This is a genomic window from Deltaproteobacteria bacterium (genome assembly GCA_016218975.1).
Lineage (GTDB): Bacteria > Desulfobacterota > Deferrimicrobia > Deferrimicrobiales > Deferrimicrobiaceae > JAENIX01.
This window is the reverse complement of the sequence record JACRCO010000037.1, coordinates 170,725-228,395: the sequence shown is the minus strand read 5'-3', so window position 1 is coordinate 228,395 and position 57,671 is coordinate 170,725. Positions and strand designations below refer to the sequence as shown.

The window sequence follows — 57,671 nt, the reverse complement described above, 5'->3', positions numbered from 1 at the left end:
GGGGCGTTCGCTCTTTTCTTCGGAGGCCGCTACCTCGACTTCACGAAGCCCCAGGGAGGCCTGCTGACGGCGGTCGCGCTGGAGTCCGTCGTCAAGATCGTGATCTTCGTGGCGGCGGGGCTTTTCGTCTGCTACGGCGTCTTCGACGGGATGGGAGATATATACGGAAGGATCCTGTCGCACCCCGAATGGAGCCGCCTTGCGACGGTCAGGGACGTCCCGGGAGGGGGCTATTCACGCTGGCTGGCGTACATGGCGATAGCCTCGATCGACGTGCTGCTGCTTCCCCGCCAGTTCCACATCCTCGTCGTGCAGAACAACGACGAGAAGCACATAAAGACCGCCATGTGGATGTTCCCGCTCTACCTGCTCGCGATCAACATGTTCGTGATCCCGATCGCGTTCGGCGGCATCCTCCTCGGGTTGCCGGCCTCCGCGGGCGACAAGTACATCCTCTCCATTCCCATGCTGGCGGGGAACAGGTCCTTGAGCCTCGCCGTATTCCTCGGGGGGTTCTCGGCCGCCACCGCCATGGTGATGGTTTCATCCGTCGCTCTGGGAAAGATGGTCGCGAACAACCTCGTGATCCCGGCGATCCTGCGGCTTCGGAAAGGGTTCCACGCCTATACCTACCTGCTGGCTGCCGCCCGCGGCTCGATGCTGATCGTCCTCATGCTCGGGTACCTCTATGCGATGCTCATGTCGCGCAACATGGTCCTGATGGAAATCGGCGTCATCTCCTTCGTCGCCGTCGCACAGTTCGGCCCCGCGGTCTTCGGCGGGCTCTACTGGAAACGCGCGAGCACGAGGGGGGCTCTGCTGGGCATCTGCCTGGGTTTCGCCGCCTGGTTCTACACCCTTGTCCTCCCCGCAATGGTGAAGGCCGGCTTCGTGGGGGGCGGGATACTCGCCGACGGGCCCTTCGGGATAGCGGTCCTCGCGCCGACACGGCTTCTGGGGCTGGGCATCGCGGACCCTGTGGGAAACGCCGTCTTCTGGAGCCTGTTTCTCAATTGCCTCGGTTTCGTCGCCGGATCCTACCTGGCCGCACCTGGCCGGGAGGAGGACCGCCGGTTCGAGCGGTTCGACCCGGCGGCGACAGGGCGACGGTTCCCCGCGGCGGTGCCTGTAATCGCCTCCGCCGGGGGTGCGCATTACCTTTCATTGGAAGATGTCGAGGAAGTGGTGACGCGGTACGCGGGCCACGAAAAGGACGGGGAGATCGGGGAGGTGGTCAGGGAGATCCGGGAAGTGAAAAACCGCGGGGAGACGCGCGAAGCCGTGATACGGCAGATGGACCTGCCGCAGCGGCTGGAGCGGATCCTGACCGGATCGATCGGCGTCATCGCCGCCAGGAACGTCCTGCGCGACATGCTCCCGCTTTCGCTGGCCGAAGCGCGCACGCTGGTCGAATCGTACAGGGAGATGGAGAAGGACCTCGCAAGCACGCGTGAGGAGATTTCGCACAAGGAAGGGGAGATCAGGGCGAAGGAGAGGTTTCTTGCCAGCGTCGTGAGGAGCATAGACGACGGCATCGTCTCGCTCGACTTCGACGGAAGGATCATCAACGTCAACGAGGGCGCCTGCCGTCTCTTCCAGCGCGCGGAGTCGGAAATGATCGGATTCGACTTCAACATCCTGATCTGCGACACGGAGTACCGCGAGAAGCGCCGGATCATCGCCCGCTCCACCTACAGGACCGGTTTCTGGCGGGGCGAGGTCGAGATCGTCCGGAAGGACGGGACCACCGCGGACGCGCTTCTTTCCACCGCGAAGATCATCGACGACCGGGGCAAGCCGATGGGCTTCGTCTCGTCTTTCAAGGACCTCACCGAGATCAAGGCGATGCAGAACAAAATGCTGCAGAGCGAGAAGCTCGCCTCGCTGGGCCAGATGGCCGCAGGGGTCGCGCACGAGATCCGGAATCCGCTGGGCTCCATCAAGATGAGCCTGCGGCTGCTTCGGGACGAAATCCGCGGTGCGGAGGAAGCGGACGTGGTGGAACACATCCGTGACGCGGTAGGATCGATGGAAGTGATCGTCAACGAGCTGCTCGACTACACGCGGGAGATCGTCCTCCAGGTGGACGAGTACGACCTGCACGGGATAGCGAAGTCGGCGGTTTTCGGGCTGGAGGAAGACTGGGGGGAGAGAGGCGTGGTAGTGGAAGTGACCGGTTCGGGAGGACCGCTGACGGCTGCGGTGGACGGGGTTCGGATCAAGCAGGTTATCACCAACATCGTGAAGAATGCCGTCGAGGCGGCCCCTCCGGGAAGCGGAAGGGTGAACGTAAGCGTTGCGGGGCAGGACGGTTTCGTGCGGCTTTCGGTCGAAGATAACGGCCAGGGCATGACCGCGGAGGAGGTAGCGAAGGTGTTCCAGCCGTTCTACACGACGAAGGCGCAGGGGGTGGGGCTGGGAATGCCCATCGTCAAGCGTCTTGTCGAGCTTCACGGCGGGGAAGTGCGGGTCGCATCCCGGGAAGGAAAAGGGACGCAGGTGTCCGTAACTCTGCCGCGTTTCCCATTCGGGGCGGGAGGAGGAAACCCATGAAGCGGAAGATCCTGCTGGTCGACGACGAGGAGATATTCCTCCGTCCGCTCGCCAAGACGATCCTCTCGGCGGGCTTCCTGGTCGACACGGCCTCCTCGGTACCCGCGGCGTGGGAGAAACTGCGGAACGACGAGTTCGACCTTGTCGTGAGCGACGTCCGGATGCCCGGCACGGACGGCATCGCCTTCACCGCCTCCCTCCACGAGGAGTTTCCCGAACTCCCGGTGATTCTCATGACGGCATACGGGAGCATCAAGACGGCCGTCGACGCGATGAAGGCGGGGGCGGGAGACTATATCCTGAAGCCCTTCGAGCCCGACGAGATGCTGCTCATGGTCCGGCGCATCCTCGAGATCCACGACCTGCGGGTCGCGGACAAGTACCGGGCCACGCGCAACCAGGAGGCGTTCGAATTCCGGAAGACGGTGGTCTGCGAGAGTACCGCGATGCGCCGCCTCCAGGAGGACGTCGATAACGTTTTGCCTCTCGACACCACGGTATTGCTTTCGGGGGAGACCGGCACGGGGAAACAGCTGATCGCCCGCGGCATCCACTACAGCGGTCCGAGGAAGAACGGGCCTCTGATCGAGATCAACTGCGCGGCGATTCCCGAGACGCTCTTCGAATCGGAACTGTTCGGCTTCGCGAAGGGCTCCTTCACCGGGGCCACAAGCGAGCGAAAGGGCCACTTTCACCTGGCGGACGGCGGAACCCTGTTCCTCGACGAGATCGGGGAAGTCCCCCTTTCCCTGCAGACGAAGCTGCTCTCGGCGATACAGGAGCGGAAATTCATCCGGATCGGCGGGAGCCGGCAGATCGACGTGGACGTGCGCATCATCGCCGCGACGAACAAAACGCTCGAGGAAGAAGTGGCCGCCGGCAGGTTCCGCAAGGACCTTTTCTTCCGGCTGAACGTCTTCCCGCTCCGCGTTCCTCCGCTTAGGGAACGCAAGGAGGACATCCCCGTGCTGGGAGAGATCTTCCTTTTGAGGTTCGCACGGAAATGCGGAAAGAAGATCAGGCGGCTGTCTGCGGAAAGCGTCGTCGCCATCCAGTCGTACGACTGGCCGGGGAACGTCCGCGAACTGGAAAACATCATCGAGCGCGCCGTGATCCGCGAGAAGGGGGAGGAGCTCCGCATCCCGCCCGACCTGTTGTTCCCGTCCGGGACAGGCGAAGGGTTCCCGTATTCTTCCGACATGCCGTTCCGCGAGGCGAAGGAGCGCGTCGTCTCGTTCTTCGAGAAACGGTACATCGAGGACCTGCTGCGCCGCTCGGGCGGGAAGCTGACGGAGGCCGCAAGGGCCGCGGGCATGGACAACAAGAACTTCTCCGAGAAAATGAAACGTTACGGCATCATGCTCGACGACTATCGCGGGGGATAGTCTCCGGCCTCCCGGTTGCAATTATCTGGACGTACGGGCGGGCATGATGGTGAAAAAATTTGCGTACAGTTACCCGGTTTGTTACTAAAACGGAGTCCAATCTTTAAGACTGTTTATGTAGCGAAGTTTTATTGTCGAATATCCTGCAGTAAAAATTAACGAAAAATAAGTTTACGCAAAGTGCGGATTATTGGAACCGCAGGCATAATTATTGCGGTGAATAATTGGCCAAGAAGGTTTGCGATCTGGATCAGATACCGGACTGACGTCGTCTTGCCGGAAGCCTTCGATAATAAGAGGGGGGAACAATCCGTGATTTTCAGGAATCGAAGAGCGCGAGGAATCGCGGCGTGGGCGATACTGTGCATACTGCCGGCGGCGGGAACCGCCATTGCATCACCCAGTTACACTTTCACCGACCTGGGAACCCTTGGGGGAAGTTTAACCCAGGCCAAGGACATCAACAATTCCGGGCAGGTGGTCGGAGGGGCCACCACAGCCGGAAACGTCTCGCACGCCTTCCTGTACAGCGGCGGGACGATGACCGACCTGGGCACGCTGGGAGGGGTCTCGAGCTATGCCTTAGGCATCAACAATTCCGGGCAGGTGGTAGGTGGTTTCAGCACAAACGGATTCAACAACCACGCTTTCCTGTACAGCGGCGGAACGGTGACCGACCTGGGCACGCTGGGCGGAAGCAGCAGTGCCTCCGGCATCAACGACTCCGGGAAGGTGGTCGGAGAGGCCACCACAGCCGGAAACTTCTCGCACGCCTTCCTGTACAGCGGCGGGACGATGACCGACCTGGGCACTGTGGGGGGAACCGACAGCAGCGCCTCCGGCATCAACGACTCCGGGAAGGTGGTCGGGGGATCCTTTACTGCCGGATACGCCTACCACGCCTTCCTCTATAACGGCGTGTCGATGACCGACATTGGCACGCTGGGCGGGAGCAGCAGTGAAGCCCTGAGGATCAACAACTCCGGGCAGGTGGTAGGGTGGTCCAGCATAGCCGGGAACGCCCAACGTGCCTTCCTGTACAGCGGCGGCAAGATGATCGACCTGGGCACCCTGGGCGGATTTTCGACTGCCTCCGGCATCAACAATGCCGGGCAAGTGGTCGGGTGGTCCGGCACGGCCGGGAACGGCAATCACGCCTTCCTCTACAGCGACGGGGCAATGACCGACCTGAACATGATCGTTTCCGAGATCTTCGGATGGGGCGCCACTTATGCGACGGACATCAACGACGCCGGGCAGATCGTAGGGTATGGTAAGGCTACGGACGGCACCACGAGATCCTTCCTCCTCACGCCGAACGCCGCCCCGGTGCCTCTGCCGGGAACCATGACATTGTTCGGAAGCGGATTGGCAGCGCTGGCGTGGTCCGGGAGAATTCGCCGCAAGAAATGAACACGTACCGGGGCGGTTGTCCTTCCTGTCATAAGATATGACCTGCCATAGGGTATGCCCTTTACGTGTAACCGGGCGTGCGCCGCATTGGCATTTTTACCAAGAGTTTACGACGCTTTCTTGGTATCGTTGCCATCCGATTCCGAAAAACAGAAATTCATTCTAAAAGTTATTCATAAGCTTTCCGGCCATATCCGCCTGACCTTTCAGGACATTTATCCATAAGAAAATATTTCAAACACCGGTTGGCCGGTGGCATGTGGATTGCTGTTACATTTTCCGATCACCTCGGGGGAATCTATTAATGCCGCTACTGAAAATCGACGACGTCCATCTTTCGTTCGGGGGCGTGAAGGCCATCAACGGAGTGTCGATCGAAGTCGCAAAGGGTAAAATACACGCCATCATAGGCCCGAACGGCGCCGGCAAGACGTCGGTGTTCAACTGCATCTCCTGCGTCTACAAGCCGCAACAGGGGGGCGTCATATTCGAAGGGAGCCGGATCACCGGAATGAAGCCGGACCGGGTCGCCCACCTTGGGATCGCGCGCACGTTCCAGAACATCGCACTCTTCCATCACATGACGGTACTCGACAACCTGATGCTGGGCCGCCACCTCTACCTGAAGCGCGGCTTCTTCACCGGCGGCATTTACCTCGGTCCCGCCCGGACGGAAGAAATAGAGAACCGGAAGGCGGTCGAGGACATAATCGACTTCCTGGAAATCGAGAACATCCGCAAGAAGCCGGTCGGAACGCTCGCCTACGGGCTGCGCAAGCGCGTGGAGCTGGCGCGGGCGCTCTCCCTGAAACCGAAGCTCCTGCTGCTCGACGAACCTATGGCGGGGATGAACCTTGAGGAAAAAGAGGACATGGCCCGCTTCATCCTCGACATCAACGAGGAGTGGGGGGTGACGATACTCCTGATCGAGCACGACCTCGGCGTGGTGATGGACATAAGCCACCGGGTGAGCGTCCTCGATTTCGGCGTGAAGATCGCCGAAGGGGAGCCCGCCGAAGTGGCGAACGATCCCACCGTCATCCGCGCCTACATCGGCGAGGAAGACGATTTTCTGCGGAAGCTGGAGGAGCGTTAAAAAGCGATGAAGGAAATCCTGGCCCGTCACGATACGTTCCCGAAGCTCCTCGCCCGCAACGCCGAGCGGCTCGGAGACAAAAAGATCGCCATGCGCGAGAAGGAGTTCGGCATCTGGCAGGAGTTCACCTGGAAGGAATACCACGAGCACGTGAAGTATTTCTCGCTGGGGCTGGTTTCGTTGGGGCTGGCTCCCAACGACAAGGTCGCGATCATCGGGGACAACAGGCCCGAGTGGGTATGGGCCGAAGTCGCCGCGCAGGCGGCAGGGGCGATCCCGCTCGGCCTGTACCAGGATTCTACGCTCAAGGAGGTCGCCTACGTCATCGACCATTCCGATTCCACGTTCGTGGTGGCCGAGGACCAGGAGCAGGTGGACAAGATCCTCGACATGAAGGAGCAGCTCCCGAAGGTCCGGTACATCGTCTACAGCGATCCGCGGGGGATGCGAGGCTACAAGGAGCCGTACCTCCTCGACTTCAAGGAAGTGGAGAACTTCGGGCGGGAACTGGAGCAGAAGGAGCCCGGGCTCTACGAGAAGAAGATCGCCGAGACGAAGCTCGAGGACCTTGCGCTAATCTGCTACACGTCCGGCACGACGGGTTTTCCCAAAGGGGCGATGCTGTCATTCCGCAACCTGCTCACGATGGCCGCGAACCTGATGGAGGTGGATCACAAGGGGGAAAAGGACGAGTTCGTCTCCTTCCTTCCGCTGGCGTGGATCGGCGAGCAGATGATGTGCCTTTCCAGCGCGCTGCTCACGGGCTTCACGGTGAACTTCCCGGAGAAGCCGGAGACGGTGCAGGAGAACATCCGCGAGGTCGGCCCCACGATCATGTTTTCTCCCCCCCGTATCTGGGAAAACATGACCTCCACGGTCCAGGTGAAGGTGATGGACGCCTCCTGGCTAAAGCGTGCGATGTACCACTGGGCGGTGCCCGTCGGCTACGAATACGCCGACACCATCTTCAGGAAACGGAAGCCGTCCGCCGGGCTCCTGGTGCGCCACCGGCTCGCCTATTACCTGGTGTTCCGCGCCCTGAAGGACCGGCTGGGCCTCCTGCGGATCCGCACCGCGTCTACCGGCGGGGCCGCATTGGGCCCGGACGTCTTCAAGTTCTTCAACGCGATGGGCGTGAACCTCAAGCAGATATACGGGCAGACCGAGATCTCGGGAATCTCCTGCATCCACCGGGACGGCGACATCAATTTCGATTCCGTGGGCAAGCCGATCCCGGAAACGGAAATCGCCCTGTCCGATTCCGGCGAGATCCTTTCGCGCAGCCCGTCGGTTTTCCTGGGTTACTACAAGAACCCGGAGGAGACGGAGAAGACTCTCTCCGACGGATGGCTGCACTCCGGCGACGCCGGGTACTTCAACGAAGACGGGCACCTGATCGTCATCGACCGCGTCAAGGACGTCATGCACCTGAACGACGGGACGAGGTTCTCTCCCCAATTCATCGAGAACAAGCTGAAATTCTCTCCTTACATAAAAGAATGCGTCTGCCTTGGGAACGTGCGGGACTTCATCGCCTCGATGATCTGCATCGATTATCCCAACGTGGGTAAATGGGCGGAAAGCCGCCGTATCTCCTACACGACATACACCGACCTCGCCTCCAAGCCCGAGGTCGTCGACCTGATCATGAAGGAGACCGCGAAAGTCAACGAGACGCTTCCCGCTACCACGCGGATCAAGAAGTTCTGCCTGCTGTACAAGGAGCTGGACGCCGACGACGACGAGCTGACCCGCACGCGGAAGGTCCGGCGCGCATTCGTGGGGGAGCGGTACAAGCACGTGATCGAGGGGATGTACGCGGGCGAGATGTCGATCCCGATCGACGCCGTGATCAAGTACCAGGACGGCAAGACATCGAACATCAAGACGACTCTCGTCGTGAAGGACCTGTGAGGAGGACGGCATGACGACGCAATACCTGCTTCAGCTCGTCATCAGCGGGTTGGTCATCGGCAGCATCTACGCGGCCGTGGCGCTGGGGTTCACGATCATCTACAAGGCGACGCGAGTCGTGAACTTCGCGCAGGGCGAGCTTCTGATGGTGGGCGCATATGTTTGCTTCGCCTTCGTGGTGCAGATGGGCATCCCATTCTGGGCGGCGTTGCTGCTGACGATCGCGTTCGCAATGGTCCTCGCGCTTTTCCTTGAGAGGTTGATCCTCAGGCCCATGATCGGAGAGCCGATCATCTCCATCATCATGGTCACAATCGGGCTTGCCCTCGTGTTCAGGTCCATCGTTTCGGCCATATGGGGGACGGAGATCCTCGTCTACGAGCCGAAGCTCTTCCCGCAGCAGATGATCGAAATCGGCGGCCTCCCCATCTCCCAGGAGTTCGTCTGGTGCTTCGTCCTGTCGCTGTTCCTCCTGGCGGTCTTCTCGCTCTTCTTCAAATATTCCAAGGCGGGCGTCGCGATGCGGGCCACCGCCTTCAACCAGCAGGTCGCACAGTCGATGGGGATCTCCGTCAAGCAGATCTTCGCGCTGTCCTGGGTGATCTCCGCGGTCGTCTCCGGGATCGGCGGGGTGCTTATCGGCAACATCAACGGAATCAACAGCTCCCTCTACCACTTCGGGCTCAAGGTTTTCCCGGCCACGATCCTGGGAGGGCTCGATTCCATCCTCGGCGCGGCGCTGGGCGGGCTGATCATAGGGCTCCTCGAAAACCTGTCGGACGGAATATGCAAGAACTACTTCGACTTGAGCGGCGTGAAGGAAGTCGCGCCGTTCGTATTCCTGGTCATAATCCTTATGATCAAGCCGTACGGACTGTTCGGAACCAAGGAGATCGAGCGGGTATGAAATTGCAGGCAAACTGCCCAAGGGGTTAGCGGATGCATTATTGCGGAGACTATCGAACATCCTACGAGAAGGACGCGGAGATCTTACAGACTCCTTTCATCAAGGTCTGCATGGGGCTGTTCCTCGCGTTCCTCCTTGTCTTGCCGCACATGCTCAAGGGAGAGTATCTCTGGATCCTCCTCCAGATCCTGATCGCTTCGATCGGGGCCGTCGGCATCAACATCCTCACCGGATTCACCGGGCAGATTTCCCTCGGGCAGGGAGCGTTTCTCGGAGTCGGGGCCTACACGTCGGCATACATCACGGCGAAGATGGGGCTCTCATTCTGGGTCGGCGTCCCGGCTGCGGGCGTCGTCACGGCCCTGTGCGGCATGGTGTTCGGGATCCCTTCATTGCGCCTCAAAGGTCTTTATCTTGCCATCGCGACTCTGGCGTCCCAGTTCATACTGGAGTGGATATTCATCCGGTGGGAGGCGGTGACCGGCGGCAGTTACGGTATTACGATTCCGCGCCCGTCGATCGGCGAGTTCACGTTCGCTTCGGACCTTTCCTATTACTACATTGTCCTGGCAATCACGGTCCTGATGATCCTGTTCGCGACGAACCTGATGCGCACACGGACGGGGCGTGCATTCATGGCGGTGCGCGACCATTACATCTCCGCGGAGATCATGGGGATAAGCCTCTTCAAGTACCGCCTGCTTTCGTTCGGCATCTCATCGTTTTATGCCGGTGTGGCGGGGGCGCTGTTCGGTCACTCGCTTAAGTTCGTCACGTCGGAGCAGTTCAATATAGAAGTCTCCGTCGTCTATCTCGCGATGATCATCATCGGCGGGCTGGGAAGCATCATCGGCTCGGTGTTCGGAGCAGTGTTCATGATCCTGCTGCCGAAAGTCCTGTCGGTTGTGACTGAGATCGTGCAGGCCGACCTGCCGAGCATCGCGAAGCTTGCGATCGCCTTCGAGCACGGGATATTCGGGCTGATCATCGTCCTGTTCCTGATCTTCGAGCCCGACGGTCTGGCCCACCGGTGGAAAATGATCAAGGCCTACTGGAAGCTGTACCCGTTTTCGTATTGAGCGTGCTATCGAGCGTACAACCTTGGCGTCACATCCAATGGGGGAAAAAACCTTAAGGGAAAGGGGGTACGGGGACGGTAAATGTGGACGGAACGGCACCACGGCAAAGGGAATTTTACGCCGGATGAAACCGGCACCAACCACAAGTTGAAGGAGGGGAGAATGAGAAAGGGAACGATCCGGATCGCCGCCGTCGTGGCATGTGCGCTGTTCCTCGCCGCAGGCGTGGCAACGGCCGCCGACATCAAGGTGGGGCACCTCGCAGACCTGACCGGCCCGACCTCTTCGGTCGGCAACCCTTACGCCAAGGGGATCCAGGACTACAAGAATTACATCAACGGCAAGGGCGGGATCAACGGCAAGAAGATCGACATGCTGATGTTCGACTACGCTTACGACAAGAACAAGGCGATCAACCAGTACAAGAAATACGTTGAAGAGAAGGTCGTTGCGGTCCAGGGCTGGGGCTCGGGCGACACCGAGGCGCTCACCGGCTTCGTCGCGCAGGACAAGATCCCCTACATATCCGCGTCCTATTCCGCGCACCTTATGGACATGTCTAAGGCCCCATACAACTTCTTCATCGCCGCCGACTACACTACGCAGCTTCGCGCGGGACTGAAGTACATCAAGGACAATTGGAAAGAGAAGCGTAAACCCAAGGTGGCGTTCATCTACCCGAACGTTCCCTACGGCATCGCTCCCATCAAGGGCGGGAAGGAATACGCCAAGGAACTCGGGTTCGAAATCGTGGGCGACGAGGAAGTCGGGCTGAAGGCCATCGAGGCGAACTCACAGATGCTGTCGCTCAAGAGCAAGGGCGCCGACTTCGCATGGATCGGCGGGACGACTCCTTCCACGGCGGTCATCCTTAAGGACGCCAAGAAGCTCGGCCTCAAGACGAAGTTCTTCGTAAACCTTTGGGGGAACGACGAAGACCTCTTCAAGATGGCGGGCGACGCGGCCGATGGAGCGCTGGGTCTGCAGGCCGCAGCGCTTTACGGCGAAAACGTTCCCGGCATGAAGCTCATCAAGGAGATCACGAAGAACCAGTACCAGAACACCCATTACGTCCGCGGCTGGGTCTCCATGATGGTCCTTTGCGAAGCCCTGAAGATCGCGGACAAGAAGGGCCAGCTTAACGGCCCCGGCGTAAAGGCGGCTCTCGAGTCGATCAAGAATTTCGACACGGGCGGGCTGACCTCCAGGATCACCTTCGATCCGAAGGATCATCGTCCGAATATGTCGGCGAAGATCTACGAGTACCAGAAAGGAAAGTTGGTCCTGAAGAAGACGATCGAGCTTCCGCGCAAGATGGAGTGGCTCGGGCTGTAAAGCGTCAACGGGCGCAGGGGGGAGGATATCCTCCCCCCGATCTCCCGGAAATCCTACGGCGGGCGGGATTGCATGCTTAAAGTGAACAACATAGAGGTGATCTACTCGGACGTTATCCTGGTGCTCAAGGGGCTCTCTCTCGTCGTGCCGCAGGGGCAGATCGTGGCGCTCCTGGGGGCGAACGGCGCGGGAAAGAGCACAACCCTCAAGGCGATCTCCGGCCTCCTCAAGTCCGAGGAGGGAGAGGTGACCGACGGAGAGATCCTTTTCGAGGGGGAGAAGATAAACGGGCGCGACGCGGAGGATATCGTCCGGCGGGGGATCTTCCAGGTGATGGAAGGCCGCAGGGTGTTCGAGGACCTGACGGTGGAGGAGAACCTGCGGTGCGGAGCGTATACGCGGAAGGACGGGAAGAACGTCAAAGGGGATTACGAGCGGGTCTACACCTATTTTCCACGCCTGAAGGAGCGCCGGAAGGGGCTGGCCGGGTACCTGTCCGGCGGCGAGCAGCAGATGCTGGCCATCGGGAGGGCGCTCATGGCCCGGCCGAAGCTGATGCTTCTTGACGAGCCGTCTCTCGGGTTGTCGCCTCTCCTTGTGAAGGAGATCTTCGCTATAATCAAGGACATAAACGAAAAGGAGAAATCGACGATCCTTCTCGTGGAGCAGAACGCCCGCGTAGCCCTCTCCATTTCGAGCTACGGCTATATCATGGAGAACGGAAAGGTCGTCCTCGACGGGGAGACGGAAAAACTGGCGAACAACGAGGACGTCAAGGAGTTCTACCTCGGCATGAACGAAGTCGGCGCCCGGAAATCCTACCGCGACATCAAACACTACAAACGCCGCAAACGCTGGCTCTCGTAACTAAGCGCAAAAACAGGGACACTCTTAAAAACAGGGACGTTCTTAAAAAGTTTCGAACAACGATAATTTACCTGCAAACAGGGACGTTCCTGAACTTTTTTCTTGGTAAAGTTTATAATTTCTTGATCGAAAAAGTTCAGGAACGTCCCTGTTTGTAAGTTTATTTTTTCCCGATTCATAGTGTTCCTCTTAAGCCGGAGAGGAGTTTTCAATGATCGACCGGACGCGCGGGTTCTATTACGAAGAGCAGGAGAAGATGTCGCCGAAGGACCGGGCGGGATACCAGAACCGGATCTTCCGGGAAACGGTGCGATACGCCTACGAGAAGGCTCCGGGAACGCGCAAGAAGATGGACGAGGCGGGCGTACGGCCGGAGGACGTAAAGGACGTCACCGATTCGAATAAAATCCCCCTGACCCGGAAAGCGGACCTGAAAAACATCCAGAAAGCGGAACCGCCGTTCGGCGGCCTGGCTTCCGTGGAGCCGGGTCAAATGCGCCGCATTTACGTATCGCCGGGCCCGACCTACGATCCTGAAGGGAGGGACGGGACCCACTGGCGATGGGAGAAGGCTTTCGTGGCCGCAGGTTTCCGCGAGGGCGATATCGTCCAGAACACGTTCATGTATCACTTTTCTCCGGCGGGCTTGATGTTCGACGAAGCGCTGATCCGGATCGGTTGCACCGTGATCCCGGCCGGTGTCGGCAACACCGAGATGCAGGCGCAGGTTTTAAGGGACCTGTCCGTCACCGGGTACGTCGGGACGCCGTCGTTCCTGATGTCCATTCTGGAGAAGGCCAGGGAGATGGGTGTGACGCCCGGGGACGGATTGATGCTCCAGGTCGCGCTGGTCGCCGCGGAGATGCTGCCGGAATCGCTCCGCAAACGGTTCAGGGAGGAATTCGGTATCCGGGTCCGACAGGCATACGGTACTGCCGATGTGGGATCGCTCGCATACGAGTGCCACGAGGCGAACGGAATGCACATCAACGACGAGATCGTGATGGAGCTCCTCGACCCCGCTTCCGGCAAGACCGTCGGGCCCGGCGAGATCGGCGAGGTTGTCGTCACCCTGCCGAACACGATCTATCCGCTTGTCCGTTTCGCCACCGGAGACCTTTCCATCCGCACCGAAGAAACGTGCCGTTGCGGCCGAACCTCCTCCCGCCTCGTACGTATCGTGGGAAGGGTGGACCAGGTGACCAAGATCAAGGGGATGTTCGTCCATCCCGAACAGGTGATGCAGCTCGAAAGGAAGGTTCCGGAAATATCCGCCGCGCAGATCGTGGTTTCCCGGGCAGGTCACGAGGATAAAATGGAGATCCGCGCGCTGCTCGCCGCCGGTGCGGCTTCCTCGGACTCGCTCCGGGAGAGGATCGCCGAGACCGCGCGGGAGTTGACGCGCCTGCGGGGCGAGGTCGTATTTCTGCAGGAATCGGAGATGACCGAGCGGGAAAAGAAAATCATCGACGCACGAAAGTGGGATTGACTGAGAAAAAGCGGGATAATGTTCCCCGAAAAGGAGAAGATCGATGGACGCCGCCACGCTGAACGCCCAACTCGAAAAATATCTGCGCGTGCATACTTTCCCGGTGGGAATAAAGTCCTTCAAGCCCGGCGAGCCGCTTCCGGATAAGGTTAAGATTCCATCGAAGCATCTTGGAGTAAAGGTCGCCGTCTGCCAGGCGATATCCATCGCACGCCGTTACGGTTGGGCGGTTGCGATGTCCGGTGCGGACGTTTCCTGCCCGATCGCGAAAGCCGTGTTCGGCTTCGAGGAACGAAACGAATACTATTCATCGGGGACGCTGGCGGAGGGGATGTACGCCGCCTGCCGCGAGGCGGGCGCAAGGTTCGAGGATGCACTGGAGAAATACGACTACGGCGAGTATGCCCATGTGGTAGCCGGTCCGCTCGGCCGCGCGAACTTCATTCCCGACACCGTACTGGTTTACGGAAATTCCGCGCAGGTGCTTAGGCTGCTCAACGCCTGCCTCTACAAGAAAGGCGGCAGCATCAAGAGCGACTTTTCCGGCCGAGGTGATTGCGCCGATATCGTCATCAAAGGGAAAAAAACCGGTGAGCCGCAGGTCATCCTTCCATGCTTCGGCGACAGGGTCTTCGGCATGACGGGCGACGACGAGATGGCGTTCACCTTTCCGTTCGCAATGAGCGAAGAGGTTGTCGAGGGGCTTGAGAAGACGCACGCAGGCGGCGTCCGATACCCGGTCCCCGTCTTCCTGCGTTACCAGGCCGAATTCCCCAAGTCCTACCAGGAACTCGAAACACTCTGGTCCGAGAAAAAATAACGACGAATACTTAATAACGGGGACGTTCCTTATATATTCACGTATCTCATCCGTGATGGGGTGTAACTAATAATAGTTGCAATCCGCTTTTCCTGTACGGTATGATCGACACGTGACAAAACGCGATAAGTTAATTCAACGGTTCCGTTCCAGACCGAAAGATTTCACATGGAACGAACTCGTAGCAATGCTGGAGGGATTCGGATATAGCAGAGCGGGCATCGGGAAAACCGGCGGATCACGCGTTCGTTTTTCCCACCCGGATTATCCGCAGATAAACCTTCATCGGCCCCATCCAACCCCGATTTTGAAGCGTTATCAAGTGGAGCAGGTCGAGGAACTCCTGAAGGGGGAAGGATTGATATGAAAAACATGATGACCCATCTCGGATATTACGGTTCCGTATGCTACAACGATGAGGACCGGATCTTTTACGGAAAAATCGAATTCATCCGGGCATTGGTAAGTTACGAGGGAACAGATGTGGCCTCACTGAGGAAGGCGTTTGAAGAGTCGGTCGATGACTATCTGGAGATGTGTGGCAAACGAGGGATCGAGCCGGAGAAATCATTAAAAGGCAGTTTCAATGTTCGCATTGGCCCCGAATTGCACCGCCGGCTTGCACTGACTGCTGCCCGCAAGGGTTTGAGCCTGAATAAATACATAGCAGACCTGCTGAAAAAGTCCGCTTAGCTCTATTCCATCCCGTGTTAGAGTTTGGAGGATCGTCCCGGGTATAATTGTGGAAAAAAGTTAAGGAACGTCCCCGTTTTCAAGTTTTTAAGAACGTCCCTGTTTTTGGGAGGGGTATGTACAGGCTGACGCCGAAAGAGGAGATAGGAAAGCGGTTGGCGGCGCTTCGGGCGAGGCTCATCGAGGCAGGCGTCGATGCAGCGGTCGTGGTTCAGAATGCCGACCTGTTTTATTTCGCAGGCTCCATCCAGCAGGGGATCCTGGTGGTCCGCGCCGAGGGAGATCCGGTCTACTTCGTACGAAAGGTGTACGAGCGCGCGATGACCGAATCGCCTGTCGAAATCATCGAAAGGATCGCAAGCCCCAGAGAGATCCCCGCCTATTTCGAGAAAAAGGGCATTGCCTTCCGGTCGCTCGGGTTCGAGATGGACGTCATGCCGGTGCAGACCTTCAACCGTTACTCCTCAATGTTTCCAGCCGCGAAGGCGGTGGACATATCCGCCATCGTAAGGGAAATCCGCTCGGTCAAGGGGCCGTCCGAAATCGATGCGCTGCGCGCCTGCGGAAAAAATCTTTCTGCGCTCATATCCTCCGCCCGGCAGGAGATACGGCCCGGCATGACCGAAAAGGAGCTGCAGGGAATTCTACAGGGCAGGGCGATCGCCGCCGGCCACACGACCATCACCCGAATGCGCGCCTGGAACCAGGAAGTGGGGCTGGGATGCGTGATTTCCGGACCTGACGCCGCGATACCCTCCTACGCCGATTTCCCGACCGCCGGAAAAGGATTGGGCCCGTACGCCCCCGCAGGGCAGGGACATCGTCCCTTCGGCGTCGACGAGCCGATCATCGTCGATACCATGTGGGCGCAGGACGGCTACCTGGTTGACATGGCCCGGACCTTCGTAATCGGCACGCTGCCGGAGAAGCTCGCCAAAGCCTACGCCATGACGGTCAAGATCCTGCGGAACATCGAAAGCGCCATACGCCCGGGAGCGGTAGCGGGAGACCTTTACGAAATCGGACTGGAAATGGCGTCTCGCGGTCCCTTCGCTGCGAAATTCATGGGCCCTCCCGGATACAACGTCAAGTTCATCGGGCACGGCATCGGGATCGAAACCGACGAGATTCCTTTCATCGCCAAAGGATCGAAGACCGTCCTGGCGGCAGGGATGACGTTCGCCATGGAACCCAAGTTCGTCTTCCCCGGCGAAGGCGCGGTCGGAATAGAGAACGCATATCTCGTCACACATGAGGGGTTCGAGAAACTCACTATAATGGAAGAAGAAGTCATCGCCTGCGACGTCCAAGGCCGATAAGGAGGGTGCATAAAATGGTCGATTTCCTGAACAGGGAGGATGCGCTGCTCCTCGTGGTGGACGTACAGTCCCGGCTCGTCCCTGCAATCCACCCGGATCTTTACCCGAGGGCGCTGAAGAACATGCAGATAATGATCGAGGCGGCGGGCACGCTGGGACTTCCGATCCTGCTTACGGAGCAGTATCCGAAAGGGTTGGGATCCACGGTACCGGAGATAATGCAGCCCCTGGAGGGGAAACGATTCCAGCGGATCGAAAAATTGACTTTCAGCTGCGCGCGCGACGAGGGGTTCCTGCAGGCCGTCGCATCGGCCGGACGGAAACAGGTTGCGATCGTCGGCATGGAAACGCACGTCTGCGTCTACCAGACATCGGCGGACCTCACGCGCGCCGGATATTCGGTCTTCGTCATCGACGACGCGGTATCCTCCCGCTTCATGCACAACTACCAAAGCGGTCTCCAGGCCCTGCGCGACGCCGGATGCACGGTCTTCAGCACCGAGACGGCGGTTTTCCAGCTGTTGAAGGTCGCGGCCACTCCGGAATTCAAAAAGGTGGCGTCGCTGATCCGATGAGGGTGAAGACGAACTCGCTCCTCCTCGCAGCGATAGCGGCAGCCTGCTTCCTCGTTGCGTCCGGCGCCGCATGGGCGGCGAAGCAGGTCGTGGCCTTCTTTCCGCTGCAGAACCTGTCCGACAACACTATCGCCGCCGACGTCGATCGCCTTGGCCGGTCGATCGGAGAAAAACTCCAGGACCGGCTCGACGTGAGGATCATGGCCGCTGCGGTGCCTGATGACCTGACGGCAAGGAGAAACAAGGCTCGCGGCATGGGAGCGACCTACATCCTTGCAGGCGCCGTTTCGCGGATCGGCAGGTCCGTCACGTTGGACCTGACGCTTTCAACGGTCGAGGATCCCGGCAAAGGAAGAACGCTCGTCGTCACCGGCGTGGACGACGGCGCGCGAAAGGGGGCTGACCCGCCTCCGGCATATGCGCGAATGGCCACCGAAGCCGCTTCCAGGTTGAAATATCTTTTTTTCGGCGATGAAACGGTGGGCGAAGGGGCGGGCAGGAGGAAGATACCCCGCCTGTCGGGTACGGTGTCACGAAGCCGCGATATCGTGGGCGATGTCGTTTCAGTAGCCCGGAACGACACGGACCGGGACGGGAAGATGGAGATCGTCGCGGCGTACCCGAACGACCTCGCGGTGTACCGGATGGAAGGCGACGACCTGGTGGAAAAGGCGCGCATTACCGACGCAGGCGCCGATTTCATCCACGTGGACGCGGCGGACATCAACAGGAACGGGATCGCGGAGATCATATCCGTGCGCTACGTCGCCGGGAAATCGCTTTCCGACGTCTGGGAGTACGACGGCGACAGCAGGCAGTACAAGCCGATCGCCCGGGACATCCCCTATTTCCTGCGCGCGCTGGACATTGGGAAGGACGGTATCGTACTCGCCGCCCAGGAATCCGATCCGGTCACGATCCACAAAGGCCCGGTGTTCCGCCTGGCTCCGGGAAAATACGGCGCAGCGGCCGATGACAGGAGTGCCGCGCTCCCGCTCCCCGACGGGACCTGGATATACTCGTTCGCGGCATTGAACAACGGCGGGAAAACGAGATTCGCAACGATCAACGAAAGGGACCGGCTCAACCTTCTGGACGAAAACGGGAAGAAACTGTGGGAGGGGATGGACTCCGTGTCGGGAACGGAAACGGCGGTGCGCGCACCCCTTGTTTTCGCAGGCAAGGAGGACGGTCGACAGGACGCGAAACGGCTTTTTATGCCGAACCGGATGTTCGGGGCGGACCTGGACGGCGACAGGACGGACGAGTTGATCGTCATGAACAACATCGTCACTGCCGGGGCATTCTTCGAGAATATACGGGTTTACTCGAACGCCGAGGCGATGTGCTTCGCACAGGACGGAGATTCGCTCCAGCTCGCCTGGCGGACGCCGCAGACGGGCAGCTCCGCGAGGGACTCCTTTATCGATTTTTCGCCCTCCGGACGGACGCTCCGCATCGGGATCGCATCCCGGGACAAGGGGAAAATCCTCGGCCAGTTCGGAGAGTGGAACCTCATCTGGTTGAAATGATCCCGCCGCTCGATTTACACGCGGGATTACGGCCTGAAACGGGGTTGACTTTGGTGGCATCCTGTCTGTAATATTCGTCTTTCCTGCCGTTGTGGCGGTGTAGCTCAGATGGTGAGAGCATGCGGCTCATATCCGCAGTGTCCGGGGTTCAATTCCCTGCACCGCCACCATTTCTTTTCATGATTGGCTTCTGGCAGGGAATTGAACCGGTGAGTTTTCTTTTTCTAATGGCGCATATTCCCATGTGGTAATATCCTTTTTCTTATGCAATGCCTACGTGTCCTCATCGTCGACGACGACCCGAAATTCCTCGCCCAGGCGCAGGAGACTCTCAAAAACGAGAAATATGACGTCACCGCGGTTTCCAATTTCGACGATGCCGCGGATCACCTTCGGAAGGTCAAGGGGAAAACCATTATCCTGTCCGAATTGAGGGCCGGGAAGGGATGCGGGTTCGAATTCCTGAGGGACACGCTTCGCAGGTATCCTGACCTGCCGTTCACCTTCCTGTCCACATCTCCGTCGCTGGAATCGGTCATAGAGGCGCTTAAACAGGGGGCTTACGACTTCCTGAGGAAGCCCGTAGCCCAAGGCATCCTGCTTCATTCGGTCGCCCGTTCCGTCGAAAAACTGAATTTAAGCCTCGAAAGCGAACGGGTCGAGAAAGGCGTCGGCGAACGCCTGTCGAAGATCCAGGCGGACCTCAAGCAGACGAAGGTGCAGGCCGAGCTGAAAGGCTTCATGATTTCCATGGCTGCCCACGATTTCAAATCGGCGTTGACCGTTCTGGAAGGGTATTATCAGGACCTGGATTCGCGTTGCAGCATCTGCGCCAGCATGGAGGGCGCGGAGCTCGTTCGGCAGTTCGGCCGTTCGGTCCGGAAACTTCGGGCGATGGCAAACACCCTCCTGGATTACGAGGCCGCGCGCAGGGGGGAATTGCAGCTACAGATCAAAAGGTTCGAGCTTCACAAGGTTCTGAACGACTGCATCGCTTTCTACAAGCCCTTCGCGGAGCAGAAACAGATCCGGCTTGTTCTGGAAAACGCGGGACCCGGCTTGAGCGTGAAGGCGGACCCGGAACGGGTCATGCAAGTTCTGGACAATCTACTCTACAACGCCATCAAGTTCACCCCGCGTGACGGGCAGATCACTGTAGGGGCAAAGCCGGGGGACGCCGTATCGGCTACCGTCTGGGTCGCCGATACCGGGAAGGGTATTCCGAAGGCCCAGGCCGAAAAGATATTTTCCGAGGAACGGATCGTGTCCGCAAATGACGCAAATGCACGGATTGGCCTTGGTCTGCATATATGCAAGAAACTGCTTGAAATTCAGAAAGGGAAGATCTGGCTGGAAAGCGAACCGGGCAAAGGAACCAAGGTCTCTTTCTCCCTACCTGCGTAACAAGATTCCCAATTAAGCGGTAATTGTCTAAAAGTTTTCCCATATGTGCCGTATTGTGACATATTTTGTCGCAACGCGACCACACCACCTCTGTTTTGGGGAAAATTGTACATATTTAACCCATTGATTTTTGACACTTTATCCAGTGAGATAGCCATTTGTTACCAAATAATGCATGTCGGGCATGGCGTTTGCGAAGATCTTCCGGCTGAGGAGGAGCCTATGCCGTCTTCTACAATCCTTGTCGTCGACGACGATCCCGTTTTCATGCAGTTCACGAAAAATCTGCTCACGGAGAGCGGCATGGAGGTGGTTACCGCCTTCAACAAGGCGGAAGCGGTCGAGACCCTCGACAAGCACCACTTCTCCTGCCTGATATTCGACATTTTCCTTCCGGACGGGAGCGGAGTGGACCTCATAAAGCCGTTCCGTTCGAACGGGGGGGCCACCCCCATCATCATGGTCTCCGGCCAGGGTGACGTCGAAGAAGTCGTGCGAGCCATGAAAGACGGTGCGAACGACTACATCAAGAAGCCCTTCCGCGGCGAGGAACTGCTGCTCAAGATCCAGATGGTCCTCGAAACATCGCAGGCCAAGTGGGAACTCGAGGAACTGAAGACCAAGTCAAGGTCTGAGGACGAATACAAGCTCCTTTTCTCCTTGAGCGACAGGATGAGCAAGGTGCAGGCGATCGTCGACCAGGTGGCGAACACCGATATCACTGTCCTTATCACCGGGGAAAGCGGCACCGGCAAAGAGCTGGTGGCCAAATCGCTGCACAAGGCGTCCGAGCGTGCGAACGAACCCTTCATAAAGGTGAACTGCGCGGCCCTGCCGCGGGAGCTGCTGGAAAGTGAGCTTTTCGGGTTCGAACGCGGTGCGTTCACCGGCGCCCACCGGCGAAAGTACGGCCGCTTCGAGATCGCCCAGAACGGCACGATCTTCCTGGACGAAATCAGCGAGATGCACCAGGACCTTCAATCGAAACTTCTCCACGTCCTGCAGGAAAGGCAGTTCTACAGGATCGGAGGGGAAAGGGAAGTCAAGGTCAACTGCCGGATCCTTACGGCCACCAATAAAAACCTGGAGCGCATGGTGGACGAGAACCGCTTCCGGCGCGACCTTTTCTACCGGATCAATGTCGTGAACATAATCCTGCCTCCCTTGCGCGACCGGAAGGACGACATCCCGTTGCTGGTGGACTATTTCCTGACCCGATACTCGGAAATGTACAACCGGGAAAGAGTTAATATTTCCCCCCGTTTGACCGATATGTTCCTTAATTACTCCTGGCCCGGAAACGTGCGGGAGCTTGAGAACAACATCAAGCGGTTCGTCATCCTGGGCAGCGAGAGTCAGCTTATCTCGGAATTCCTGCGCAAAAAGGAGAACGGTTCCTATTCGACGTATAGTGATGAGCGCGAAGAGTCGCACCGTCCCCAACCTCCGAGGGCAGCGGCGGGGAACAACCATGCCGCACGGAACGGAAACGATACATACCTGCCGGAACAGGGGACGCTGAAAGAGGTTGCGAAGATCGCACAGCGCAACGCGGAGCGGGACCTGATCGAGCGGGTGCTCAGCCAGACGCGTTGGAACCGGCGAAAAGCCGCTCAACTGCTCGATATCAGTTATAAGGCATTACTGTACAAGATAAAGGAATGCGGACTGAACCGGGAGTAGAAGGCTCAGGAAGGGCAATTCCCTGTTTTTGCAGTATAAAAGCGTTTATGGAGGGGTAAAGGTGAAGACCTTATGGGCGGTAGCCTGCGCGGCGGCTTTGATCGTTTCGGCGGTCTGCCTGCCGGTCCGTGCGGAAGAACGAAATGTCAAAAACCCGGGTAAGGCATCGGCTGCGCCTCCATCGTCGGCTGCCGTGGCTTCACCTTCGACTGCGGCGCCCGTGCCTTCACAGGTTCCCCCTGCGGCTGCCCCGGTCGCCGGTCCGGAATACAGGCTTGGGCCGGAAGACATCCTGAAGGTTTCCGTATGGGAAAACAAGGATATGACGATGGACGTGGCGGTGCGGCCGGACGGAAAGATATCGTTGCCGCTGGTCCAGGATGTCCAGGCTGAAGGGTTGACCGCGGCCGAACTGGCAAGCAGCATCCATCAGAAACTCAAGGCATTCGTCGTCGAGCCCCAGGTATCCGTCATCGTGATACAGGTAAACGCTCCGAGAATCTTCGTGATAGGCAATGTCGCAAAACCGGGGACGTATCTCTTGAGGAGCGACGTGTCGATTCTCCAGGCGCTCGCGCAGGCCGGCGGATTCACGCAGTTTGCTTCGCCCCGGAGCATCAAGCTGGTCCGTGGCACAGGCAAGAAGCAGGAGGTAAGGAAAATCAACTATTACAATCTGCTTGAAGAGGAAGGGGAGGGGAATTACATGCTGAAACCGGGCGACACGATCGTAGTGCCGTGAAAGGGGGGATAACGGACTTGAAAAGAATCGCCGCGATCGGATTCATACTTGTGTTCGGGCTCGTTTCCGAATCCTGGGCTGTGAACCTTAAAGCCACTCCCTCGATCACTATCGGGGAGAGCTGGGACTCGAACGTATTAAACACATCGTCGAACGAACAAAGCGACTTCGTTTTCCGCGCCAACCCGAAGCTGACGCTTTCCCTCGAAACGATGGACACGACTCTGAACCTGAGCGGCGGATTCGAACTGGAGAGATATTCCGATTTCACGCTCCTGGACAAGACCGCGGCGACCAAGGATCTCGGGCTGAACACAACGAAGCCCATCAAGTTTACACCCCGGTTTTCATTGCGTCCGACGGCCAGGTACATCGAGGCGCGGGATTCCGTGCGCCGCAATGTCCTGGAGTTGATACCTACGGTCATAACTCCTGGTTCTTCGGGTTACGGCATCGAGTCCACTTCGTCGGAACCCGCGCGCAGCGAAGGCCCGGCGGATACCGGAATTACCGTGCTTTCCGTTTCGGAGTCCACGGTTACCTTCATTACGGAGGTGCGGGAGATCTCGGGATCGGCGCAGTTCGGATACGAGCTCACGCCGAACGTCAACGTCGAAATCGGAGGAGGGGCGAGAAGGCGCGATTTCACGGACAATCCCACAGGCCTTATCGATTCGAGAGTCGTTTCGGGAAACATGGCAGTGAATTACAAGCTCACGGATCGCTTCTCCTCCGGCGTTTACGGGGACACCAGCTACAACTCTTTCAGCGGCAGGCCGAATTCCAGGATTTATTCGGGCGGTTTTTCCGGAACGTACCGGCTCACCGAAAGCAACACGCTGGATGCCAGGGCGGGGGCGACGCTCAGCAGGGAATCCACAGGAATAGGGGACGAGAAGAACGAGACCTGGTCACCGAGCGGATTGTTGTCCCTGACGTATTCCCGGAAGGATTTCAGAGCGCTTGTTTCCGGAAAGTACGAGCTGGCGGGCGGCGGCACGTTCGGGCGGACGACGAGGCGGGCGAATGCCGTTCTCTCGTTGGCCGACCAGTTCGCAAGCGGATGGTGGCTGGACCTCTCCGGCTTCTGCCAGACGAATCGCTCCACGGATGCCGCGGTGGAGGTGGACCTGGTGTCGGCGAACGGAACGGCCGGAATACGATACATGCCGGCGAAATGGGCCACGCTGAGCCTTTACGGAAACTTCTTCCGTCAATGGTCGCACGGAATTTCCGGGGACGATCTGAAGCGCGAGTCGGTCTTGCTCGCCGTGACCCTGGGCGAAACCTACAACCTCTTTTAAGAAAAAAACAGAGGGAACGATGCCCCTTCCACCGAACCTGGTTCTCCAGGACATTCTGGAAATATATCGCCGGCGAAAATGGATGATCGTATTTTCGATCCTGTTCATCCTCTTCGGCGCGAGCGTCTACTGTGTCGTGGTTCCTGAACAATTCAAATCGAGCACGACGATCCTGGTGATCCCGCAGCGCGTGCCCGAGAATTACGTCCGTTCCAGCGTCAGCATCAGGATCGAGGCGCGCCTGGCCACATTGAAACAGCAGGTGCTGAGCCGCACATGCCTGGTGTCGGTCATGGACGAACTCGGTCTTTTCAAGGATGAAAGGAAGAAAAAACCGCTTGAAGACGTTGTCGACGAAATGCGAAGGCGGATCGATATACAGGTCCTTGGAACAGACGCTTTCAGGCTTTCCTTCTACCACGAAAACAGGCAGATGGCGATGCTTACCACGGCGCGTCTTTCCTCTTTCTTCATCGACGAAAACCTGAAGATCCGGGAGCAGCAGGCGGTCGGAACTTCCGAATTTCTCGAATCCCAGCTCCAGGAGAGGAAAGCGAACCTGGAAAAAGCGGAAGAAAGCGTCAAGCAATACAAGAGCAAGTTCATGGGCGAACTTCCGCAACAGATGGAAGCCAACCTGGGCATGTTGCGGGGGCTTCAGGATCGATACCGCACGAACTTCGACGCGATCCGGGCCGCCGAGGACCGGCTCGTATTGCTGGAATCCCAGGCCGGCGGGCTGGAGAGATCGGTCCAGTCTTTTTCGCAGGACATCGGGAAGCCGGAATCCAGGCACGTTATGCAGTCGGATGCGGCGTCGGGGCCATCCAGGGAACTGACCGAAAAGCGTGCCCGGCTGGCGGATCTTTCAGCCAAATACACGGACCGCTACCCGGAAGTCCTGCGCCTGAAGGCGGAAGTGGAAAAACTTGAGCGTCGGATCCGGGATGCCCGGTCATCCGCTCCGGCGGCGGACAACGCCAACCGCAACGCGGGCCCGGCAGGATCGCAACTTTCCGGCCAGGGCGCGGCGGACGCGAAGGAGCTCCGCCGCCTGAAGGAACAGATCTCGAAGACGGAGCTGGAAATCGCAACCCATAAGAAGGAAAGGGAACAGATCCAGAATTACATCTCCTCCTACCAGGCGAAGGTGGAGAAGACGCCGAAGAGGGAGCAGGACATGATCTCCCTCACACGCGACTACGAGAACCTGAAGCGTTCCTATGAAGACCTGCTGAAAAGGAAACTCGAAGCGGATGTTTCACAGAACATGGAAAGAAGGCAAAAAGGGGAACAGTTCCAGATCCTCGACCCTGCAAACATGCCCGACCAGCCGTTCAAGCCGAACCGGTTGCTCATTTTCGGAATCGCGATCATGTCCGCGCTGGGGGTCGGTTTCGGAGGGACGATAGGGTTGGAGATAATGGACCCGACGCTGAGGGGCGTGAAGGAGTTCAAGAATTTCTTCGAATTACCGGTGCTTGCCAGCATTCCGGTGTTCCAGGACGCCGGGTATGTAAGGCGCATGGCTATGAGGAGGGCTGCGGTATTCGGAGGGATCATCACGTTCACGCTTGCGGTCTCGGTCTTCCTCCTGGTATACGGTCAAAGAATCAGGACGATACTCAAGTTCTAAGGAGCGAAGATGGCCCTACCGGTTTTCCTCAGAAAAATCGTACACGGCGTCGACTCCCCGCCTTGCGAATTGCCGGGGGGCAAGCACGGAGACGTCATCTTCAACGAGCAATTCAAGGCCTTGAGGGCGAAGTTCGAATACAAGCTGGATATGATGAAGCTGAAGGTCGTGGCGGTAACGAGCGCGATCGCCGGGGAAGGGAAAACCACGACTTGCATCAACCTTGCGACCAATCTCGTGGCCGCCGGCAGGAGGAAGGTCCTTCTGATCGACCTGGACCTCAGGAAGTCGGATCTCGCCCGCACCATGAACATATCGCCCTTGCCCGGCATGAGCGAATATCTCCAGGGAACGGTTTCGGTCAAGGATATCATGCGGAACGGCGGGGTGCCCGGCCTGTACGTGATACCTTCGGGAATGAAAGCGACCGTTGCGGCGGAACTATTGACGGGAGACAGGTTCAGGGCGTTTCTGAAGGACATCAGCGGGCATTTCGACGTCGTTCTCCTGGATACGCCTCCGATCGTTCCGGTGGCGGATACGCTTGGTCTTCAGGACCAGGTCGACGGCTTCGTCTTCATCTACAGGATAGGATTGACGCCGCACCAGTTGTTCGCCAACGCCATCGAGGATATCGGAGCGAATAAAGTTGTCGGAGTGGTGCTGAACGGTGTGGAGCCGAAGCGCCAGAAATATTACGAACGGTATTACGGCAAGTACTATAAGAAAGCGGACGGGGAAGAGGCTCCCGTTTGATAACGCTCGAAAACCGGTTTTTCCCCATACGAAGCGCCGTCTGTTTCTTCGTGGAGGGAGGCATCATCCTTCTCTCCGTCCTGGCCAGCTTCGTGATCCTTCGAAAATACGGCAATACCGGTTCGATCGGGTTCGAAGACGCGGTCGTTCGGGGGATCGTCGTCGCGTTTTTCTGCCAGGTTTGCATGTACATGCTCGATCTTTACGACCTGAAGCATTCCCAGACGCTGGGGGAGATCCTGTTTTCGCTGATTTTCGCGGTCGGATTCGTATGCATCGGAATCGGAGGGGTATCCTATGTCGTCCCCGGTTTCGGCGTCGAAGGCCAGATGTACTACCTCACGATTTTCCTGGTGGCGGTGCTGCTCCTGGTCTGGAGGATCGCGTTCGACTATTTTCTCGCCGAGCTTGCGCCGCGTGAAAACATCCTGATCGTGGGGAAAGGGGAAGTGGCCAGGCTCATCGCTAACGAGATCAAGTCGAGGGAGCGGCTCGGGTTCCGCTTCGCCGGCTTTGTCGGCGAGCCGTCGAACGGATCTTCGCCTGCGGAGGTGGACGACGAGGAGGTCCTCGGAGACTACGGAAGGATCGTCGAAATCGTGAGGGCCAGGAAAATCCGTAAGCTCGTGGTCGCAGTCGGAGAGCGCCGGGGCAAATACCCCGTTAAGGAAATGCTGGACGTCAAGGTCGCCGGTTGCCAGGTGCTCGAATGGCAGGGATTTTTCGAAAAGCTTTCGGGAAGAATACCGGTCGACAAGCTCATGCCTTCGTTCTTCATATTCAACGAGGGATTCCGCAAGTCGAGGGGCTTGCTCCTGGTTCGACGGGTATTCAGCATGTTGTTCGCGGCGACGACGCTCGTGATCGTTGCGCCGCTGATGGCGCTTGTGGGAGTGGCGATCAAGCTCGATTCCGCGGGCCCTGTTTTCTACTCCCAGAACCGGATCGGGCAGAACGGCAGGATATTCCGCATATTCAAGTTCCGGTCGATGCGAAAGGATGCCGAGGCGAACGTGGGCGCCCGATGGGCGGTCGAGGGCGATCCGAGAATAACACGGGTCGGCAGGATGATCCGCCTGACGCGTCTCGACGAGCTTCCGCAGCTTTTCAATGTGCTGCGCGGAGACCTCGATCTCGTCGGGCCACGGCCGGAGCGCCCGGAATTCGTCGCGCAGCTCCAGTCCATGATCCCATATTACTCCCTCCGCCATACCGTTAAGCCGGGACTTACCGGATGGGCGCAGGTCATGTTCACTTATTGCGGAACGATCGAGGAATCGAAGGAAAAACTGCAGTACGACCTTTTTTACATAAAGAACATGTCCCTGAAGCTGGAGCTTCTGATACTTTTCAGGACGTTCAAGATCGTCCTGTTGGGTCGGGGTGCGAGATAACGCCATGCCGCCGAAACGTTCGCTGGTCGCAGCGGCTGTTGCGGTGGCGCTGGTTTCGGGTTACGTCAACCTGTTCTTGAACCGGTCCCAGGCCGCCGTCCGGCGCGATCCGATTTCGTCATTCCCGAAAACGGTTTCGGGATTCGAGAGCACCGACCAGCGCTTTCCGAACAGCATCCTCGAAAATCTCGGTGTGGACGATTACCTGGTGCGGCGTTACACGGACGGTAAGGAAGTGATCTGGCTTTACATCGGTTATTACAGGAACCAGAAGGAAGGCTCGGTCCCGCATTCCCCCCGCAACTGCTACCCGGGGAGCGGATTCACCCCACTGAGAAGGGATGTGGTCGCCATAAAGGTCGCCACTCCGAATTTAAGGGAGATACGGGCGAACCGGTACGTTTTCGCGAAAGGGCAGGACAGGGAGGTGGTCATCTACTGGTACCAGTCCAGAGGCCGCGCCATCGCGAACGAATACATGGAGAAGGTATGCCTCATAACGGATGCGATCTTCAGGAACAGAAGCGACGGCGCGCTCGTCCGCTTTTCCATGAGAGCCTCGGCGGCTACGGAAAAGTCGGCCATGAAGCGGCTCGAGGATTTCGTATCTGCCGCCTATCCGGCAATTCCCCGAGTCGTACCCGACTGAGCGGATGAACGGCGATCGAGTTGTTGATCGGGGCAGCATGTTCGCTCTGGCATTGCTCGGGCTGGGGGTAGTGTCCCTTTACTGGACGGTCGTTCCCAGGATGGTCCACGACTGGTGGAAGGATCCCAATTTCTCGCATGGCTTCCTCGTTCCCGTCTTTTCCGCATATCTGATCCACGAAAAAAGCCGGGACCTGAGGCTGCTCCGGCCGGAAAGCTCCGCAACGGCAGGGCTGTTTCTCGTTGTCTGCGGCCTTGCGATGCTGATAGTGGGGAAAGCGGGCGGAGAATATTTCACGATGCGAAGCTCCATTGTGGTCCTGCTTTCCGGGATATTCTTCATAATGTTCGGAAAGGAGGGGTTCCTGCTTTGCCTTTTTCCGCTGATGTTCCTCTTCTTCATGGTTCCCATCCCGTATATTCTCTATGACGCAATAGCATTCCCGCTCAAGATGGCCGCGTCGTGGATCGGGGAGCATGCGCTGTCCGCCGTCGGGATCCCGGTCCTTAGGGACGGCAACATCATCATGCTTCCGAACATCCGGCTGGAAGTCGCGGACGCCTGTTCGGGGATACGCTCGTTGATGTCCCTCATGGCCCTCGCCACCGTAGCTTCCTATTTCCTTAATTTGAGGATTGCATTAGGCGCGGTTTTGTTCGTTTCATCCGTGCCGGTATCGGTCGGTACGAATTCATTGAGGATCTTCGCCACGGGAATTCTTTCGAACCGGTACGGGGAAAAGGCTGCCGAAGGTTTTTTCCATGATTTTTCAGGATGGCTTGTTTTTGCCGCCGGGGCCTTCGTCATCTTGTTGATCGGCGTTCTGTTGCGAAAGATCAGAGACTCGCTGTAAGGGATAACGAGGGTTGTTCGAAATACTGTTCTGGGCGTCCGCTCTCATAATGGCATATTCCTTCGCAGGTTACCCGGTCTTGATCGGCATGCTGTCTTCTATTCGGCCCCGCCCGGTGAAAAAGGGTTCTTTCACGCCTCCGGTAACGGTCATCGTGATAGCGAAGGACGAGGAGAAAAACATCGGGGCGAAGATTGAAAACCTGCTCGGGATGGATTACCCGCCGCGGAAAATGAAAATCATCGTCGCAAGCGACGCTTCGGTCGACCGGACCGAAGACATCGTCCGGTCCTTCTCGGAGCGGGGAGTGGCTCTTTTCCGAGCCGATGAATCGAAAGGGAAACCCGCGATCCTCAACATGTTGATCCCGGAGATCGACGACGAGTTCGTGGTTTTGTCGGACGCCCGGCAGAAGTGGAACAAGGAATCGTTGAGGATGATGATGTCCAATTTCACGGACCCGGACGTCGGAGCCGTGAGCGGGGAACTCGTCATCGAAAACGAGGATGAAGGGACGTTCACGGAAGGCGTCGCATTCTATTGGAGATATGAAAAATATCTGCGGAAGTGCGAGGCCGCATACGACTCGACGTGCGGAACGACGGGCGCGATCTATGCCATAAGGAGAGAACTTTTCGGGAAGATACCGGAAGACACGCTTCTCGATGACTTCGTGATTCCGATGAACGTCGTGAAGCGCGGCAAGAGGGTAGTGTTCGAAGAGAGTGCCGTGGCGTTCGACCATCCCGCCGACAGTTCCCGGCACGAGATGTGGAGGAAAATAAGGACGTTATCGGGGAATTACCAGGCGTATGTGCGGTTCCCGTGGTTGTTTCTTCCGTGGAAAAACCGCGTCGTTTTTCAATTCGTTTCCCATAAGGCCCTGAGACTGGCGGTCCCGTTCCTGATGCTCGCGCTTTTTTTCGCGAATGCCTGCCTTCTGGATCGCGATATCTATGCCGTGTTCTTCGGGATGCAAGTCGTTTTCTACCTGCTCGCCCTGCTGTCCGTCAGGCTCAAGACCAGGCTGTTGTCTCCGATCAAGGCATTCGTGTTCCTCAACGTGATCGCGTTTATCGCATTGCCCGTGTACCTTTCCGGGCGGCAGAAAGTCACCTGGAAATGAACGGCATGCCATGACCGGCAAGGAGAAAGAAGTTCCTTTCCTTCTCTACCATGCCGTCGAACCGGATGAACGTTCGATGGGATCGTGGAACGAGAGCGAGAAAATCTACGTCATCACGGCGGATTCTTTCGAAGAGCAGTTGGCATACCTGCGCGAGCGCAATTTCCAGTCTATACTTGTGAATGATTTCCTCGGATGGATAGGCGGAAAAAACGATCTTCCCGAAAATCCCGTGCTGCTTTCCTTCGACGACGGGCATGTTACCAATGAAACGGTCGCGCTTCCCCTGCTGTTGAAATACGGATACAAGGCGGAATTCTTCATCACAACCGGAAATGCTGGGAGTTCAGGGTGGCTGACCGCGGAGCGGATCCGCAAATTGCGGTCGAGCGGCATGGGCATCGGATCCCATGCGGTGGCACACCGGTATTTGACGGACCTCGACGAACATGATATCAACTGCGAATTGAAGGGTTCGAAGCGTTTCCTCGAGGATTGCCTGGGCGAGGCGATAACCTCCTTTTCGCCGCCCGGGGGACGAATAACGCGCAGGATCGCGAACATTGCCGAAGAGGCAGGGTACAAAGCGGTTTGCAACTCGCGCTTGAAAAGAAACTCGCAAAAGGATTCGGCGCTCGATCTCGGAAGGATTCCCGTAAAAAACGGGCTTAAGATCGGCGATTTCCGGAAAATCATGCTGGCCGGCCCGTTGCGGATCGATATCCTGCGGAATTACATTGCGGGATCGGCGAAGACGATCCTCGGTAATGACCTTTACGATCGTTTCAGGGAGGTTGTACTGGGAAAAAACCATTGAATTGCGGATCGGTCCCAACCTCGAAATACCGGATTAATTGGTATGTAAATTGAAAGTAAATGATTTCAGGTTCGATATTGGAGGAAAACCCGGGCATGGCATACGATTTTGTAACCGATATTTACAAAAATTTCCGGGATTGGCTCTGTCGATCATGAAAAAGATCGTTGTTGCGGCGTTGTTTGTCCTTCTGTTCCCGATGATATTCAGCTCCGGCGGGGACGGCGCGGATATCATTCCCGCAAGACCCGTCAACCTTTCCATGACGGCGAAGAAGGTCGCCGTCTATTACTTCAACAACTCCGCTCCGGGCACGACGCGTTTCGGCAATGTCGGCGTGACGGTCGATTTGCCGGCGGGAGCGTCCGTGGATGTGGACGGAACCGGCGCGATCGCTGCCGATGTTCTTCAAAGCCAGCCCGCGGGAGCTACCGTCAACGCATCTTACAGCCCCGAGTTCGGGGCTACACCCGGAAGGCTGGTCTTGAACGTGGCCAGTTCGTCGGGATTCGGGCCGGGAACGTTTCTTACCGCAAAAATACGGCTGCCTTTGGCTACAAACGTAACCTCGGCGGATTTCCCGGTGTACGGATATTCCGCTCGCGACACAGCCGGGAGCGACCTGGGAAGCGCATCTTCCTTTGTGCCCGCGTTCGGATATCCCGAATCGACCGTTTCCAAACCCGGGTTGAGGATCCGCACGAGCGAGGCGACGTCGGGGACGACGCTGATCCGGTTGACGGACTCCGTTGCGGACGGGGGAACGAAATACGTTCCCGAATATTCGAAGGTGGACCCGTACAATGCGGACGAATCCGTGTTCATGCTGTACGGTCCCGGATCGTACTTTTACATCTTCAACGCCGCGACCAGGCTGCCGATAAAACGATTGTTAAGCATCGGGGGGATAGACGGAGAGCCGCGTTGGCACAAGACGAACCCGAACGCGTTTTATTACCATACGAAAACTTCTCCATGCCAATGGAGGCAGTACGACATAACTACGGATGCCATCACGACGCTGTACGCTTTCCCGGAATACGTCGGATTGTCTGGCACCGCGGAAGGGAACCTGTCGAACGACGGCAGATACATGGCGCTGCGAGGGACCCTTCCGAACGGCCAATATGAATTTTTCCTCCTCGATATCCAGACGGGAGCGAAAGTGGGGACGCGCATCGATGTCGGAGTCGACTGGGTCACGGTTTCTCCCTCCGGGAATTTCATACTGATGAATTACGGCACTCCCGGCACCGCATCCGACAGAGGGGTCTGGCTGCATGACCGGAATTTCAACAGGATTCGCCAGGTCTGCACGGAGACGGACCATGCGGACGTCGGGTACGACAAAGACGGCACCGAAGTATACGTGACTACGGGTCTTTCGGCGAACAAACCCTACATCACGAAATACCGGATAAATCCCGACGGCACCGTGGCGTCGTTGAAAGTCCTGGAAACCAGGATGTCTGACGGCGTGACGAGCAACTGGCAGAGCCTGCACATATCGATGCGAGCAACGGGGCGCCCCGGCTGGGCATTGGTTAGTTACATGGCGACGGGCGATCCGGGCGGAAACCCGCCTCGGCCTACATACAAATCATATTGGCCGGATACGAAATATGATCTGTATGAGAACGACGTGATCTGGCTGAAACTGGACGGCAGCCAGCAGGTGGAACGGCTGGCGCAGTCGCGAAGCCATGTGACAAGCCCCACAAGGTTGACGGGCGATTATTGGGCCGAGCCCCATGCGACCGTGAACCGAAGCGGGACGAAAGTTATCTTCAGCTCGAACTGGGGCGAATTGCCGGATTCGGGCAACAGCATCGTGGAATCGTACCTGATAGAAAGATAGGCATTTCCCATAAGAAGAATCGGTTAAATCCCGCACTCCGTATTTCGAGTCCGCCCCAACACCATGTTTACTACCGTTTGATAAAATCATGAGCGACAAATCGACCAATATTTCGATACTGCTGTTGTACGCATTGGTGGTGTGCCTTCCGTTTCAAAGCTACATGTACGACAAGTTTCTGGGGGAAGGATTAAATCCGATTAACATACTTATGCTTTTGATATTAGGCGCGATGTTCAGCAGGAAGACGATCATGTGCAAGGATTATAAGACAGTACGGATCCTGCTTGTAGTATTCCTCCTGATATCCATCGTTTCATCCGCCATCAATCTTAACGTATTCAGCCAATTCGAATTTATCGTCATGTGGAAGAGATATTTTCTTTTGATGTTGCTGGTCTTCGTTGCGTACAGGGTGGTAAGCAGCGAGAAGGAATTCAATACGATTACATTGATAGTTTCAATCGCCACTTTAATTGTGGCAATACAATTATTGAAAAATACTTATGAATATCGGAACGTTTTTTTCAAAGACTGGATGAAGTACGGAGGCGTGTTCGGAGAAGGGGGCGAAAACGATCTTGGCGCCTTTCTGACCATGAATTTTTTCTGGTTCCTGTATTGGTATTTCGAGAGCAGGACCTCGATGGTCAAGGCTGCTGCGATATTCGGAGGGGCCGTCACGTTGTTCGCCTGCCTTTTCTGTTTTTCGAGGGGAGCATACGTAGGCCTTGCGGGCGGCGTTTTCTGGTTCGGTTTGAGGAGAAGCAAGTTGATTTGGGTGGTCCTGTTGATAGCGGCCATTACGATCCCGATTTGGGCTCCGACATCGGTCAAGACAAGGTTCGACTCGCTCACCGACAGCAACAAGGTGGAAAAGGATGCAAGCGCACAAAGCAGACTGATCCTTTGGGGTGGCGCATTGAAAATGTCCGCAGACCATCCTTTCATAGGGGTGGGTCCGGATAATTTCTCGGATCGCATAACCGACTATATAAGCATGCCTGCCGGTTGGCCGAAGGTAAGCCACAACATGTATCTGCGTTATATGGCAGAACTGGGGTTCATCGGAGGCATTGTGTTTTTCGTATTGATATTGTCCCTTATCGTAAAAGGAAACAAATTATCCAAAATTTCGACCGGTTGGGCCAAAAACTGGTCCACATCTTATACTTCTTTCATAATATCCGTTTCCATTGCCAATTGGTTCGGAGACAGGTTCATACGTGAAGAATTGACCGGATATATCTGGATCATCTCGGGAATGATGCTGAAATTGCTCGCAATGCAGGGGCAGGAAGAACAAAAGGCCGTTCCCGCCAAGGCGTCCTCCATTTACCGTTTTTCGAGTTGACGGCATTGATCGGCAACATTTCCTACATCATTTCCCAATATCCCGATTTTCACGAGACGTTCATTGCCCGCGAGATCGACTCGTTGTTGAGGAACAAGGTCAATATAAATATCTATTCCCTTAAGACCCCACCGGAAGAGATTCAAAACCTGTATATGAAGCATAAGCACATCGTCCGTTATTCTCCTTTTCTGTTCGACAAGGAGTTGATCAAGGATAACCTGATCATGTTTTTCGGCAGGCCTTGCAGATATATGGCGGCATCCGCCGCTCTCGTAAAGTTGTACTGGAATAATCCCCTGGAGCTGTTGAAGGCCTTTGCGGTGTTTCCCAAGACCGTTTCTTACGCCCGCAAAATCGAAACGAAGTCGGAAGTGTTCCATGCCCATTGGGCGACGATTCCCGCTGCGATGGCCGTTGTGGTTAAAACCTTGACGAAGATCCCGTTTACCGTCACGGCGCATGCCTGGGATGTCTATTTATCCAGGCCGGAGCAGCTTCGGGAAAAAATATCCTGTGCAAACGGGGTGGTCACGTGCACCTCGTACAACATGGAATATCTGCGCTCGGTTTGCAGGGAAGAGGATCGATGCAAGATCATTCGCAACTATCACGGACTGGATTTTTCCTGGATAGATGAAATTCGTTCGAATGGAAAAAGCGATCCGGGTTTTCATCTTGTCGCGGTCGGCCGGCTTGTGGAACAGAAAGGGTTTGTATATTTGATAAAGGCCGTCGGTATCCTGGGGGCCAGGGGGATCAAAACCCGCCTGATCATCATCGGTGACGGGCCTCTTCGCGAGGAACTGGAGCGGGAGGCCGCCGGGATCGGCGAATATGCAGCAGTGATATTCGCGGGGCGTGTCCCGCACAAGGAAACGATCGCCACGATGAAGGCGAGCGACGCCCTGGTGGCGCCGAGCGTCATATCGGCGAACGGAGACAGAGACGGCATCCCCAACGTCGTGCTGGAAGCCATGGCATGCGGGATCCCCGTGGTAGGAACGAACGTTTCCGGGATCCCTGAAGTCGTCATCGACGGGAAAACCGGGTTTCTCGTCGATTCCGGTGATCCGGAAGAGCTCGCCGATGCCCTGGAAAAAATCCACCGGGATCCGGATTCGGGCAAACATATGGGGAGAGAAGGGCGCGGATTCGTGGAAGAGCATTTCGATGTCGGAAAGAACGTCGAAGAATTCATAGAGATATTGAACGGATTCCATAACAGGAATTTCAGGCGTGAAAACGTTAACGCAAGTATTTAGCTATTCGTTCGGGAACGTCGTAATAATTCTGGCGGGATTGGTTTCCTTCCCGGTTTTCACGCGCATGCTGTCCCCCTCGGATTACGGAGTGATGAGCCTGGTGAATCTCACCGTGACGATCATGGTGATTTTCGGCAAGTGCGGCCTTCAACAATCGCTCGTCAGGTACTGGTACTCGGACAAATACGAAAATTCCACGGTGCTGAGCACCGCGCTGTTCGGGTCTTCGGGAATCGCCGTATTGCTGACAGGGTCGTTGATGATCGCTGCTTTCGTGGTGTCGAGAGCGGAAAACGATTCCAGGTATTTTATCCTGGCGGCCATCGTGTCAGCGCTTGTTCTGATGGAAACGGTCAAATCGATATTGTTCAACAAGATGAGAATCCTCCAGCAGGTCGCCCGTTACAACATCGCGGGAATCGCCACCAAGTATCTGCAGATCATCTTTGCCGTCATCGTCCTGTCGTACATAAACAGGACCGTGTACGGGCTGTTCGCGGGGTTCGTCGTCGCTTCGTTGTTCGTGCTCGTCTGCATATTCCTCAAGGAGGAAAAGGGGCAGGCAAGCCTGAAACATTTCAGAAAAGTTTCATTCCGGGAAATGCTTTCCTTCGGCTTCCCGTTGGCGTTTTATGAGCTTACCAACCAGGCGCTCATGTTCCTGGACAGGTATCTGATCGGATATTACATGGGAAGCAACTCCGTCGGCACGTATTCCGCCGCGTACAACCTGACATATTACATACAGAGCATCATGGTGGCGTCGGTCACCCTGGTGATCTATCCGATGGTGGTGGAGATATCGAGCAGGCAGGGTGAGAAAGCGGGCAAGGAATTCATCAGGGACACCACGATCTGGTTTTGCCTTTTCGGTTCGGCGGTGACGTTCGGCTTCATGTCCGTCGGAAAGGAGATCTTCATTTTGATGGCGTCGAAGGCATACGCCGAGGCCGCCGTGATCATTTCGCCGGTCATGCTGGGGGGGTTCCTTTACGGGATTTTCACTGTGGCGGCAGGGGAATTGTTCGTCGCCAAAAAAACAAGGACCATGGCTCTCCTGATGGGTATAGTGGCGATCGTCAACATATCGTTGAATCTTTGGTTGATTCCGTCGAAAGGGATTCTCGGGGCCGCGATCGCGACCCTGGTCGCCGAAGCCCTGCTGTGCATCATCGGCCTGTACACGATCAGGGCGCTGGGCCGAATCGATACGATCGGGAAAATCGCTTATTACATGATTCCGTCGTTCTTGATGTTCGTCGGCCTTCGGTTCATTCCCGTACAGATATCCTGGACATCGATCGCCGTGAGAACCGTGGCCGGATTCCTGCTGTGGTTCGCCTGTTCCTTTGCGATGATAGGACGGTTTCGAGCGGAAATAACGAGCCGGTTCGCAAAATGAAGCTTGCCCCGGAAAATATTTCGCGTTCCTTGAGATCGTTCGTCGGATCGGTTTCCATCGCGCAGTGCAGTAAAACCCACCCCGCTTCCGTCGACGGCGTCCCCTTTTCGTTTCTACACGGTGCCGATGGCAAGTCCTCCGATGCGCATGACAAAATCATTACGGTTCCTTCGAGAAAGGGGAAATTCGGAGCTTTCGGCGGCCTGCCGATCGAAGAGAAAGAAGCCGATCGATGGCTCGATGATTTTTCCTGCCGCGGACACGAGTACCTGCTGGATATACGCAAGCCGGTATGGTCTTTCGTCTGGGACGACGAGAGGAAGGAAGCCGTCATCGCCGTCGACAGGTTCCGGATCAACTGGCTGTACTGGCTTGAGCACGCAGGCAGGATCCATTTTTCCCCTTCGATCGCCGATCTGTTGCAGTACCTCCGTATCTCGTTCGATCCGGATCCGAATGCCTTGTTCGCGTATCTCGATCTCCTTTGCGTTCCCGCGGAGATGAGCATGCAGCGCGGGATGGGAAAGCTCGGCGGGGGGAGATGCATCGTCATAAAAGACGGATCCGCAAGCGTCCGCCGGTATCATCGGTTTTCCTTCAGGGAGAAATTGAAAGGCGACATCGATTCCCTCGGGAAAATAATACGTGCAGGGATCGAGAGAAGCGTCGGTGAAAGGCTGTCCTGGGTCGGAGATTCGAAAGCGGGATGTTTCCTCAGCGGGGGGACGGATTCCAGCACGCTTCTCGGTTTTAGTTCCAGGATATCAGGGCCGGGATTCCCCGCGTTCTCGGTCAGTTTCAGCGAAGACCGCTGGAACGAACTGGAATACGCATCGTTGGCGGCAAAAACCTTCGATGCGGATCATAAAATAATTCCGTTTTCGATGGAAGACGCGTGGCGGTTTTCCGAAACGCTCGCGAAGCGGTTCGACGAGCCGCTCGGGAACCCGTCCCTTCTTGCTACGTGCAAATGCGTGGAGGAAGCGTCGCTCGCGGGCGTGGAATACATGATCGCCGGGGACGGCGGAGACGAGATATTCGGCGGTAACGAGCGCTATGCGAGCGAGTACCTGTATTCGAGGTTCAACGAATCGGTTCCGGGTTTCCTGAGGAAGCTGTGCATGAAAGGCGCGGGGTATTCGGCATCCGTGCTGGATTTCCCATTGCTCGGCAGGGCGCAGCGGATTCTCGAACGGGCGGACCGGAAGAACCCGGAACGTTATTATCTCGAGGACGCGTTTGCATACAAGATTTTCCCGTCCGCATTCCGGAAGGAATTCGCCGAAGCGATCAACCCGGAAATATGCCTGGAAATATTTTCGAATTACTATTCGGAAGCGGACGCCGGGGATGACCTCGACCGCCTCCTTCATATCGATATGTATCACACGCTGGGAGACAACGATCTCGTAAAGGTCGGCATGGCCGGAAGAATCAACGGCGTTGGGATACTTTATCCGATGCTCGGCGACGCTCTTGTCGATGATGCCTGCCGGCTGCCGTGCTGGGCGAAACTGAAGGGAAGGGAGAAAAGGCACGCCTTCAAGGTCGCCATGACGGGTTTCGTTCCGGAAAAGATTTTATACAAGAAAAAACACGGCTTCGGGGTCCCGATATCGCATTGGATACGCAATTCGAAACCGTTTTCGGGAAGGATCGCCGAGGTTTTGTTCGACGGAAGCGGCCTTGTTTTGAAAATCGTCAAACAGGAAGAGCTGAAAAGCATTTTCAGGAACCATGTCGAAAACCGGATCGACGCCGGAATGTTCCTGTGGGGTTTGTATTACCTCAACATCTGGCATCGCAACATATCAACGAAAATCAAGTAAGCCGATTCACACCCTGCGCATATTCCCGAAATGACTAATTTGAACGTATTGATGGTCCTGCCGGAATTTTTCCCGGTCATGGGAGGGACCGAAATACAGGCGCTTCATCTGTCGAAGGCCCTTCGGAAAATGAACGTCGAGGTCGCAGTTCTCACGAGAATGAGCACCCGGGAGTTGAGGAAGGATGAAGTCGTCGACGGCCTGGATGTTCATAGGGTCGATTACCCGCGGATCAGCCTGATCGGCGGATTGATGTTGAACCTGGGATATTCCTGGAACCTGATCAGGAATCGCGGAACGAGGAACATCGTTCACTTTCACATCGGCGGCACCCACATGTTGCTCCCTCTGCTGGTTTCGAAATTCCTGGGAAAGCCCACCCTGTTGAAGATAAGCGGCTGGTGGGAAATGGACAGGGGTTTCCTGAAACCGGACGGTTTCTATCCTTCCCTAATGCGTAACATACTGTTTGCGTCCGACCGTATCATAGCTGTCAGCGATGAGATAAGGAAAAGGCTCGTGGAATTGGGATACCCGGGTGACCGGATCGTTCGTTTCCCGAACGGAGTGGACACCGCAAGGTATTACCCGGATCCGGAAGGAAGGGAAAAAAGGAGATACCGGCTGGTTTTCGCCGGCCGGCTCGTAAAGGAGAAGGGAATCGGTTTTCTCCTCGAAGCGCTGAAGTCCCTGAGAAGCGAATTCCCGGATATCACATTGGACATCGTAGGATCCGGCAGGGAAGAGCGCAATATGATGGATCTTGCGAGGACGATGGATCTGGCCGATTGCGTATCCTTCCTCGGCAAAAGGGACGATGTTGGAGACGTATTACGGAAAGCGGGTATTTACATACAACCATCGGTGAGCGAAGGTCTGCCGAATTCCCTGCTGGAAGCGATGGCTTGCGGATTGCCCGTCATCGTCACGAACGTCGGTGGAATGCCGGATGTCGTCGAGGACGGCCGTAACGGCTTCGTCGTCCGTGCCGGGGATGCCGGGTCGTTGACGGATGCGATAAGGGCGATGATCCGGGATCCGGCGTCGATGAAGATATTTTCGGCGAACAACGTGGAACTGATCAGGAACAATTACAGCCTCGATTCGGTGGCGGGGCAGTACGCGAATCTTTACCGCGAGGTGCTTGAGAAGTAAGCCATGTGCGGTATCTGCGGCATCTGGTACAGGGGAACCGGCAAGCGGCCATCTCCGGAGCTTATGACGGAGATGACCGATACGATGCTCCACCGCGGCCCCGACGAGGGCGGACAGGAAATATTCTCCGAAATCGGTTTGGGCCACCGCAGGCTGAGGATCATCGACCTCAGCACCGGGCAACAGCCGATGAGCAACGAAGACGGAACGGTCTGGGTCGTATTCAACGGCGAAATATACAACTTCAAGGAATTGAAGGCCGGCCTGGAAAATAAAGGCCACGTTTTCAGGTCGAATTCAGATACGGAAGTGCTGATTCACCTTTACGAGGAAAAAGGCTTCGAGATGCCCGGTCACCTCCGCGGCATGTTCGCATTCGCAATATGGGACGACCGGCGAAAGAAGCTGTTCCTTTGCAGGGACCGCCTCGGGATCAAGCCGCTTTATTATTATGACGGCCCGGAATTCTTCGCCTTCGCTTCCGAACTGAAAGCGATCCTTCCGCTGTTCCGATCCCTTCCCGAAATCGATGCCGAAGCGATTGCGGATTATTTCACGTTCGGATACGTCCCCTCTCCGGTCACTCCATTCCGCGGCATAAGAAAACTGCTGCCTGCCGAGTGGCTCGAGGTAAGCGTGAGCCATAGCGACAGGGGATTATATTGGGACCCCGGCGATGAAGTCCTTTCCATCGAAGATCCTGCGGGCCGATTGGCGGAACTTGTCGACGAAGCGGTCAGGATTCGGCTGGTGAGTGATGTTCCGTTCGGCGCATTCCTTTCCGGAGGGGTCGATTCCAGCACGGTGTGCGCGCACATGCAGCGGCACCTGTCGGCCCCGTTGAAGACGTTTTCGATCGGATCGCCGGTCGAGAGGTACGACGAGCTGACATATGCGAAGACGGTCGCCCGCCACCTTAAGACCGATCACCATTTCCGCGTCGTTACGCCGGATGCGGTGGCGTTGCTGCCCCGCCTTGCCTGGCATTTCGACGAGCCGTTCGCCGACAGCTCCGCGATACCGACCTGGTTCGTTTCCGAACTTGCGCGCGAACACGTAACGATGACGCATTCCGGAGACGGCGGGGACGAGCTGTTCGGCGGATACACCCGCTACTTCAAGGAACTTGATCTGCAGCGTTTGAGGACGGCGGCAGGCGATGGAGGATTGCGTCTGGCAGCGGTACTCTTCTCACGCAGTCCTTTCCGCAACAATTTTATCTTGAGGATGGAAAGAGCGGCCAACCGTGCCCTGCTCGACCCGGCGGATCGTTACAGGGCAGGGGTTGGGATTTTCGTGAACCCGTTCGAAAACATCCTGGGTGAAAAGATCAGGGGAAAGACAACGGGATTTTTCCAGCGCGCGTTCAGCGAAATCGGAGCGGCGCCGAAAACGGTGTCGCTTAATAAACTCGGCCTCGTGGACATAAAAACCTATCTGCCGGAGGACATCCTGACGAAGGTCGACAGGATGAGCATGGCGCATTCGCTGGAGTCGCGGGTCCCGCTCCTGGACCATAAACTGGTCGAATTCGCCGTGTCGCTCGACGACAAATGGAAAACCGATGGCGGCAACGGCGGGAAAAGGATCCTGAAAGAGCTTGCGGCCACCCTGGTGCCGCGCGACGTCGTCTATCGTCCGAAAAAAGGATTCGGCGTGCCTTTGACGGACTGGTTCCGGAAAGACCTGCGCGGGATGATGATGGACCTGCACGGCAGCGCCAACCACCCCGCGTTCGATTATCTCGAAAGAGACCGTGTGAAGAGGATGATAGACGATCACGTCGGCGGGACGTTCGATCATGCCGAGCGGCTGTGGACAATACTCATGTTTCAAACGTGGATGGACACGTTCGTGACCCGGGCGCATCGTTATCAAGGCATTGGATGAATTTCGATGCGATCCTGGGGAGACGTATGCTTCATGATCGACACGCTTGAATGTGGCGGCACTCAAAAGCAGCTTCTGTTGATCGCGCAGGCAATCGGGGGAAGGGGGCTCTCTCCGTATACGTTGATCGTATTTCGCGAGCCTTTGACGATGATCGATGATTTCCGCTCGGCAGGAGTGAACGTCATACAGGTAGATAAGAAAAGCGAAATCGATCCCGGGTTCTTCCTGCGGCTCTACAGGTTTCTCCGGAAGACGAGACCCAAAATCGTAACCACTTTTCTTCCGACGGCGGACATGTGGGGACGGCTGGCCGCGAAGCTGGCGGGCGTGCCCGTGATCGGCTGCAGCATCAGGAGCCTGCCGCAGAAGCAGGGGGCGGTGCGCGATCTTTTCATGAAATCGATGCATGGAATATCCGATTTCATCGTGTGCAACAGCCATTCGGCTGCAAGGAGACTGTCGGAACTGGGGCTGTGCGTCGAGACGAAGACGCGCGTCATTCATAACGGAGTGAGGATAACCGGCGATTCGGCCGCGGCGAAAAACGACGGCCATAAAACCGTCGGTATCGTGGCGCGGCTCGTCGCCGTGAAGGATATAGGCACTCTTATCAGGGCGTTCGCAGGCCTTCCTCCCGGATTGCAGGAGAGGCTGGTCATAGTCGGAGACGGACCCTGCAGGGCGGAGCTCGAGCGAGCGGCCGCGGAGCTGGGAGTCGCCGAAAAAGTCCGTTTCATGGGGGAATGCAGGGAAGTTCAGGGCGTGGTCGAAAGCTTTTCGGTGGGCGTGCTGACGTCGCGGTACGAGGGCCTTTCGAACGTGATCCTCGAATACATGGCGGCGGGGATTCCCGTAGTCGCGACGGACACGGGAGGGACTCCGGAATTGGTCGTCGAAGGGGAGAACGGGTTTATGTTCCGACCCGGAGACGAAAAGACCTTGACGGAGAAACTGAAGCTGCTGCTGGCCGATCCCGGGATGGCGCAAACAATGGGGGAAAAAGGGTTCGATAAGGTTTCACGCGAATTTTCGATACCGCACATGACGGAATCCTGGAACGGCCTGATCGACGGATACCTGCAGGCATCTCATTAGTCCGGGCGCGCCGACATAATCCTTCAGTCGTTGTTAGCGTTGAGAAACCTGGACAGGGCGCAATACCTGTCGAGGGACGAGCTGCATTCGCTCCAGTCGGCGAAGCTCAGGTCGATCGTCAGGCATGCCTTCGAAAACGTCGCTTTCTACAGGAAAAAGTTCGACGCAGCGGGCCTTACCCCCGACGATATCAGGGAAACAGGAGATCTTGCGAAGATCCCCATCACGAATAAAAAGGACATACAAGCGGCCCTGCCGGGCGAGCTGCTTTCAAGGGGGATCGATCCCGCGAAGTGCATAGTGAAGAACACGAGCGGATCGACGGGAACTCCCCTCCGGTTTTTCGTGAACGCGCGGGAAAGGGATTTTCAGCGGCTTCTCAACCTTCGGATCTTCCTGGCCGGAGGATTCAGGCTGACCGACAAGACGGCCTACATCATCAATCCTCACAGGTTCCCGGACGGCAAGTACTGGTTCCAGGATTACGGGATACTCAGGCGTTATTATCTGTCCGTCTTCGATTCCGCGGAGAAGCATGCAGATGCATTGAGGCGCATCCGCCCGGACATCGTCTACGGCTACCCTTCGAACCTCACGCTCCTGGCGCTTGCCATCAAGGAAGGCGGAATCGCGGACATCCGCCCAAAGGCGGTGTTTTCGTCGGCCGAGGCGCTGGAGAAGCAGCCGCGAGCGCTCATCGAAGCGGCGATGAAGACGAAGGTGTACGACGTCCTGGGCCTGGTGGAGACCGGGGATATCGCCTGGGAGTGCCCGGCGAAGGAGGGATACCACGTCAACAGCGATGCCGTGGCAATGGAATTCCTCGATGAGAGCGACAGGCCGGTTGCGCCGGGCGAGAGGGGGAGATTGGTCTGCACGAACCTCTACACGTACACGATGCCGCTGATCCGCTACGAGGCGGGGGATATATGCGTGCCGTCCGGCGGAACGTGTTCCTGCGGCAGGACACTGCCGCTCATGGAAAGCATTAAGGGCAGGGCGAACGACTTCATCGTGCTTCCGGACGGGAAGATCGTCGCATCCTGCTTCCTGGTGATCCTGATGCAGTCTTTCCACGAGGTCGCGCAATACCGCGTGATCCAGGAACGAAGGGAATCGATCGTCATGCAGATCGTGAAAGGGGAGAGGTTCTCCGAAAGCACACCGGGGAGGATCGCGGAGGAAGTCGGACGAATCACGGGCAACCGGCTGAAAGTGGAGATGGCGTTTCTCGATGCGTTGCCCCGGGATGCAAGCGGAAAGATCCGGACGGTCATGTCGAAGGTCGTTCCCGGTCTTCAGAGCAGGATCCTGGATTATGCCGGGGGCGGGGAATGACGAAGGGGATGATTTACATACTGTCGAGCCAGGGGTTCTTTTTCATGTCGGGGTACCTGCTCCAGGTGTATGTCGGACGTTCCCTCGGCCCGGAGCTGTACGGCATTTTCGGATTGATCACCGTATTTCATTTCATATTCGAAAGGCTCATCGGGGGATCCTTCTCCAAGGGGATATCGAAATTCGTGGCGGAAAATGAAAGCGCGAGCCGGTCGATCATCGGATTTTCGATGAGGCTTCAGTACGGCTTCAGCCTGCTGACATTGCTGGTTTTTTACGGCGGCGCCGACTTGATCGCGGCGGAGATGGGCGACGGCCACCTGGCGGAATATTTCCGCCTGCTCTCCCTCCTCATCGTCGTGTCGGGCGTTTACATCGTGTACAGCTCCGCCCTGAACGGGGCAAGGGCTTTCAGGGAACAGGCGATACTCGCGGTCGCATTCGGGGCGGCGAGACTGTTCTTCGTGGCGGGTCTCGTCTACCTCGGCTACTCGCTTAAAGGGGCGGTGTGGGGGCTCGTGCTGGCGGGCGTCGCCTGCATGGTTCTCTCCATCAGGATGTGCAGGCCGCTGGCGGGAAAGGGGGATTTCGACGGCCGGGAACTGGTCTCGTATTCGGTGAAGGTGACGATGTTCACGGTCGCCATGCTGTTGATCATGAACATCGACCTCGTGGCGGTAAAACTGGTGCTGAAGGACAACCTCGCCACGGGGCTGTACAACGCGGTGCTGAACCTGGCCAGGATACCGACCCTTGTAACTATCCCGGTCTCCATCGTGCTTTTTCCACTCATCGTGAAGGCGGTTTCGGACGGAAACAACGAACTGGCGGCGGAATACTCGAACCGCACGCTCCGCTACCTCGTGATCCTCCTCGTCCCGTTTCCCTTCCTCGTTCATTCCACGTCCCGGGAACTGCTCACGCTTGTCTACGGAGGGGCGTATTCCGGCGGGTCCGCCGCTTTCGGTGTGCTTATTTACGGTCTTACCTTCATAGGAATCGCGATCATCATGAACACGATCATCCTCGCCGTGAGGGATTTGAAGGTTTTCATTTACTTCAACATGATTGTCGTGGCGGCCGATGTCACTCTCAACTACCTGTTGATCGGAAGGTTCGGGATCGCGGGAGCGGCGATTGCCACCACGGCTGTCGGGTTCGCCTGCTGCCTGTTCTCGATCGTCTACGTGTTCCGGTTTTTCGAATACACGGTGAAGGCAAGGTCCTATGTGAACGTGCTGCTGTCGTCCGCAGCCGTGTACCTTATCTCCGCCGGCGTTCCCGCATCCGGGGCCTTGCTCCTTATCAAATACCTTTTTCTGTACGCAGCATATTTCGCCATCCTGGCGGTTCTGAGGGAGTTCGGAGAGCAGGACAGGAAGATGTTCAGGGATCTGCTGCCTGCCCCTGCGGCGAACAAATGATGCCTGAAAAAGCCAAGAGTAAACCGCAGGTTGTATGCGGCTTCGAATCGTCGAACATCCATAACGTTTCGGAAATCGCTCCAGGGCATTTCCGATGCGAAATGAGGCCGGACGAACCTTCCATGTATGAATATCCGGATCATCACGGGTATTGGTTCCTCCTCAAACTGGAGAACGCCAGGGACGAAACCATCACTATAGACATAACGAACTGCAGCTGGATGCCCTCGCACTGGAAAAGCTACAGGCCTGTCGTAACCTATCTCGATCCGAACGAACTGGACAGCCATGTCTATGATGCCGTCGACGACGCATGCGTGATGGGAAGGACGTTCCGGTTCCGGCATGCCTACGGAGGGAACGAGGCGTGGGTATCCCTTTCCTATCCCTACACCTACTCGTACCACCAGAAATATCTTGAGTTCGTCGAAAGGAGCACGTTCGTCCGGAGGGAGACCATTCTGGTCACGAAGGAGGGGAGGAAACTGGATTGCGTCACCGTCTCCGATTTCGCGGCGGAGCCGGCCTGCAAGAAAAAAATCGTGGTGTTCGCGCGGGAACATGCAGTGGAGCAGGCGGGTTCGTGGGTATGCAAAGGCCTGGTGGATTTCCTGGCTTCCACGGATGAGGCGGCGGTCCGCTTGAGAAGAACTTCCGAATTCCTGGTCATTCCGATGACGATGCCGGACGCCGCGTATCACGGCCGGTGCACGGATCCGCGCACGGGCGGCATACTCGCTATCGATTTCCGGAACGGCGGCGGAGAAATGCTTATGGACGAGGCGAAAGCGATCTGGCGGAAGGTCCTGGCCTTCGCAGGAGAAGGGCAAGTCGACATCTGCATAAGCCTCCACAGCCCCCACGGATGCGAAGAGAACATATGGTCCCACCTCCACGGATCGATCCGCTACCAGGATGGGAAAAAACTGAACAGGGCGATATTTCTCAGGGCGGACGGGTTAACGAAAAGGGGCCCTGAAAGCAGTTGGGGAAAATATTCGCTCCCGGGCAAGTGCGCAAGGGAATTCGGGAGCGTTGCGATGCTGCTGGAAATCAACCAGCATGCCAGGCGGAGTTTTTTGACCCTGCAAAGCCTGTGCGGGATCGGCGAAACCATTTCCAGGGGAATAGCCGATTACTACAAACAAGGGACGGACATAGAGACATGAATTACGAAAAAATCCTTCTGATCAATCCGAACCCCCCGCGGACGGGAAACCTCGCAAAATACCGGCACGCGATTCCGATAATCGTGCCGCTCAGCCTGGGATATCTCGCCGGCTACCTGCATGAAAAAGGCGTGGAAGCCGAGATATACGACGAGCAGGTGGACCCTGTCGACGAAAACATCCTGAGATCGTACATCCTGGACAGGAAATTCGGGGTGCTCGGCATATCGTCGACCACAATGCACATTCAAAGGACCATGCAGATCGCGGATATGGCGAAGAAAATCGCGAAGGATGTGAAAGTGGTGCTCGGTGGTGTCCACCCCACCGTGATGCCCGGCGAATGCCTTGGAAACGGATCGGTGGATTTCGTCGTAAGGCAGGAAGGCGAGATCACCCTGTACGAACTGATGAAATCCCTGCGGGGGGATATTCCGCTTGACGGGATCGAGGGGGTTTCCTACCGGGACAACGGGACGGTGAGGCATATGCCTGATCGCATGCCGATCCAGGACCTGAATTCGCTTCCGCCGTTTCCATATCATCTCTTCGCGTCGAATGCGGAAAGATACCGGTTCCAGGTGCTGGCTTCAAGAGGATGTCCGTACCGCTGCATATTCTGCTCGGCCCGATCGGTCACCGGCTACAAGATAAGGTTTTACAGCCCGGAACGGGTCGTAAAAGACGTCGAATACCTGACGAACGTCTTCGGAAAAAACAAAATATCGTTCGCAGACGATACGTTCACGTTCAACAAGAAACATGTGACCGAAATCTGCTCCCTGCTGATCGAACGGGGGCTTAACGAAAAAATCCCGTTGTACTGCGCGGCGAGGGGAGACACGGTCGACAGGGAGCTTCTGGAAACGATGAAGAAGGCGGGCTTCAAGGGGCTGTATTTCGGTATCGAAACCGGGACCGAACGCCTCATGAAGGTTATCCGGAAAGGAGAGACGGTCGAGGACAATGTAAGGGCCGTAAAGCTCGCAAACGATGTCGGGTTGAAGGTGAGAGGAACTTTTTTGTTGGGCTTGCCGACGGAAACGAAAGCGGACTCCCGTGAAACGATAAATCTTGCGCTGAGGCTGCCTTTGAGCTTCGCGTCCTTCAGCATCGCCACTCCCTTCCCGGGCACGGAGCTGGCGCAAATAGCGAAAGATGACGGGTTCGAAAGCAGGGACTTTTCAAGGTTCGACATCGCGGGCGGACTGCTGGGGAAGCAGATCCCTTATATACCGAAGGGAAGGACCTATGAGGAGTTGAGGAAACTCCAGAAGATGGCATATTTCAGGTTCTACATGAAGCCGAGCAGGGTAATGTCTTTCCTTTTCAACGAAATCCCGGATTTGAATCTGAAGACCCTGAACCTGATGGAAAGATCGATCCTGATCGCGAAACTTTTTTTGGGACTATTCAAGGGAGGTTGACGGTTTCCGAAGACGCCGGTCCATCAATGCCGCCTGACATGATTTCAATTAACTGATCCGATGAAAAACCTCGTTTACCTGATTCCGTCCATGGCTTCCATGATTCTCGCCGGGTTCGTCTCCTGGAGTGGGCGCGAGAAAGCGCGGGATTTCGTCCTCATATTCGTCCTGTTGCTCGTATCTTTCTTTTTCCTGGCGCTCTTTTATTCGAAAAGCAAAAAGTTCCAGGATCTTCTCGATTTCCGGCCAAGCGAACGTGCCGTCCGCGCGATCTGGCTTGCCGCATTCCTTTTTTACCTGTGCATGAGCTTCCTGTTTTTCGGGAAACATAAAACCAACGTGATCGGGTTCGACCTCGATTCGATTTCATACTACACACAGGCAAAGATATTTTCAGCCGGGAAACTGAGTGTCCCCAGCCATGAGTTGAAGGAATTCTTCACAACGGGAAACGTCGTGAACGACGGGAAGTTTTACAGCAAATATTTCCCCGGCTGGCCGTTGATTCTTTCCGCTGGGGTAAAATCCGGTATCCCATGGGTTGTCAATCCGCTCCTGGGATTGATGACCCTGATCGTCGTTTATTTCACCGGAAAGGAAATTTACGACAGGGACACCGCCTTCCTCGCCATGCTGCTGCTTTTATTTTCGACGAATTTTTATTATCTGAACACGACGTACCTGTCGGAGCCTTCCAGCCTGCTTTTCTCCAGCCTGTTTTTTTATTTTGCGGTTCGAACGATAAAGGAACCCGGAGTCTCTGTCGCATTGCCGGCGGGAATCTTTCTGGGGGTATCTTTCCTCGTTAGGCCGTATTCGGCGGTGGCGGTAGCGCTGCCGGTTATAGGTTACTTCCTGTATCTCGCGGCCGGCGACCGCAGGAAGATGATGGCGCCGTTTTTCGCCGCCGCAGCGGGAGCGCTACCGTCGATCGCTGCGCTCCTGGCATACAACCATCTGCAGACGGGATCGTTCCTCGTCAGTCCGTTCGAACATTACAACCCCTTCGACAAACTGGGATTCGGCTTGCGATCCCTGGATGTTTTCGTAAATCCTGCGGAATATAACGTTCTGAGCGGCATCAAAAACATGTTGATCAATGTGGGGGCGGTCAACATCGTCGGAATTCTGTTTTCCTTCATTTTTTTATGCTTCGTGGCGGTCAGGAAGAAGACAAGGTGGGACATGCTTCTGCTTGCCATAGTCTTTTTAATCATCGTTATGCATGTTTTCTATCATGCGAAACAGTCCAGGTATTACCATGCCGCCTTTTTCGCATTGGCGTTGCTAACGGCAAGAGGCATGACTCTTTCCGAACTTTCCTTCAGGAAATGGCTTGGTAATGCGGAGATAAGGAATTTCGGATTCATGGCTATCCTGTTTGCGGCGATAACGAGCGTGGCGGTTACGATGTCTCCCCTGAAAATCTACAAAAGATACAAGATCTGTCAGCTTTATCGGCAGCCATATACGCTGGTCGAGTCGAATAACATTCATCGATCGATAATATTCGTCAAGTCCGTGCCCGAGGCGTACAACAACATATCCTATTACATACAGAATCCTCTGGATTACACGGGGGACGTGCTTTACGTCAGGGATCTGGGGGAAAGAAACGTCGAACTCATGAATCATTACCCGAACAGGAGTTACTACGTGTACGAATACAAGCGGGATACCGGGACGGGTGTTCTTCGCCCGATCGGCGGGAAAGAATTCACGGCGCCATCGGCGGCGGGCATATGAAACGGAAAAGCGCGTTCATGATGGTTTCGGCCAATATCGCCGCAGTCGTTCTGCTTTTCCTCCTTGTGGAAGGCATCGCCAGCCTCGCAATGGTGGCGCAGGAGTTCAAAAACGCCAGGCCGGTCGCGGAGCGGACGCACACGAGGCATGACGGCGATCTCGGATGGGTGAACATCCCGGGTGTTTCCATTAAAGACATGTACGGCCCCGGGAAATACCTGAAGACGAACTCGCAGGGGTTTCGCAACAACGAGGAATTCGCGGCTGAGGTCCCCGCCGGAAAAATCCGCATCGTGTGTTCGGGAGATTCCTTCACGCTCGGCTACGGGGTCGGTAACGACAACACGTGGTGCAGCAGGTTGGGGTTGGTCGACGGAAGAATCGAGGCGGTGAACATGGGGCAGGGAGGTTACGGGGCGGACCAGGCTTTCCTCTGGTACAAACGGGACGGCACGAAGATCCGGCATGACGTTCACCTGTTCGCGTTCATCACCTCCGACTTCATCCGCATGTCGAGCAACAGCTTCCTGGGGTACGGGAAGCCCGTTTTGGCGGTGGAAAACGGCGTCCTCGTAACGAAGGGGGTGCCGGTCGCCAAACGCTCGGATGTCATGGTCTGGCTGAAGGGAAATCTCTGGAGGCTTAATCGCCTGAATTCGGTCAGGCTTGCGGGGGTGCTGCTGGGAAAAGGCGGCGGGAAGGCGGAGGCGATTCCGCCTCCTGCAAGGCGGAAAACGAGAGAAGTCGTTTCGGAAATGATGGACGAGCTCCGGAGATTGAATGAGAAATCAGGAAGCGTCCTTGCACTGGTGTTTTTGCCGACGAAAAGCTCCGACGACGAAGCGACCAGGACCTGGCGGGAGTACCTGCGCGAAGAAACGAAGAGGAAGGGAATCGTATATTTCGACCTCCACGAGGAATTTCTGAAGATGCCGTATTCGACGGCCGACACGCTGTTCATAAAGGAACGCGACGCGAAATTCTCGTATGCCGCCGGGCATTACACGGAAGAGGGGAACGCCCGGGTGGCGGAGATCCTTTATACAAGACTTTTGGGCGTTCCCGATGTGGCGAAAAAGCTGCGACATACCGTTTCCGGTCGCTGAATGAACATTCTCGGATTATCCGCTTTCTACCACGACAGCGCGGCATGTCTTGTGCGGGACGGGAAGATCCTGGCCGCGGCCCAGGAAGAACGTTTCACACGGATAAAGCATGACTTTTCCTTTCCCGCGAACGCGACGCGCTACTGCCTTGCGAAGGGCGGGATCGTTGCGGAGGACCTCGACTTCGTGGTTTTTTACGACAAGCCGTTCATCAAGTTCGAGCGGATACTTATGACCTACATGAGCTATGCGCCGCTCGGCATAAGGTCTTTCCTCAAGGCCATCCCGCTGTGGGTCAAGCAGAAGATATGGACGAAGGATCTCATCCGCCGGGAATTATCCTGCACCTGCCCCATACTTTTCCCGGAGCATCACGAATCCCATGCGGCATCGGCATTCTTCCCGTCTCCGTTCGAAGAGGCGGCCATTCTCACGGTGGACGGCGTCGGGGAATGGGCCACGACGAGTTACGGATTCGGGAAAGGAAACGGCATCCGTATCCTTGGGGAACAGCATTTCCCCCATTCCCTCGGGCTGCTGTATTCGGCGTTCACGTACTACACGGGATTCAAGGTCAACTCGGGTGAGTACAAGCTTATGGGGCTCGCACCGTACGGCGAGCCGCGGTTCAAGGATCTAATCCTGTCCGAATTGCTGGACGTCAAGGAGGACGGCTCCTTCAGATTGAATCTCGATTATTTCGATTATTGCGTGGGACTGAAGATGATCGGTCCGGCGTTCGAGAAACTTTTCGGCGAGCCTGCGAGGCGGCCGGAATCCCCCCTCACGCAGCACCAGATGGACGTTGCGAGATCGATCCAGGAAGTCACCGAGGAAGTGATGATCAGGATCGCAAGGCACGTTTGGAAGGAAACCGGGCAGAAACGCCTTTGCCTGGCCGGAGGCGTGGCCCTGAATTGCGTGGCGAACGGGCGGATTCTTCGGGAGGGTCCATTCGAGGATATATGGATCCAGCCTGCGGCGGGCGATGCCGGCGGCGCTTTGGGAGCCGCCATGCTGGTATGGCATGCGCACATGGGAAATCCGAGGACCGTGAACGGGCACAGTGATGGCCAGGAAGGATCATACCTTGGGCCGGATTTCGAAGATGGCGAAGTCCGGGAATACCTCGACGCGAACGGGATCATGTACAGGAAGGCGGAGGAAGGCCGGATTCCGGAAATCGTGGCGGATATGATCGCGGAGCAGAAAGTCATCGGGTGGTTCCAGGGGCGCATGGAGTTCGGTCCAAGGGCCCTTGGAAACCGATCGATCATCGGGGATGCGCGATCTCCGGAAATGCAGGAGATCATGAATCTGAAGATCAAGTTCAGGGAAAGCTTTCGTCCTTTCGCTCCAACGGTTCTGCGGGAGAAGGTTTCGGACTATTTCGAAATGGACAGGGAAAGTCCGTACATGCTGCTCGTGGCGCCGGTCCGAAGCGAGATACGTCGTGAGATGACGCAGGAGGAAAGCCTGCTTTCCGGAATCGGAAAGATCGACGTCGTCCGATCCAGCATTCCCGCGGTAACACATGTTGATTATTCGGCCCGGGTCCAGACGGTGCGTGAAGAAGACAATTCCCTCTACCACCGCATGATACGCAAATTCGACGAGAAGTACGGATGCCCTGTGGTCATAAACACATCATTCAACGTGCGAGGCGAGCCCATAGTCTGCACCCCCGGGGATGCCTATCGCTGTTTCATGCGTACCGACATGGATTGCCTCGTCATGGGAAATTTCATCATCGAAAAGGCGGACCAGAAACCGTTTGAGAACGATTTTCGCCGGCATGAAACATTCCAGCCGGATTAGGAGAAGATGGTGATCCGGGATGAATTCGGCAGGATACGGGGAAACACCCGGGAATGGAGAAATTTCGGCGTCGTAATGGGAACGGTTTCCGCGATTATCGGAGGGATTCTTTACGTGAAGGGAAGCGGGAGATATTCCGCTCCCTTTGCCGTTTCGGTTTTCATGTTGTCATCGGCGGTTCTGGTTCCAAAGATTTTAAAACCGCTTCACAAGGCCTGGATGTCCCTGTCCATCGTCATCGGATACGTGATGACACGCGTCCTGCTTTGCGCCCTGTTTTTCCTGTTGCTCACGCCGTTGGGCCTGCTTGCCAGGCTGGCCAACAAGGAATTTCTGAAAAAGACGTTCCGTGAACCGTGCGAAAGCTATTGGCTGCAGAAGGAAGAAAGGGCGGGGAATTCATACGAGAAGCAATACTGAATACGATCGCATACGGAAAATCGAAAGCCGGGTCATAATCGGTGCGCATGAACCAAATCGGGGGATGATGCATATGGGCAGGCTGGAGACGGCAAGGGAATTTTACGAATTCATCAGAAACCGGAAACAGTGGTGGATCATGCCGGTGATCATCTTCCTTGCGCTTTTCGGCGCGCTGCTCGTCCTTTCGGAAGGATCCGTAATTGCTCCATTCATATACACACTGTTCTGATCGTACGCATGATGCAACGGCGAGCAGGGCGAATCGGCAAAGGAGCGGTTGAATATGCATATACCTGATGGTTACCTGAGCCCGGGAACGTACGTATCGTTTTATGCCGTAATGATTCCGCTTTGGTACAAGGCCACGAAGGTGCTGAAAAACGCCTTCAAGGCGAAGCATGCGTCCTATCTGGCCTTGTGCGCGGCGTTTACGTTCGTGGTCCAGATGTTCAACATTCCCACCCCGGGCGGATCGTCGGGTCATATCGTGGGCGGGGCCATCGCGGCCATACTGCTCGGTCCGTGGGCGGCGCTGCTTGCGATATCCGTGGTCATGATCATCCAGGCGCTTCTGTTCGGCGACGGAGGGATAACGGCGATCGCCGCCAACTGTTTCAACATGGCGGTTGTGATGCCGTTTTCAGCCTACTACGTCTACAAGATCGTTGGCTCGGGATCGGAACCTTCGTCGCCCCGGAGGATCTTTGCCGCCGGGGTCGCAGGGTATCTCTCGTTGAACCTTGCGGCGGTCCTGACGGCGGTGGAGTTCGGAATACAACCGCTGATCGCGCATTCTCCCGACGGAACGCCGTTGTACGCGCCCTATCCGCTGAGCGTCGCCGTTCCCGTGATGGCCGCGGAACACCTTCTGCTCTTCGGAGTCATAGAAGCAGTCGTCACGGGAATGGTGCTCGCGTATGTGGCAAGGAAGGAACCGTCGCTTCTCAGGTCCTCCGAGCCCGACTCCTTGCAGGCCGAAGTGACAGTTGCGTCCAAACCTTATCGGTTGTGGATCGGGATCGGAGCCCTCGTGGTGCTGACACCGCTCGGCCTGATCGCCTCGGGGTCCGCCTGGGGGGAGTGGACGGCGGAGGAATTGAAAACGCTCATCGGATTCACCCCCGCGAAGCTGAAACAGTTGGAGGGCATGTGGCCGGGGCTGATGTCGAACTATAACATGACCGGCTGGGACAGTCCCATGATGTCGGCGTTCGGGTATATCCTCGCCGCGGCCGCAGGCGTGAGCGCGATCGCTACGGTTTCGTTCATCGTCAGCAGGTTCATTTCCGCAGGTAAAAGACCCGGATGACCCTTCGGTGGCTTCATACGAATGAAGGTGCGGGGAATGCCTGCCCGCACCCCCGCAACGGCAGCCGCCGCAAGGGATTTCTCGACAGGACGCTTGAAGGCGTGGCCGCGTTTTTCCGGGACGGGCTGTTTTCCGAGGAATACGCACGGAAGCCCGGGATATTGCAGGGGATAGATCCTCGCGTCAAGGTCCTCTCCGTCCTTCTCTTCGTGGTGACGGTGAGTTTCCTGCGTCATTTCACTTTGATCGCGGGAATATATGCGGGTATCCTGCTGGCCGCGCATTTCTCCAGGGTCCCCGTCGGTTTTTTCATCACGAGGGTCTGGCTCTTCGTTCCGCTTTTCGCAGGGGTGATATCGCTGCCCGCGCTCTTCAATGTCGTCGTTCCGGGAGAAGCCGTCGTCACCTTGATGAAGTTCGATTCTCCCTGGAGGCTCGGCCCCCTGAAGATTCCCGCCACTCTTTCCATCACCCGCCAGGGAATCAACGTGGCATCCGTCTTCGTCATGAGAGTTGCCACGTCCGTTTCCTTCGTCGTGCTCCTTCTGCTCACGACGAGGTGGTCGCATCTTCTCAAGGCGCTGAAAGTGTTATTCGTGCCGCAGATCTTCACCTTCATCATAGGCATGACCTACCGGTACATCCACCTGCTTCTCCGGATCATCCAGGACATCCATCTCGCCAAGAAGAGCAGGGTCATCGTGAAGGGCGGCCTGAAGGAAGGTCAGAAATGGGTGGCGTCGCAGATGGGAATCGTCCTGGCAAAGTCCCTGCTGATCAGCGAGGACGTGTATTCGGCGATGCAGTCCAGGGGATATTCGCGCGAGGTGAAGATCATCGACACCTTCAGGATGAGGAAGGCGGATTACTGCTGGGCATGTTTCTCGGTACTGGCGGCGATGCTTGCCGTTTACCTGAACAGGCTTTCGGGCTGACTGGAATTATCCCTGGGAGAATCTCTTGAAAACCATGGTGCCGGCATGAAGGAAAACATCTTCGATGTCAGGGGGGTCAGTTACACCTGCCTGGAAAAATTTCCCGCCCTTCGGAACGTCAGCCTCGAAGTCGGCGAAAGGGAAAGCGTCGCCCTTCTCGGCGCCAACGGCTCGGGGAAATCCAGCCTGCTTCACGTTCTGGACGGCCTTGCCTTTCCGCAGGAAGGGGAAGTGATGTTCCGGGGGAGGAAATTGACGGAGGAAGGCCTAAACGACGAGGAGTTCAACAGGTATTTCCGAAAGTCCGTGGGCCTCATCTTCCAGAATTCCGATATCCAGCTCTTCTCGTCCACCGTGTGGGACGAGATCGCTTTCGGGCCGATCCAGCTTGGTCTGCCGAAGGAGGAAGTGGAGGAGAGGGTCGAAGACCTGCTGAAAATGCTGGAAATGGCAGGCCTGCGGGACAGGGCTCCGTACCATTTGAGCGGGGGGGAGAAGAAGAAAGTCGCAATCGCTTCCACGCTCGCGGTGAACCCGGACGTTCTCCTGCTGGATGAGCCGACGAACGGGCTGGACCCCAGGACCCAGGCGTGGCTGGTGGAACTCCTGCAGGAAGTTCGCGCCGCGGGAAAAACGATCGTGATGGCCAGCCACGATCTGCTGATAGTGGAGAAAGTCTGCGACAGGGTTGTCGTCATTGGAGAGGACCACAGGGTGGCGGGCGGGGGCAATACCGCGGAGATCCTGGCCGACAAGCGCCTGCTCCTGAGTGTCAATCTGATCCATGAGCATCTTCACTACCACGACGGCGAGCTTCACAGCCATCCGCATGGGCACGTTACGGAACAGGATCACGCCCATCACGATCACTTGAATCATAAACACGACCACTGACGGAATCCGGATGGGCTCGATTTACACGGGGATCATGTCGAAGGACGGATTCGTTTTCGCGACGAACGATATTTTCGGCGATTCCGATTGCGACTGCTCGATCGTCAGGGTCAATTCGCTTTGCGGCGGGTTTATCGTCACGGCAAGAGGAGGGCTTCTGCCGGCTGTAAGCAGAACGCTTGCGGAATGTTTTTCCTGCCTGGAACGATTGCCGCCGGGCATAACGCGAAGCTTAGCGGGGGAGATCATCGATGCCTTCGGAAAGAACCGCCTGAACGACCCGGACAGCGCATCGCGTCCCATGCCTTTTCTGCTCCTGCTTATCGGATACCGGCAGGGGCTTCCGCGCGGCCTCGAACATGTGTTCATCCGCAACCGGGTGACCGGCATCTCCATGGAGAACGGGAAAAAGGCATATGCTACTGCATTCGATACGCGGCCGCCGGAGCCGGCGGAAAACCTGTTCTACGGGCATGCCGAATTGAGCAGGTATCTTTCCATGCGGTTGCAGGCCAAGGATCTGGACGACGAAGCGGCTGAGCTCCTGTCGTATATGTCAGTGACCGAAACTCAGAAAATCGACGGGTCCATGGATCCGGGCATCAGGATGGCGACCTTGTCCGCTCGTGACGGCTTCGGATGGCTGGACGAAGAATCGCTTCGCCGGCTTTCGGCAAGGTCCCGTGCCGCCGGCGACATGCTGGCCCGCGGCCTCTTCGAAAAGTTCCATGCCTGAAAGGACTGCGCGAAGGAAGGACGGAGATGAGAATCCGGGGAGAGGCAGCATGAAATTATCGGAAGCGATAGCGGAAAGGAACAGCTGCCGGGCCTTTTCGACCTGTGAAGTTTCGAGGGAAGACATAACCGAATTGATCGAAGCCGGGATCCGG

49 protein-coding genes and 1 tRNA gene (2 of these 50 only partly in view) are annotated in these 57,671 nt (G+C 56.8%); all 50 read left to right on the top strand.

Annotated elements, in window-relative coordinates; all coding sequences use genetic code 11:
• Nucleotides 1-2,553: the 3' portion of a PAS domain S-box protein gene (locus HY896_05635; GenBank protein ID MBI5575827.1), read on the top strand. Its footprint begins 513 nt before the window's first position; the window shows 2,553 of its 3,066 coding nt (coding positions 514-3,066); its start codon lies off the left edge, out of view; it ends in the stop codon at nucleotides 2,551-2,553.
• Complete coding sequence (locus HY896_05630; protein ID MBI5575826.1) at nucleotides 2,550-3,938, top strand: sigma-54-dependent Fis family transcriptional regulator; 1,389 nt, start codon at nucleotides 2,550-2,552, stop codon at nucleotides 3,936-3,938. The genes HY896_05635 and HY896_05630 overlap by 4 nt, the downstream gene beginning before the upstream one ends.
• Nucleotides 3,939-4,250: 312 nt before the next feature.
• Nucleotides 4,251-5,351 carry a PEP-CTERM sorting domain-containing protein gene (locus HY896_05625; protein ID MBI5575825.1) on the top strand — a complete coding sequence of 367 codons (1,101 nt, stop codon included), beginning with the start codon at nucleotides 4,251-4,253 and terminating at the stop codon, nucleotides 5,349-5,351.
• Nucleotides 5,352-5,655: 304 nt separating this feature from the next.
• Complete coding sequence (locus tag HY896_05620; protein ID MBI5575824.1) at nucleotides 5,656-6,447, top strand: ABC transporter ATP-binding protein; 792 nt, start codon at nucleotides 5,656-5,658, stop codon at nucleotides 6,445-6,447.
• Nucleotides 6,448-6,453: 6 nt separating this feature from the next.
• A complete protein-coding gene (locus HY896_05615; protein ID MBI5575823.1) occupies nucleotides 6,454-8,361 on the top strand; it encodes an AMP-binding protein in 1,908 nt (635 codons plus the stop codon).
• 10 nt (nucleotides 8,362-8,371) lie between these two features.
• A complete protein-coding gene (locus tag HY896_05610) occupies nucleotides 8,372-9,268 on the top strand; it encodes a branched-chain amino acid ABC transporter permease (protein MBI5575822.1) in 897 nt (298 codons plus the stop codon).
• A gap of 32 nt (nucleotides 9,269-9,300) precedes the next feature.
• A complete protein-coding gene (locus HY896_05605; protein ID MBI5575821.1) occupies nucleotides 9,301-10,347 on the top strand; it encodes a branched-chain amino acid ABC transporter permease in 1,047 nt (348 codons plus the stop codon).
• Nucleotides 10,348-10,509: 162 nt separating this feature from the next.
• Entirely contained in the window at nucleotides 10,510-11,682 is a 1,173-nt protein-coding gene (locus HY896_05600; protein ID MBI5575820.1) for an ABC transporter substrate-binding protein, read from the top strand.
• Between the two features lie 72 nt (nucleotides 11,683-11,754).
• The gene (locus HY896_05595) at nucleotides 11,755-12,549 is read left to right on the top strand and encodes an ABC transporter ATP-binding protein (GenBank protein MBI5575819.1); all 795 of its coding nucleotides are present in this window, start codon (nucleotides 11,755-11,757) and stop codon (nucleotides 12,547-12,549) included.
• A 211-nt stretch (nucleotides 12,550-12,760) separates the two neighbouring features.
• Nucleotides 12,761-14,038, top strand: coding sequence for an AMP-binding protein (locus HY896_05590; protein MBI5575818.1), 1,278 nt, complete (start codon nucleotides 12,761-12,763; stop codon nucleotides 14,036-14,038).
• Between the two features lie 43 nt (nucleotides 14,039-14,081).
• A complete protein-coding gene (locus tag HY896_05585; GenBank protein MBI5575817.1) occupies nucleotides 14,082-14,858 on the top strand; it encodes a DUF169 domain-containing protein in 777 nt (258 codons plus the stop codon).
• A 112-nt stretch (nucleotides 14,859-14,970) separates the two neighbouring features.
• A complete protein-coding gene (locus tag HY896_05580; protein MBI5575816.1) occupies nucleotides 14,971-15,225 on the top strand; it encodes a type II toxin-antitoxin system HicA family toxin in 255 nt (84 codons plus the stop codon).
• Nucleotides 15,222-15,551, top strand: a complete 330-nt coding sequence (locus HY896_05575; protein MBI5575815.1) for a type II toxin-antitoxin system HicB family antitoxin — start codon at nucleotides 15,222-15,224, stop codon at nucleotides 15,549-15,551. Before HY896_05580 ends, HY896_05575 begins: the two co-directional genes overlap by 4 nt.
• A 116-nt stretch (nucleotides 15,552-15,667) precedes the next feature.
• On the top strand, nucleotides 15,668-16,870 hold the full coding sequence (locus HY896_05570) for an aminopeptidase P family protein (protein ID MBI5575814.1): 1,203 nt from the start codon (nucleotides 15,668-15,670) through the stop codon (nucleotides 16,868-16,870).
• A 14-nt stretch (nucleotides 16,871-16,884) separates the two neighbouring features.
• Nucleotides 16,885-17,445: an isochorismatase family protein gene (locus tag HY896_05565; protein MBI5575813.1), complete on the top strand. Its 561-nt coding sequence runs from the start codon at nucleotides 16,885-16,887 to the stop codon at nucleotides 17,443-17,445.
• Nucleotides 17,442-18,977: a VCBS repeat-containing protein gene (locus tag HY896_05560; protein ID MBI5575812.1), complete on the top strand. Its 1,536-nt coding sequence runs from the start codon at nucleotides 17,442-17,444 to the stop codon at nucleotides 18,975-18,977. The genes HY896_05565 and HY896_05560 overlap by 4 nt, the downstream gene beginning before the upstream one ends.
• 93 nt (nucleotides 18,978-19,070) lie before the next feature.
• Nucleotides 19,071-19,147 (top strand) — tRNA-Met (locus HY896_05555).
• A 94-nt stretch (nucleotides 19,148-19,241) separates the two neighbouring features.
• On the top strand, nucleotides 19,242-20,381 hold the full coding sequence (locus HY896_05550) for a response regulator (GenBank protein MBI5575811.1): 1,140 nt from the start codon (nucleotides 19,242-19,244) through the stop codon (nucleotides 20,379-20,381).
• 222 nt (nucleotides 20,382-20,603) lie between these two features.
• A complete protein-coding gene (locus HY896_05545) occupies nucleotides 20,604-22,064 on the top strand; it encodes a sigma-54-dependent Fis family transcriptional regulator (protein ID MBI5575810.1) in 1,461 nt (486 codons plus the stop codon).
• A 61-nt stretch (nucleotides 22,065-22,125) separates the two neighbouring features.
• Nucleotides 22,126-22,806 carry a polysaccharide biosynthesis/export family protein gene (locus HY896_05540; GenBank protein ID MBI5575809.1) on the top strand — a complete coding sequence of 227 codons (681 nt, stop codon included), beginning with the start codon at nucleotides 22,126-22,128 and terminating at the stop codon, nucleotides 22,804-22,806.
• A gap of 17 nt (nucleotides 22,807-22,823) precedes the next feature.
• The gene (locus HY896_05535) at nucleotides 22,824-24,110 is read left to right on the top strand and encodes a hypothetical protein (GenBank protein MBI5575808.1); all 1,287 of its coding nucleotides are present in this window, start codon (nucleotides 22,824-22,826) and stop codon (nucleotides 24,108-24,110) included.
• Nucleotides 24,111-24,192: 82 nt separating this feature from the next.
• Nucleotides 24,193-25,746 carry a hypothetical protein gene (locus tag HY896_05530; protein ID MBI5575807.1) on the top strand — a complete coding sequence of 518 codons (1,554 nt, stop codon included), beginning with the start codon at nucleotides 24,193-24,195 and terminating at the stop codon, nucleotides 25,744-25,746.
• Nucleotides 25,747-25,755: 9 nt separating this feature from the next.
• Nucleotides 25,756-26,502 carry a CpsD/CapB family tyrosine-protein kinase gene (locus tag HY896_05525; GenBank protein ID MBI5575806.1) on the top strand — a complete coding sequence of 249 codons (747 nt, stop codon included), beginning with the start codon at nucleotides 25,756-25,758 and terminating at the stop codon, nucleotides 26,500-26,502.
• Entirely contained in the window at nucleotides 26,499-27,896 is a 1,398-nt protein-coding gene (locus tag HY896_05520; GenBank protein MBI5575805.1) for a TIGR03013 family PEP-CTERM/XrtA system glycosyltransferase, read from the top strand. The genes HY896_05525 and HY896_05520 overlap by 4 nt, the downstream gene beginning before the upstream one ends.
• Before the next feature lie 4 nt (nucleotides 27,897-27,900).
• Nucleotides 27,901-28,545, top strand: coding sequence for an EpsI family protein (gene epsI, locus HY896_05515; protein MBI5575804.1), 645 nt, complete (start codon nucleotides 27,901-27,903; stop codon nucleotides 28,543-28,545).
• Between the two features lie 37 nt (nucleotides 28,546-28,582).
• The gene (xrt, locus tag HY896_05510) at nucleotides 28,583-29,398 is read left to right on the top strand and encodes an exosortase (protein ID MBI5575803.1); all 816 of its coding nucleotides are present in this window, start codon (nucleotides 28,583-28,585) and stop codon (nucleotides 29,396-29,398) included.
• Nucleotides 29,399-29,411: 13 nt separating this feature from the next.
• A complete protein-coding gene (locus tag HY896_05505; GenBank protein MBI5575802.1) occupies nucleotides 29,412-30,524 on the top strand; it encodes a glycosyltransferase family 2 protein in 1,113 nt (370 codons plus the stop codon).
• 10 nt (nucleotides 30,525-30,534) lie between these two features.
• Complete coding sequence (locus tag HY896_05500) at nucleotides 30,535-31,341, top strand: polysaccharide deacetylase family protein (protein MBI5575801.1); 807 nt, start codon at nucleotides 30,535-30,537, stop codon at nucleotides 31,339-31,341.
• A gap of 154 nt (nucleotides 31,342-31,495) precedes the next feature.
• The gene (locus HY896_05495) at nucleotides 31,496-33,199 is read left to right on the top strand and encodes a hypothetical protein (GenBank protein MBI5575800.1); all 1,704 of its coding nucleotides are present in this window, start codon (nucleotides 31,496-31,498) and stop codon (nucleotides 33,197-33,199) included.
• A gap of 88 nt (nucleotides 33,200-33,287) precedes the next feature.
• Nucleotides 33,288-34,553, top strand: a complete 1,266-nt coding sequence (locus HY896_05490; GenBank protein ID MBI5575799.1) for an O-antigen ligase family protein — start codon at nucleotides 33,288-33,290, stop codon at nucleotides 34,551-34,553.
• Nucleotides 34,554-34,558: 5 nt separating this feature from the next.
• Nucleotides 34,559-35,818, top strand: coding sequence for a glycosyltransferase family 4 protein (locus HY896_05485; GenBank protein ID MBI5575798.1), 1,260 nt, complete (start codon nucleotides 34,559-34,561; stop codon nucleotides 35,816-35,818).
• The gene (locus HY896_05480) at nucleotides 35,793-37,220 is read left to right on the top strand and encodes an oligosaccharide flippase family protein (protein MBI5575797.1); all 1,428 of its coding nucleotides are present in this window, start codon (nucleotides 35,793-35,795) and stop codon (nucleotides 37,218-37,220) included. The genes HY896_05485 and HY896_05480 overlap by 26 nt, the downstream gene beginning before the upstream one ends.
• Nucleotides 37,221-37,249: 29 nt before the next feature.
• Complete coding sequence (locus HY896_05475) at nucleotides 37,250-39,049, top strand: hypothetical protein (GenBank protein MBI5575796.1); 1,800 nt, start codon at nucleotides 37,250-37,252, stop codon at nucleotides 39,047-39,049.
• Between the two features lie 30 nt (nucleotides 39,050-39,079).
• Complete coding sequence (locus HY896_05470; protein ID MBI5575795.1) at nucleotides 39,080-40,204, top strand: glycosyltransferase family 4 protein; 1,125 nt, start codon at nucleotides 39,080-39,082, stop codon at nucleotides 40,202-40,204.
• A gap of 3 nt (nucleotides 40,205-40,207) precedes the next feature.
• On the top strand, nucleotides 40,208-42,094 hold the full coding sequence (gene asnB, locus HY896_05465) for an asparagine synthase (glutamine-hydrolyzing) (protein MBI5575794.1): 1,887 nt from the start codon (nucleotides 40,208-40,210) through the stop codon (nucleotides 42,092-42,094).
• Nucleotides 42,095-42,127: 33 nt separating this feature from the next.
• Nucleotides 42,128-43,192, top strand: coding sequence for a glycosyltransferase (locus HY896_05460; GenBank protein MBI5575793.1), 1,065 nt, complete (start codon nucleotides 42,128-42,130; stop codon nucleotides 43,190-43,192).
• A gap of 39 nt (nucleotides 43,193-43,231) precedes the next feature.
• On the top strand, nucleotides 43,232-44,530 hold the full coding sequence (locus HY896_05455; GenBank protein MBI5575792.1) for a phenylacetate--CoA ligase family protein: 1,299 nt from the start codon (nucleotides 43,232-43,234) through the stop codon (nucleotides 44,528-44,530).
• Nucleotides 44,527-45,954 (top strand): oligosaccharide flippase family protein, encoded by a 1,428-nt coding sequence (locus HY896_05450; protein MBI5575791.1) that lies wholly within the window; start codon nucleotides 44,527-44,529, stop codon nucleotides 45,952-45,954. The genes HY896_05455 and HY896_05450 overlap by 4 nt, the downstream gene beginning before the upstream one ends.
• A complete protein-coding gene (locus HY896_05445; protein ID MBI5575790.1) occupies nucleotides 45,951-47,123 on the top strand; it encodes a hypothetical protein in 1,173 nt (390 codons plus the stop codon). Before HY896_05450 ends, HY896_05445 begins: the two co-directional genes overlap by 4 nt.
• Nucleotides 47,120-48,550: a radical SAM protein gene (locus tag HY896_05440; protein MBI5575789.1), complete on the top strand. Its 1,431-nt coding sequence runs from the start codon at nucleotides 47,120-47,122 to the stop codon at nucleotides 48,548-48,550. The genes HY896_05445 and HY896_05440 overlap by 4 nt, the downstream gene beginning before the upstream one ends.
• A gap of 60 nt (nucleotides 48,551-48,610) precedes the next feature.
• Nucleotides 48,611-50,296 carry a glycosyltransferase family 39 protein gene (locus HY896_05435; GenBank protein MBI5575788.1) on the top strand — a complete coding sequence of 562 codons (1,686 nt, stop codon included), beginning with the start codon at nucleotides 48,611-48,613 and terminating at the stop codon, nucleotides 50,294-50,296.
• Nucleotides 50,293-51,402, top strand: coding sequence for a hypothetical protein (locus tag HY896_05430; protein ID MBI5575787.1), 1,110 nt, complete (start codon nucleotides 50,293-50,295; stop codon nucleotides 51,400-51,402). The genes HY896_05435 and HY896_05430 overlap by 4 nt, the downstream gene beginning before the upstream one ends.
• The gene (locus tag HY896_05425) at nucleotides 51,403-53,220 is read left to right on the top strand and encodes a carbamoyltransferase (protein ID MBI5575786.1); all 1,818 of its coding nucleotides are present in this window, start codon (nucleotides 51,403-51,405) and stop codon (nucleotides 53,218-53,220) included. It begins immediately after the preceding gene.
• 6 nt (nucleotides 53,221-53,226) lie between these two features.
• A complete protein-coding gene (locus HY896_05420) occupies nucleotides 53,227-53,640 on the top strand; it encodes a hypothetical protein (protein MBI5575785.1) in 414 nt (137 codons plus the stop codon).
• A 73-nt stretch (nucleotides 53,641-53,713) separates the two neighbouring features.
• On the top strand, nucleotides 53,714-53,872 hold the full coding sequence (locus tag HY896_05415; GenBank protein ID MBI5575784.1) for a hypothetical protein: 159 nt from the start codon (nucleotides 53,714-53,716) through the stop codon (nucleotides 53,870-53,872).
• A gap of 54 nt (nucleotides 53,873-53,926) precedes the next feature.
• Nucleotides 53,927-54,952: a cobalt transporter CbiM gene (gene cbiM / locus HY896_05410; GenBank protein MBI5575783.1), complete on the top strand. Its 1,026-nt coding sequence runs from the start codon at nucleotides 53,927-53,929 to the stop codon at nucleotides 54,950-54,952.
• Complete coding sequence (gene cbiQ, locus HY896_05405; protein ID MBI5575782.1) at nucleotides 54,949-55,887, top strand: cobalt ECF transporter T component CbiQ; 939 nt, start codon at nucleotides 54,949-54,951, stop codon at nucleotides 55,885-55,887. The genes cbiM and cbiQ overlap by 4 nt, the downstream gene beginning before the upstream one ends.
• Nucleotides 55,888-55,932: 45 nt before the next feature.
• Nucleotides 55,933-56,781, top strand: a complete 849-nt coding sequence (locus HY896_05400) for an ATP-binding cassette domain-containing protein (GenBank protein ID MBI5575781.1) — start codon at nucleotides 55,933-55,935, stop codon at nucleotides 56,779-56,781.
• Nucleotides 56,782-56,791: 10 nt separating this feature from the next.
• On the top strand, nucleotides 56,792-57,517 hold the full coding sequence (locus HY896_05395; protein MBI5575780.1) for a hypothetical protein: 726 nt from the start codon (nucleotides 56,792-56,794) through the stop codon (nucleotides 57,515-57,517).
• 49 nt (nucleotides 57,518-57,566) lie between these two features.
• A protein-coding gene (locus HY896_05390) for a nitroreductase (GenBank protein ID MBI5575779.1) crosses the window boundary here: on the top strand, nucleotides 57,567-57,671 show its 5' portion. It continues 585 nt past the right edge of the window; 105 of the gene's 690 nt are visible here — the first part of the coding sequence; its start codon is at nucleotides 57,567-57,569; its stop codon lies off the right edge, out of view.

Excerpts from the sequence above, each read along its gene's own strand:
- HY896_05630 (MBI5575826.1), top strand. The coding sequence starts at position 2,550 with ATGAAGCGGAAGATCCTGCTGGTCGACGACGAGGAGATATTCCTCCGT.
- HY896_05620 (MBI5575824.1), top strand. The coding sequence starts at position 5,656 with ATGCCGCTACTGAAAATCGACGACGTCCATCTTTCGTTCGGGGGCGTG.
- HY896_05615 (MBI5575823.1), top strand. The coding sequence starts at position 6,454 with ATGAAGGAAATCCTGGCCCGTCACGATACGTTCCCGAAGCTCCTCGCC.
- HY896_05610 (MBI5575822.1), top strand. The coding sequence starts at position 8,372 with ATGACGACGCAATACCTGCTTCAGCTCGTCATCAGCGGGTTGGTCATC.
- HY896_05605 (MBI5575821.1), top strand. The coding sequence starts at position 9,301 with ATGCATTATTGCGGAGACTATCGAACATCCTACGAGAAGGACGCGGAG.
- HY896_05600 (MBI5575820.1), top strand. The coding sequence starts at position 10,510 with ATGAGAAAGGGAACGATCCGGATCGCCGCCGTCGTGGCATGTGCGCTG.
- HY896_05595 (MBI5575819.1), top strand. The coding sequence starts at position 11,755 with ATGCTTAAAGTGAACAACATAGAGGTGATCTACTCGGACGTTATCCTG.
- HY896_05590 (MBI5575818.1), top strand. The coding sequence starts at position 12,761 with ATGATCGACCGGACGCGCGGGTTCTATTACGAAGAGCAGGAGAAGATG.
- HY896_05585 (MBI5575817.1), top strand. The coding sequence starts at position 14,082 with ATGGACGCCGCCACGCTGAACGCCCAACTCGAAAAATATCTGCGCGTG.
- HY896_05575 (MBI5575815.1), top strand. The coding sequence starts at position 15,222 with ATGAAAAACATGATGACCCATCTCGGATATTACGGTTCCGTATGCTAC.
- HY896_05570 (MBI5575814.1), top strand. The coding sequence starts at position 15,668 with ATGTACAGGCTGACGCCGAAAGAGGAGATAGGAAAGCGGTTGGCGGCG.
- HY896_05565 (MBI5575813.1), top strand. The coding sequence starts at position 16,885 with ATGGTCGATTTCCTGAACAGGGAGGATGCGCTGCTCCTCGTGGTGGAC.
- HY896_05560 (MBI5575812.1), top strand. The coding sequence starts at position 17,442 with ATGAGGGTGAAGACGAACTCGCTCCTCCTCGCAGCGATAGCGGCAGCC.
- HY896_05550 (MBI5575811.1), top strand. The coding sequence starts at position 19,242 with ATGCAATGCCTACGTGTCCTCATCGTCGACGACGACCCGAAATTCCTC.
- HY896_05545 (MBI5575810.1), top strand. The coding sequence starts at position 20,604 with ATGCCGTCTTCTACAATCCTTGTCGTCGACGACGATCCCGTTTTCATG.
- HY896_05530 (MBI5575807.1), top strand. The coding sequence starts at position 24,193 with ATGATCGTATTTTCGATCCTGTTCATCCTCTTCGGCGCGAGCGTCTAC.
- HY896_05525 (MBI5575806.1), top strand. The coding sequence starts at position 25,756 with ATGGCCCTACCGGTTTTCCTCAGAAAAATCGTACACGGCGTCGACTCC.
- epsI (MBI5575804.1), top strand. The coding sequence starts at position 27,901 with ATGCCGCCGAAACGTTCGCTGGTCGCAGCGGCTGTTGCGGTGGCGCTG.
- xrt (MBI5575803.1), top strand. The coding sequence starts at position 28,583 with ATGTTCGCTCTGGCATTGCTCGGGCTGGGGGTAGTGTCCCTTTACTGG.
- HY896_05500 (MBI5575801.1), top strand. The coding sequence starts at position 30,535 with ATGACCGGCAAGGAGAAAGAAGTTCCTTTCCTTCTCTACCATGCCGTC.
- HY896_05495 (MBI5575800.1), top strand. The coding sequence starts at position 31,496 with ATGAAAAAGATCGTTGTTGCGGCGTTGTTTGTCCTTCTGTTCCCGATG.
- HY896_05490 (MBI5575799.1), top strand. The coding sequence starts at position 33,288 with ATGAGCGACAAATCGACCAATATTTCGATACTGCTGTTGTACGCATTG.
- HY896_05470 (MBI5575795.1), top strand. The coding sequence starts at position 39,080 with ATGACTAATTTGAACGTATTGATGGTCCTGCCGGAATTTTTCCCGGTC.
- asnB (MBI5575794.1), top strand. The coding sequence starts at position 40,208 with ATGTGCGGTATCTGCGGCATCTGGTACAGGGGAACCGGCAAGCGGCCA.
- HY896_05460 (MBI5575793.1), top strand. The coding sequence starts at position 42,128 with ATGATCGACACGCTTGAATGTGGCGGCACTCAAAAGCAGCTTCTGTTG.
- HY896_05450 (MBI5575791.1), top strand. The coding sequence starts at position 44,527 with ATGACGAAGGGGATGATTTACATACTGTCGAGCCAGGGGTTCTTTTTC.
- HY896_05445 (MBI5575790.1), top strand. The coding sequence starts at position 45,951 with ATGATGCCTGAAAAAGCCAAGAGTAAACCGCAGGTTGTATGCGGCTTC.
- HY896_05440 (MBI5575789.1), top strand. The coding sequence starts at position 47,120 with ATGAATTACGAAAAAATCCTTCTGATCAATCCGAACCCCCCGCGGACG.
- HY896_05435 (MBI5575788.1), top strand. The coding sequence starts at position 48,611 with ATGAAAAACCTCGTTTACCTGATTCCGTCCATGGCTTCCATGATTCTC.
- HY896_05430 (MBI5575787.1), top strand. The coding sequence starts at position 50,293 with ATGAAACGGAAAAGCGCGTTCATGATGGTTTCGGCCAATATCGCCGCA.
- HY896_05425 (MBI5575786.1), top strand. The coding sequence starts at position 51,403 with ATGAACATTCTCGGATTATCCGCTTTCTACCACGACAGCGCGGCATGT.
- HY896_05420 (MBI5575785.1), top strand. The coding sequence starts at position 53,227 with ATGGTGATCCGGGATGAATTCGGCAGGATACGGGGAAACACCCGGGAA.
- HY896_05415 (MBI5575784.1), top strand. The coding sequence starts at position 53,714 with ATGGGCAGGCTGGAGACGGCAAGGGAATTTTACGAATTCATCAGAAAC.
- cbiM (MBI5575783.1), top strand. The coding sequence starts at position 53,927 with ATGCATATACCTGATGGTTACCTGAGCCCGGGAACGTACGTATCGTTT.
- cbiQ (MBI5575782.1), top strand. The coding sequence starts at position 54,949 with ATGACCCTTCGGTGGCTTCATACGAATGAAGGTGCGGGGAATGCCTGC.
- HY896_05400 (MBI5575781.1), top strand. The coding sequence starts at position 55,933 with ATGAAGGAAAACATCTTCGATGTCAGGGGGGTCAGTTACACCTGCCTG.
- HY896_05395 (MBI5575780.1), top strand. The coding sequence starts at position 56,792 with ATGGGCTCGATTTACACGGGGATCATGTCGAAGGACGGATTCGTTTTC.